The 57,671-nt window shown below is 32.8% G+C and carries 55 protein-coding genes (1 of these 55 running past the window's edge); 26 read left to right on the forward strand and 29 right to left on the reverse strand.

The window, feature by feature from the left end; genetic code table 11:
- Together ACTG3Y_RS05825 and ACTG3Y_RS05830 are read right to left on the reverse strand one after the other, a co-directional pair.
- The coding region (locus ACTG3Y_RS05825; RefSeq protein ID WP_439151983.1) for a nucleoside-triphosphatase at positions 1 to 320 on the reverse strand (320 nt) is incomplete at its 3' end.
- Positions 317 to 1,312, reverse strand: coding sequence for a hypothetical protein (locus ACTG3Y_RS05830; protein WP_439151984.1), 996 nt, complete (start codon positions 1,310 to 1,312; stop codon positions 317 to 319). The genes ACTG3Y_RS05825 and ACTG3Y_RS05830, both read right to left, overlap by 4 nt.
- 145 nt (positions 1,313 to 1,457) lie before the next feature.
- Here ACTG3Y_RS05830 and ACTG3Y_RS05835 point away from each other — a divergent pair, with 145 nt between their 5' ends.
- On the forward strand, positions 1,458 to 2,147 hold the full coding sequence (locus tag ACTG3Y_RS05835; RefSeq protein ID WP_439151985.1) for a hypothetical protein: 690 nt from the start codon (positions 1,458 to 1,460) through the stop codon (positions 2,145 to 2,147).
- A gap of 18 nt (positions 2,148 to 2,165) precedes the next feature.
- On the opposite strand, the gene ACTG3Y_RS05840 is transcribed toward ACTG3Y_RS05835, so the two are convergent.
- From ACTG3Y_RS05840 to rsfS, 6 genes are all read right to left on the reverse strand, one after another.
- Complete coding sequence (locus ACTG3Y_RS05840; protein ID WP_439151986.1) at positions 2,166 to 2,432, reverse strand: acyl-CoA-binding protein; 267 nt, start codon at positions 2,430 to 2,432, stop codon at positions 2,166 to 2,168.
- The gene (locus ACTG3Y_RS05845) at positions 2,429 to 3,082 is read right to left on the reverse strand and encodes a phosphatidylserine decarboxylase family protein (protein WP_439151987.1); all 654 of its coding nucleotides are present in this window, start codon (positions 3,080 to 3,082) and stop codon (positions 2,429 to 2,431) included. Before ACTG3Y_RS05845 ends, ACTG3Y_RS05840 begins: the two co-directional genes overlap by 4 nt.
- Positions 3,072 to 3,893, reverse strand: coding sequence for a phosphatidate cytidylyltransferase (locus ACTG3Y_RS05850; RefSeq protein ID WP_439151988.1), 822 nt, complete (start codon positions 3,891 to 3,893; stop codon positions 3,072 to 3,074). Before ACTG3Y_RS05850 ends, ACTG3Y_RS05845 begins: the two co-directional genes overlap by 11 nt.
- Positions 3,893 to 4,501, reverse strand: a complete 609-nt coding sequence (locus ACTG3Y_RS05855) for an LUD domain-containing protein (protein WP_439151989.1) — start codon at positions 4,499 to 4,501, stop codon at positions 3,893 to 3,895. The genes ACTG3Y_RS05850 and ACTG3Y_RS05855 overlap by 1 nt, the downstream gene beginning before the upstream one ends.
- 103 nt (positions 4,502 to 4,604) lie before the next feature.
- Positions 4,605 to 6,548 carry an ATP-dependent zinc metalloprotease FtsH gene (gene ftsH, locus ACTG3Y_RS05860; RefSeq protein ID WP_439151990.1) on the reverse strand — a complete coding sequence of 648 codons (1,944 nt, stop codon included), beginning with the start codon at positions 6,546 to 6,548 and terminating at the stop codon, positions 4,605 to 4,607.
- An 18-nt stretch (positions 6,549 to 6,566) separates the two neighbouring features.
- Positions 6,567 to 6,938: a ribosome silencing factor gene (gene rsfS / locus ACTG3Y_RS05865; protein WP_439151991.1), complete on the reverse strand. Its 372-nt coding sequence runs from the start codon at positions 6,936 to 6,938 to the stop codon at positions 6,567 to 6,569.
- Positions 6,939 to 7,030: 92 nt separating this feature from the next.
- On the opposite strand from rsfS, the gene ACTG3Y_RS05870 reads away from it, so the two are divergent.
- Positions 7,031 to 7,762, forward strand: coding sequence for a biotin--[acetyl-CoA-carboxylase] ligase (locus ACTG3Y_RS05870; RefSeq protein WP_439151992.1), 732 nt, complete (start codon positions 7,031 to 7,033; stop codon positions 7,760 to 7,762).
- On the opposite strand, the gene ACTG3Y_RS05875 is transcribed toward ACTG3Y_RS05870, so the two are convergent.
- Positions 7,759 to 8,154 carry an SRPBCC family protein gene (locus tag ACTG3Y_RS05875; RefSeq protein ID WP_439151993.1) on the reverse strand — a complete coding sequence of 132 codons (396 nt, stop codon included), beginning with the start codon at positions 8,152 to 8,154 and terminating at the stop codon, positions 7,759 to 7,761. The two genes, ACTG3Y_RS05870 and ACTG3Y_RS05875, sit on opposite strands and share 4 nt — an antisense overlap.
- A gap of 25 nt (positions 8,155 to 8,179) precedes the next feature.
- Positions 8,180 to 8,824 (reverse strand): orotate phosphoribosyltransferase, encoded by a 645-nt coding sequence (gene pyrE / locus ACTG3Y_RS05880; protein ID WP_439151994.1) that lies wholly within the window; start codon positions 8,822 to 8,824, stop codon positions 8,180 to 8,182.
- A gap of 118 nt (positions 8,825 to 8,942) precedes the next feature.
- On the opposite strand from pyrE, the gene ACTG3Y_RS05885 reads away from it, so the two are divergent.
- From ACTG3Y_RS05885 to ACTG3Y_RS05900, 4 genes are all read left to right on the forward strand, one after another.
- Positions 8,943 to 9,524: an NUDIX hydrolase gene (locus ACTG3Y_RS05885; RefSeq protein WP_439151995.1), complete on the forward strand. Its 582-nt coding sequence runs from the start codon at positions 8,943 to 8,945 to the stop codon at positions 9,522 to 9,524.
- A gap of 188 nt (positions 9,525 to 9,712) precedes the next feature.
- A complete protein-coding gene (locus ACTG3Y_RS05890; protein ID WP_439151996.1) occupies positions 9,713 to 9,895 on the forward strand; it encodes a hypothetical protein in 183 nt (60 codons plus the stop codon).
- Positions 9,896 to 9,990: 95 nt separating this feature from the next.
- The gene (locus tag ACTG3Y_RS05895) at positions 9,991 to 10,620 is read left to right on the forward strand and encodes a hypothetical protein (RefSeq protein WP_439151997.1); all 630 of its coding nucleotides are present in this window, start codon (positions 9,991 to 9,993) and stop codon (positions 10,618 to 10,620) included.
- Between the two features lie 234 nt (positions 10,621 to 10,854).
- The gene (locus tag ACTG3Y_RS05900) at positions 10,855 to 11,580 is read left to right on the forward strand and encodes a T9SS type A sorting domain-containing protein (protein WP_439151998.1); all 726 of its coding nucleotides are present in this window, start codon (positions 10,855 to 10,857) and stop codon (positions 11,578 to 11,580) included.
- Positions 11,581 to 11,635: 55 nt separating this feature from the next.
- Here the strand turns inward: ACTG3Y_RS05900 and ACTG3Y_RS05905 are convergent, their stop codons facing one another.
- The gene (locus ACTG3Y_RS05905; RefSeq protein ID WP_439151999.1) at positions 11,636 to 13,384 is read right to left on the reverse strand and encodes a M14 family metallopeptidase; all 1,749 of its coding nucleotides are present in this window, start codon (positions 13,382 to 13,384) and stop codon (positions 11,636 to 11,638) included.
- A gap of 111 nt (positions 13,385 to 13,495) precedes the next feature.
- Between ACTG3Y_RS05905 and ctlX the strand changes: the two genes are divergently transcribed.
- A complete protein-coding gene (ctlX, locus tag ACTG3Y_RS05910) occupies positions 13,496 to 14,428 on the forward strand; it encodes a citrulline utilization hydrolase CtlX (RefSeq protein WP_439152000.1) in 933 nt (310 codons plus the stop codon).
- Positions 14,429 to 14,636: 208 nt separating this feature from the next.
- Here the strand turns inward: ctlX and ACTG3Y_RS05915 are convergent, their stop codons facing one another.
- Positions 14,637 to 16,697, reverse strand: coding sequence for a tetratricopeptide repeat-containing sensor histidine kinase (locus ACTG3Y_RS05915; RefSeq protein WP_439152001.1), 2,061 nt, complete (start codon positions 16,695 to 16,697; stop codon positions 14,637 to 14,639).
- A gap of 547 nt (positions 16,698 to 17,244) precedes the next feature.
- Between ACTG3Y_RS05915 and argS the strand changes: the two genes are divergently transcribed.
- Positions 17,245 to 19,017 carry an arginine--tRNA ligase gene (gene argS / locus ACTG3Y_RS05920; RefSeq protein ID WP_439152002.1) on the forward strand — a complete coding sequence of 591 codons (1,773 nt, stop codon included), beginning with the start codon at positions 17,245 to 17,247 and terminating at the stop codon, positions 19,015 to 19,017.
- Between the two features lie 101 nt (positions 19,018 to 19,118).
- Here the strand turns inward: argS and ACTG3Y_RS05925 are convergent, their stop codons facing one another.
- Positions 19,119 to 19,397 carry a hypothetical protein gene (locus ACTG3Y_RS05925; protein ID WP_439152003.1) on the reverse strand — a complete coding sequence of 93 codons (279 nt, stop codon included), beginning with the start codon at positions 19,395 to 19,397 and terminating at the stop codon, positions 19,119 to 19,121.
- Here ACTG3Y_RS05925 and ACTG3Y_RS05930 point away from each other — a divergent pair.
- On the forward strand, positions 19,306 to 20,439 hold the full coding sequence (locus tag ACTG3Y_RS05930; RefSeq protein WP_439152037.1) for a carboxypeptidase-like regulatory domain-containing protein: 1,134 nt from the start codon (positions 19,306 to 19,308) through the stop codon (positions 20,437 to 20,439). The two genes, ACTG3Y_RS05925 and ACTG3Y_RS05930, sit on opposite strands and share 92 nt — an antisense overlap.
- A gap of 110 nt (positions 20,440 to 20,549) precedes the next feature.
- Here ACTG3Y_RS05930 and ACTG3Y_RS05935 read toward each other — a convergent pair whose 3' ends face one another.
- The 3 genes from ACTG3Y_RS05935 to ACTG3Y_RS05945 are packed head-to-tail and all read right to left on the reverse strand — an operon-like array spanning position 20,550 to position 24,318.
- Positions 20,550 to 22,853: a TonB-dependent receptor domain-containing protein gene (locus tag ACTG3Y_RS05935; protein WP_439152004.1), complete on the reverse strand. Its 2,304-nt coding sequence runs from the start codon at positions 22,851 to 22,853 to the stop codon at positions 20,550 to 20,552.
- Positions 22,846 to 23,742: a FecR family protein gene (locus ACTG3Y_RS05940; RefSeq protein ID WP_439152005.1), complete on the reverse strand. Its 897-nt coding sequence runs from the start codon at positions 23,740 to 23,742 to the stop codon at positions 22,846 to 22,848. Before ACTG3Y_RS05940 ends, ACTG3Y_RS05935 begins: the two co-directional genes overlap by 8 nt.
- A 60-nt stretch (positions 23,743 to 23,802) precedes the next feature.
- Positions 23,803 to 24,318, reverse strand: coding sequence for an RNA polymerase sigma factor (locus ACTG3Y_RS05945; RefSeq protein WP_439152006.1), 516 nt, complete (start codon positions 24,316 to 24,318; stop codon positions 23,803 to 23,805).
- Positions 24,319 to 24,421: 103 nt separating this feature from the next.
- Between ACTG3Y_RS05945 and ACTG3Y_RS05950 the strand changes: the two genes are divergently transcribed.
- From ACTG3Y_RS05950 to ACTG3Y_RS05965, 4 genes are all read left to right on the forward strand, one after another.
- Positions 24,422 to 26,698, forward strand: a complete 2,277-nt coding sequence (locus ACTG3Y_RS05950) for a hypothetical protein (protein ID WP_439152007.1) — start codon at positions 24,422 to 24,424, stop codon at positions 26,696 to 26,698.
- Positions 26,699 to 26,884: 186 nt separating this feature from the next.
- Positions 26,885 to 28,216 (forward strand): signal recognition particle protein, encoded by a 1,332-nt coding sequence (ffh, locus tag ACTG3Y_RS05955; protein ID WP_439152008.1) that lies wholly within the window; start codon positions 26,885 to 26,887, stop codon positions 28,214 to 28,216.
- Between the two features lie 37 nt (positions 28,217 to 28,253).
- Positions 28,254 to 29,135: a bifunctional 5,10-methylenetetrahydrofolate dehydrogenase/5,10-methenyltetrahydrofolate cyclohydrolase gene (locus tag ACTG3Y_RS05960; protein ID WP_439152009.1), complete on the forward strand. Its 882-nt coding sequence runs from the start codon at positions 28,254 to 28,256 to the stop codon at positions 29,133 to 29,135.
- A gap of 17 nt (positions 29,136 to 29,152) precedes the next feature.
- Positions 29,153 to 29,878, forward strand: a complete 726-nt coding sequence (locus ACTG3Y_RS05965) for a YwaF family protein (protein WP_439152010.1) — start codon at positions 29,153 to 29,155, stop codon at positions 29,876 to 29,878.
- Here the strand turns inward: ACTG3Y_RS05965 and ACTG3Y_RS05970 are convergent.
- The 7 genes from ACTG3Y_RS05970 to ACTG3Y_RS06000 are packed head-to-tail and all read right to left on the reverse strand — an operon-like array spanning position 29,860 to position 35,169.
- Complete coding sequence (locus tag ACTG3Y_RS05970; RefSeq protein ID WP_439152011.1) at positions 29,860 to 30,282, reverse strand: VOC family protein; 423 nt, start codon at positions 30,280 to 30,282, stop codon at positions 29,860 to 29,862. The genes ACTG3Y_RS05965 and ACTG3Y_RS05970 overlap by 19 nt on opposite strands.
- A 3-nt stretch (positions 30,283 to 30,285) precedes the next feature.
- Positions 30,286 to 31,053, reverse strand: coding sequence for a 23S rRNA pseudouridine(2604) synthase RluF (rluF, locus tag ACTG3Y_RS05975; protein WP_439152012.1), 768 nt, complete (start codon positions 31,051 to 31,053; stop codon positions 30,286 to 30,288).
- Between the two features lie 36 nt (positions 31,054 to 31,089).
- Positions 31,090 to 31,815: an acetolactate decarboxylase gene (locus tag ACTG3Y_RS05980; RefSeq protein ID WP_439152013.1), complete on the reverse strand. Its 726-nt coding sequence runs from the start codon at positions 31,813 to 31,815 to the stop codon at positions 31,090 to 31,092.
- Positions 31,816 to 31,823: 8 nt separating this feature from the next.
- Positions 31,824 to 32,651: an alpha/beta fold hydrolase gene (locus tag ACTG3Y_RS05985; RefSeq protein ID WP_439152014.1), complete on the reverse strand. Its 828-nt coding sequence runs from the start codon at positions 32,649 to 32,651 to the stop codon at positions 31,824 to 31,826.
- A gap of 1 nt (position 32,652) precedes the next feature.
- A complete protein-coding gene (locus ACTG3Y_RS05990) occupies positions 32,653 to 33,027 on the reverse strand; it encodes a cupin domain-containing protein (protein ID WP_439152015.1) in 375 nt (124 codons plus the stop codon).
- Between the two features lie 25 nt (positions 33,028 to 33,052).
- Positions 33,053 to 33,610, reverse strand: coding sequence for a hypothetical protein (locus tag ACTG3Y_RS05995; RefSeq protein ID WP_439152016.1), 558 nt, complete (start codon positions 33,608 to 33,610; stop codon positions 33,053 to 33,055).
- A 20-nt stretch (positions 33,611 to 33,630) separates the two neighbouring features.
- Positions 33,631 to 35,169: a helicase HerA-like domain-containing protein gene (locus ACTG3Y_RS06000; RefSeq protein WP_439152017.1), complete on the reverse strand. Its 1,539-nt coding sequence runs from the start codon at positions 35,167 to 35,169 to the stop codon at positions 33,631 to 33,633.
- 58 nt (positions 35,170 to 35,227) lie between these two features.
- Between ACTG3Y_RS06000 and ACTG3Y_RS06005 the strand changes: the two genes are divergently transcribed.
- Positions 35,228 to 35,674, forward strand: a complete 447-nt coding sequence (locus tag ACTG3Y_RS06005) for a Rid family detoxifying hydrolase (protein WP_439152018.1) — start codon at positions 35,228 to 35,230, stop codon at positions 35,672 to 35,674.
- 37 nt (positions 35,675 to 35,711) lie between these two features.
- The gene (locus tag ACTG3Y_RS06010; RefSeq protein ID WP_439152019.1) at positions 35,712 to 36,344 is read left to right on the forward strand and encodes a 7-carboxy-7-deazaguanine synthase QueE; all 633 of its coding nucleotides are present in this window, start codon (positions 35,712 to 35,714) and stop codon (positions 36,342 to 36,344) included.
- A 51-nt stretch (positions 36,345 to 36,395) separates the two neighbouring features.
- Here ACTG3Y_RS06010 and ACTG3Y_RS06015 read toward each other — a convergent pair whose 3' ends face one another.
- Positions 36,396 to 36,935, reverse strand: coding sequence for a DUF2911 domain-containing protein (locus ACTG3Y_RS06015; RefSeq protein WP_439152020.1), 540 nt, complete (start codon positions 36,933 to 36,935; stop codon positions 36,396 to 36,398).
- A gap of 238 nt (positions 36,936 to 37,173) precedes the next feature.
- Between ACTG3Y_RS06015 and asnB the strand changes: the two genes are divergently transcribed.
- From asnB to secDF, 9 genes are all read left to right on the forward strand, one after another.
- Complete coding sequence (gene asnB / locus ACTG3Y_RS06020; RefSeq protein WP_439152021.1) at positions 37,174 to 38,835, forward strand: asparagine synthase B; 1,662 nt, start codon at positions 37,174 to 37,176, stop codon at positions 38,833 to 38,835.
- 225 nt (positions 38,836 to 39,060) lie between these two features.
- A complete protein-coding gene (locus tag ACTG3Y_RS06025; RefSeq protein ID WP_439152022.1) occupies positions 39,061 to 39,846 on the forward strand; it encodes a DUF6090 family protein in 786 nt (261 codons plus the stop codon).
- A gap of 37 nt (positions 39,847 to 39,883) precedes the next feature.
- Positions 39,884 to 40,366 (forward strand): DUF6090 family protein, encoded by a 483-nt coding sequence (locus tag ACTG3Y_RS06030; RefSeq protein ID WP_439152023.1) that lies wholly within the window; start codon positions 39,884 to 39,886, stop codon positions 40,364 to 40,366.
- Positions 40,367 to 40,576: 210 nt separating this feature from the next.
- Positions 40,577 to 40,936 carry a DUF6090 family protein gene (locus ACTG3Y_RS06035; protein ID WP_439152024.1) on the forward strand — a complete coding sequence of 120 codons (360 nt, stop codon included), beginning with the start codon at positions 40,577 to 40,579 and terminating at the stop codon, positions 40,934 to 40,936.
- Positions 40,937 to 41,693: 757 nt separating this feature from the next.
- Entirely contained in the window at positions 41,694 to 43,643 is a 1,950-nt protein-coding gene (gene gyrB / locus ACTG3Y_RS06040) for a DNA topoisomerase (ATP-hydrolyzing) subunit B (RefSeq protein ID WP_439152025.1), read from the forward strand.
- 156 nt (positions 43,644 to 43,799) lie between these two features.
- Positions 43,800 to 44,816, forward strand: coding sequence for a DUF6588 family protein (locus ACTG3Y_RS06045; protein ID WP_439152026.1), 1,017 nt, complete (start codon positions 43,800 to 43,802; stop codon positions 44,814 to 44,816).
- Between the two features lie 128 nt (positions 44,817 to 44,944).
- Positions 44,945 to 45,871 carry a malate dehydrogenase gene (gene mdh, locus ACTG3Y_RS06050; protein ID WP_439152027.1) on the forward strand — a complete coding sequence of 309 codons (927 nt, stop codon included), beginning with the start codon at positions 44,945 to 44,947 and terminating at the stop codon, positions 45,869 to 45,871.
- Between the two features lie 73 nt (positions 45,872 to 45,944).
- On the forward strand, positions 45,945 to 46,556 hold the full coding sequence (locus tag ACTG3Y_RS06055) for a hypothetical protein (protein ID WP_439152028.1): 612 nt from the start codon (positions 45,945 to 45,947) through the stop codon (positions 46,554 to 46,556).
- A gap of 157 nt (positions 46,557 to 46,713) precedes the next feature.
- Positions 46,714 to 49,755 carry a protein translocase subunit SecDF gene (gene secDF / locus ACTG3Y_RS06060; protein ID WP_439152029.1) on the forward strand — a complete coding sequence of 1,014 codons (3,042 nt, stop codon included), beginning with the start codon at positions 46,714 to 46,716 and terminating at the stop codon, positions 49,753 to 49,755.
- A gap of 480 nt (positions 49,756 to 50,235) precedes the next feature.
- Here secDF and ACTG3Y_RS06065 read toward each other — a convergent pair whose 3' ends face one another.
- The 5 genes from ACTG3Y_RS06065 to folE all read right to left on the reverse strand — a co-directional run bounded on the left by ACTG3Y_RS06065 (position 50,236) and on the right by folE (position 54,078).
- A complete protein-coding gene (locus ACTG3Y_RS06065) occupies positions 50,236 to 50,607 on the reverse strand; it encodes a DUF192 domain-containing protein (protein ID WP_439152030.1) in 372 nt (123 codons plus the stop codon).
- 128 nt (positions 50,608 to 50,735) lie between these two features.
- Positions 50,736 to 51,560, reverse strand: coding sequence for a prolipoprotein diacylglyceryl transferase (lgt, locus tag ACTG3Y_RS06070; RefSeq protein ID WP_439152031.1), 825 nt, complete (start codon positions 51,558 to 51,560; stop codon positions 50,736 to 50,738).
- Positions 51,561 to 51,625: 65 nt separating this feature from the next.
- Positions 51,626 to 51,859, reverse strand: coding sequence for a membrane protein insertion efficiency factor YidD (gene yidD / locus ACTG3Y_RS06075; RefSeq protein ID WP_439152032.1), 234 nt, complete (start codon positions 51,857 to 51,859; stop codon positions 51,626 to 51,628).
- A 2-nt stretch (positions 51,860 to 51,861) separates the two neighbouring features.
- The gene (cysS, locus tag ACTG3Y_RS06080; protein ID WP_439152033.1) at positions 51,862 to 53,343 is read right to left on the reverse strand and encodes a cysteine--tRNA ligase; all 1,482 of its coding nucleotides are present in this window, start codon (positions 53,341 to 53,343) and stop codon (positions 51,862 to 51,864) included.
- A 57-nt stretch (positions 53,344 to 53,400) separates the two neighbouring features.
- A complete protein-coding gene (gene folE / locus ACTG3Y_RS06085; protein ID WP_439152034.1) occupies positions 53,401 to 54,078 on the reverse strand; it encodes a GTP cyclohydrolase I FolE in 678 nt (225 codons plus the stop codon).
- 189 nt (positions 54,079 to 54,267) lie between these two features.
- On the opposite strand from folE, the gene ACTG3Y_RS06090 reads away from it, so the two are divergent.
- Both ACTG3Y_RS06090 and ACTG3Y_RS06095 read left to right on the forward strand, forming a co-directional pair.
- On the forward strand, positions 54,268 to 54,732 hold the full coding sequence (locus tag ACTG3Y_RS06090) for a hypothetical protein (RefSeq protein WP_439152035.1): 465 nt from the start codon (positions 54,268 to 54,270) through the stop codon (positions 54,730 to 54,732).
- Between the two features lie 22 nt (positions 54,733 to 54,754).
- The coding region annotated (locus ACTG3Y_RS06095) for a PKD domain-containing protein (protein ID WP_439152036.1) crosses the window boundary (this coding region is incomplete at its 3' end): on the forward strand, positions 54,755 to 57,671 show 2,917 of its 4,099 nt. The annotated region continues 1,182 nt past the right edge of the window.

The following is a 57,671-nucleotide window of genomic DNA, read 5'->3' on the forward strand; positions in this document are numbered from 1 at the left end:
TTAGAGATTAACTCTAGTTTTCCCAATTCATCAATAATTATATAGCCGTTCTTTTCTTCATATGCTGCATTTGTAATAATCGTATTTGCAATTTCAAAAGCAGATTTCAAAAAATGATATCGCCCTACTGCGATAGTTTGCATGTCCATAGATTTGGCTTGTAAAGGAGTTATTTTTTTTGTCTTTACATTTAGCATGTAGCGATGTCCTTTATCGTTTCTAGGTGTTAAAACACCATACACATCTTTTCTACCTTTAGTCCAATTGAATAGAGTAGTGCTTTTTCCTGTTTCGATATTATCAGAGAATATGTAAATCATCCTTTTGAGGGATTGAAGTGAACACTAAAAACTATGCTTTTTGCTAAAAAATGTTGCATTCGATTCAGTCCCTTGTAGGAGCTACTGTCTTGCCAGGCATAATACACTATTGATCTAAGATGTGGTAATAATAATAATGTCTGTTGTAGATCTGATTGATATTCTGACTGACGTCTAGATAAGATTTTGTTTAATCCTTTTACTAGTAATGGACCAAGTACCAAATACCATAAACCAATAATAAGAATGCTCCTTGAGACTAGGTATAAACCTGTTTCCCAGCCATCATATTCCTTCTTAAAATAAAGTAGGGGTAGTAAAATCATTACTAGTGTGATACTCCAAAACAGAAGTTGCTTTGATTTAATTATTGATCTATTTTTTTTATTTGCTACGTCTCCAGGTGTTATGGTCATTGGATTAAGTTTTGGTACTTCCACTAATTGTATAAGGTGAATAATCTTTAAAATTAAAATACCAACTAGAAGCCCTGAAATTGTATAAAAACTAATATAGATTACAAGTAAGTTTGTTGTGGATAAATTTATGCTAATGAAACTTAATTTATTGTTTATCCATTCTGAATAGACATCAACAGCTTTCCAAAGAGATTGACCATATATTATGGTAAGAGTAAATAGTTTTTGGAGGGCTGATTCTAAAAAGGTTAACATTCCAAGTAATATTACAGTAAACGGATTTACTTTAAATAAACTATATAAGCCAATTCCCAAGAATGCTTGAAAAGAAACGGCCAAATATGCCGTAATAGGAGAATGAGGACTTACGCTTAGCTTTACTAATAATACGATGCTTAAAGCCTTTATTAACGACGTACGAATATCTTTAGCATAGAAGGCAATTAAACTAATCAATAATATAGAAACACCTCCTACTATTATTCCTGTAAATGGAGAGCTGAAAGCATGCATAAAACCACCTAAACCGCATTCATTGAGTGCCCATAGAGCTGTTAATCGTTCAATGATCAACCTATGATTTTGATTCATTTTTTTTGAATACAAAAAGTTAAACAATCTGTTAAGTTAAGCATTTACAAGAAATACTAAGTGTAACAAAAGTTACAAAGAATCGATAACAACGATATTACATTGTACTATTCGTAAAAAATTTAATATGGACAGTATTCAAAAAAACTATGAAACAAAGTTCACTGGTTGGGCTTTTATTTTGTCAGCGGCATTATTGTGGTTTGGCTGGGCTTTATCTCCGCATCATATAGGAGAATATATTGTAGCGGCAGATTTTGAGGCTATTAGTGAAAATGTGTGGACATGGATTTGGATGTACCGTATTCATATTTTTGGTTGGGTAACAATGGGAATATCTTTATTTGCATTGGTTTCTGTGACAGCTAGAAAACCTTATAGAGTACTTATTTTACCAGGTGCTGGTATGGTGATTATTGGCACATTTACATTGGCTATTGCAAACGCATATTTCTACAATTTTGGTGCTTGGGGAGTAGGTGAAACTGTTGGTAAAACCACTGCCGAAATAGAAATATTTATGCATGATATTTTATTTACGAATCAGTATGTGACCTGTTTCATAAGGTTTGGTCGAATCTTTTCTGGTGTTGGATTAGTGTTATTAGGATATGCTTTTATAAAGTGGAAGATCGTTAGCAAATGGTTAGGTTGGTTCACTGCTCTTTTAGGTCTCGCCGCAATGGGAGTTATTTTAGCTATTCCAGATAATTTCGAAATCTATAAACCACTCTTTCATATTAAGGTGTTGTGGTTATTAGCTATGGGAATTGTACTTTTAAAAAACGGTGTCAATTTACCAAAATTTGATAAATAAGATATTCGCTCATGGAAATTATTCTCTATATAAGAAATAATTATTCACTAAGTTGATATATTCTTGTTTAGCTTCATCCTCACTTATATTCTGAACTTGAAAAAGCGCATTAGTCTTAAAAGCATTGATTATTGGTTTACGACTACTTGGTCTTCCATAATCGTTGGTAGCTTTTTTGTAATAGGCGTATAGCCTTAATAAAAAATCAGCAGGGAAAGGTTCCTTGTGATCGTTTACACGCTCTACAGCTGCTTCAAATTCTATATTTAATTCTTCAGATGTCATTTCATTTCGGCAATGATGCTTTCACCACCACGAACTTTTTGATTGAGTTCTACTTTAATTTCAGCATCTAAAGGTAAAAATAAATCTACTCGCGAGCCAAATTTTATAAAACCAGAGTCCATGCCCTGGACAGCAGTAGTACTCACTTTGGCATAATTTACAATACGTTTGGCAAGTGCGCCTGCAATCTGTCTATATAGTACTTTACCAAAACCATTATTTTCTACAACTACTGTAGTCCGCTCATTTTCTTCACTCGCTTTAGGGTGCCATGCTACTAAATATTTGCCTGGATGGTATTTGCTGTACGTAATATTCCCACTTATAGGAAATCGAGTAACATGCACATTTATTGGTGACATAAATACCGAAACCTGAATACGTTTATCCTTAAAAACTTCTTTTTCAAAAACTTCTTCAATCACCACAACTTTACCATCTACTGGTGACAAAGCTTGTTTTTCATTCTGGTGTGTAAAGCGTTTTGGATTTCTAAAAAATTGGAGAATTAAAATAAAGAAAATTAATATTACAATCATCAATCCTTTACGCAACCATTCATTAAATATAAATTCATCTATGAGAAAAAATGATCCGACAACGATTACCAGCGTAAAAAAAATGATTTTATGACCTTCTTTATGAAACATAGTTTATAATTCTTAAAAACAAATAAATAAATGGTGATGCAAAGATAAGACTATCTAATCTATCTAACAGCCCACCATGTCCTGGCATTATAACTCCACTATCTTTAACACCAGCTTGTCGTTTAAATTTAGACTCTATTAAATCTCCTAAGGTTCCTAATACACTAACAATAATCGCTAAAATAAGCCAACTTGTAAAACCGAATGTTTCTGTGTACTTAGCAATAAAATAACTAGATACACAAGCAAAAAATAATCCACCTAAAAATCCTTCGACAGTTTTCTTTGGGGAAATACTGGGGAATAACTTCTGCTTTCCAAAGTTTTTACCTACTAAATAAGCAGCACTATCATTAATCCAAACTAAAATAAAACCGCCAAGTAGCAATAATGGAGTAAAGTTGTTTTTGTAGTTGGCAATTAATAACATGAATATAAATCCACTCGTTAAGTAAAACGTCGTGATTATATAACTTTTAGATTGAAAAAGAGGAAATCTTTTTTCGGTAAATAGATCCTTTATTAAAATTAAATTCACAAAAATTGTGACCACTAATAGTATTTGAATAGCCTCGTCACTGCCATTAAGCTTATCTCGAAGAAGGCAGATATACCAAAATCCAAAGTATAGAATGAAGAATATAATATACTGAATGAGGGATTTTAGTTTTATGAGTTTACTCAATTCTACCAGACTTAAGAGTCCAAATATGGCAAGTAATATTACTGAGCCTTCTTGCACATACAGAGAACCTATGAGTAATAGAACATAAATAGCACCAGAAATGGCTCTTATGAATAACTCTTTCATTACAAATCTTCTAGTAGTAGTAAATATAAGTTTTTAGCACTACTTCCATAAGTTAGAAAGTCTTTGTCGTCAGCAGTTTTAAAATGCTTAATCGTAGTAATGTTAGTAGGTATTGTTGTTTTGCTCTTTTCTTTTATACCTTTTAGACCTTCTCCTATGTTTTCTACAAATTGACTTGTGGTTGCGTAGATAATAAAATTATCAGGTAGTTCTATTAATTTTTTTTCAGCTATTTGATTTGATGATATTAATAATGAACCATCATCTGAGATTAAATATTCACAAGTAGATAAAAAGTAAGAGCTTTCAGATATTTTTTTGGTACTATTAAGCTCAAAATCTTTGAATAAATCAATTAAGCGATCATCAATAATGAAGACCTTATCGTTATGCCACTTGTTTTCATTTAATATAGAATTAAAACTATCTTTAACTTCTTCCATATTTTCACAGTAAAGAAATTTACCACCATTGGCCTTGAAATTTATCGTAAATCTTTCATCTGCAGGCAACTTGACTTCTGGCATATATTTGCCACGCTCTTGATTTGGTATGTTTTCTTCGGTTTGATCAGATTTTTTACCGAAGAATTTACGAAATAAGCTCATCCAATAGTTGCTATTAATCCTAATGTTTGTGTCTGTTGTAAATATAAAAAAACTTAAATTAACATATGGTCAATTTAAGTTTTTTATATAATTCTATGAGTGGTTATTCTTCTTCCTCAGTGGTAATTTGATCTTTCTCAAATGCGCGCTTTCCGAATATTTTTTCTAGATTGTCTTTAAAGATAACTTCTTTTTCTAATAAAACTTCTGCTAGTTCTGTGAGTTTATCTTTATTCTCTTCTAAAAGCTTTATTGCTCTGGCATATTGTTCTTCAATAATATTTGAGATCTCTTTATCAATAAGTTCTGCAGTTTGTTCACTGTAAGGCTTTGTGAAACCATATTCAGATTGCCCAGAAGAATCATAATACGTAAGATTTCCAACTTTATCGCTAAGTCCATAAATAGTTACCATAGCCTTAGCTTGTTTGGTCACCTTTTCAAGATCACTAAGTGCTCCTGTTGATATTTTATCAAAAATCACTTTTTCGGCAGCTCTACCTCCTAAGGCAGCACACATTTCATCTAACATTTGTTCTGGACGGACAATAAGTCGTTCTTCTGGCAAGTACCAAGCAGCACCTAAAGAACGACCTCTAGGGACTATTGTTACTTTTACTAATGGTGCAGCGTGTTCCAACATCCAACTAATCGTTGCATGACCAGCTTCATGAAATGCTACAGCTCTTTTCTCTTCTGGAGTAATAATTTTGTTTTTCTTTTCTAAACCACCAATGATTCTATCAACTGCGTCTAAAAAGTCTTGTTTGTTTACAGCTTTTTTACCTTTTCTTGCGGCAATTAAAGCGGCTTCGTTACAAACGTTTGCAATATCAGCACCAGAAAAACCAGGTGTCTGTTTAGCTAAGAAATCTACATCTAAGGTTTCTTCTTTTTTAAGAGGTCTTAGATGAACTTCAAAAATTTCTTTTCGTTCCCTAACGTCAGGAAGATCTACATATATCTGTCTGTCAAATCTGCCTGCACGCATCAATGCTTTATCTAAAACATCGGCTCTGTTAGTCGCAGCTAATACAATTACATTGGTGTTAGTTCCAAAACCATCCATTTCGGTTAGTAATTGATTTAGCGTGTTTTCTCGCTCATCATTCGATCCTGAGAAATTATTTTTTCCTCTAGCTCTACCAATAGCATCAATTTCATCAATAAAAATTATTGACGGTGACTTCTCTTTTGCCTGTTTAAATAAATCTCTAACACGAGATGCACCTACACCAACAAACATTTCAACAAAATCTGATCCAGATAATGAAAAGAAAGGGACTTTGGCTTCACCAGCTACCGCTTTTGCTAATAATGTTTTACCTGTACCTGGAGGTCCTACAAGTAAAGCACCTTTAGGAATTTTACCTCCTAAAGCGGTATATTTTTCTGGGTACTTTAAAAAATCTACAATTTCCTGTACTTCTTCTTTTGCACCTTCAAGACCTGCTACATCTTTAAAAGATGTTTTAGTATCGCTTTTTTCGTCAAACAATTTGGCTTTGGATTTTCCTATATTGAAAATCTGTCCACCAGCACCGCCACCACCACCAGATGACATACGTCTCATTATAAATATCCAGACGCCTATTATTAAAACAAAAGGTAGTAAAGTTAGTAGAAAATCTCCCCAAACATTTTGTTCAGTATCATACTTTACTTCTGTGTTTAAATTGTTTTCTTCTTTTATCTGTCTTATATCTTTTTCAAAATTTTGAAGATCACCAAATTCAAATTTATAATTAGGCACAGCAGATACGGTTGGTAATATGGTTTGAGGTTTCGTGTTTTTGTGAACCTCTTGTTGCTGAGCCTCTTTTGTTAAATAAACTCTAGCCTCTCTTTTATTAACAATTACAACTTTTTCTACGTCTCCTTTACTCAAATAATCTAAAAATTGAGATGGTGTAGTTTGAGTGCCTGTTGATCCACCGAATCCTCCTGAAAATAATTGGATTGATAAAAATACAGCAATGATAACTCCGTATATCCAATACGGATTCATTTTCGGTTTTTTATTTAAATTTTTATTGTCTTTTGCCATTAGTAGCCTTTCTCTTTTTTAATAACTTGTTTCTATTTGCGTGGTTTTAGCGTCTCCCCAAAGACTTTCAATATCATAGTACTCTCTGATATGTTTTTGAAACACATGTACTACCACGTTAACATAATCCATTAATACCCATTCGGCATTCTCTGTACCTTCAATATGCCAAGGTTTATCTTTTGTGGTTTTACTAACTTGTTTCTGAATGGAATTGACGATTGCATTTACTTGTGTATTAGAAGTACCTTCACAAATAATAAAATAATCGCAAACCGTATTTTCTATTTCCCTTAAGTCTAATATTGTAATTTCTTTTCCTTTAACCTCTTCAATACCTCCTATTATTATCGTAATAAGTTGGTCTGCACTCGTATTTTCTTTCGTCATTAAATTGAATTAATTTTATGCAAAGTTATTATTTTTTTAGTTCTTGTAGGCTGTAATAGTCATAAGAAAACTATAAAATAAAACTGTTTTTAATGTTTATAATCAAACTTGATGCCATTGACTCCACCAATTCCTACCTTAAGGCGATGACATCTGCTGGCTTCCCTAAAGATTTTACCGTGGTTGTAACAGAATTACAGACGCAAGGAAGAGGGCAAATGGGTACAGTTTGGAAAGCCGATTATGGTAAAAACCTTACAGCTAGTGTCTTTAAGAAAGTATCTTTTTTAAAAACCGAAGAACAGTTTTATATTAGTATGGTTGTCTCCTTAGCCATTTATGATGCATTAAAAGCACTTAGAATTCCACAATTAAGCATTAAATGGCCTAACGACATTTTGTCAGCAAATAAGAAGTTATGCGGAATTTTGATTGAAAATGTCATAAAGAATAATCAGCTTCAAGGTACAGTTATTGGATTTGGACTAAATATAAATCAGAAAAATTTTGAAAGTTTACCTTCAGCATCATCTATGAAAAACCTTACTGGTATTACTTATGCCAAAGATGAGGTGTTGACGAAAATTCTAAATAATTTTCAATCCTATTTTAAATTGTTGGAGGACAAAGACTTTGATAACATAAAATCTCAATATGAAAATTTTCTGTTTAGAAAGGATAAGCCATCGACATTTCAAATACCCTCAAACAATATATTTTCGGGTATTATAAATGGAATTTCAGAACAAGGACAATTAAGAGTCTGGACTGAAGATGATATCATTAGAACCTTTGAGTTTAAAGAAGTGACTTTATTGTATTAAATAGCCGTTGTCATATTAGTAGCTAATGTTTCAATAAACTTACTAATAGGTCCTTTTATCATCATCGCCATCATAGCATTAAACTCACCTTCAAACGTTAGTTGAACATCGCTTTTGTCTTCTTGAGCCCTCGTAATATCTGCTGTTAACGAAAAGTCTAATTTACCACCTGCAGCTCCCAAAACAATCTTATTAAACGGAATTTCTTCTTTCTTTTTAAGAATTATTTCTGGCATACCTTTAAGAGCGAATAAAAATTTGTCATGTTCCAAGACTTCAAATTTGCTTATATTTTCAGGCATTAAGCTTTCAAAATTTTTTATATCAGATAAAAAATTAAATGTGTCTTCTGGAGATTTATTTATAGTTACTTTAGGTGATTCTAAATTCATAATTAAAATTTATGGTATATGGATATCAAATTGTGTTCCAATTGCTTGGATCTGCATTCCAATTTGCTAAAATATCTTGTTGCTTTGCTGTGATATAATTAGTGTCTAAGGCTTGTTCTAACAAATTTTCGTAATTACTTAGCGTATTCAATTCTACATGTGCAGTTTTAAAGTTCTCCTTAGCAACCTCAAAACCATATGAGAATATTGCTACCATGCCTTTTACGTTAACTTCAGCTTTATTCAAAGCGTTGACAGCATTAAGACTACTTTTTCCAGTACTTATTAAATCTTCTACTACTACAACAGTTTGCCCTTTTTCAACGTATCCTTCAATCTGATTCTGGCGTCCATGTTTTTTAGCTTCAGGTCTTACATAGATAAAGGGTAGATTTAAATATTCTGCGACTAAGGCACCAATTCCGATGGCACCTGTTGCAACTCCTGCAATAACATCTGGTTTACCATATTTGTCTTCAATATGCTTTGCCATGGTTTCCCTAATATAATTTCTGATTAAAGGATAAGACAAAACGATTCTATTATCGCAATAAATTGGTGATTTCCATCCAGAAGCCCATGTAAAAGGCTCATTTGGTTGAAGTTTTATGGCATTTATTTGCAATAAAACTTCGGCAGTTTTTTTCGCGGTCTCTTTATTAAAAATCATATTGCAAAATTAATCATTTTTGTAGGCTTAATTATTTTAAAACAAAATAAATTTTAGATAAAAAGAATTCTAATAAAAAATAATACTTTTACATAGTAAGATAGAAAACAGCATATCCATGTACACTATTTATGTTGGCAATAAACCCATAATATTAACAACGGAAATTGAAAAAGAGACTAATTTTAAAACGTTTCTTTTGAAATCTGCAAATATTGGTAAAGTTATCAAGCTACTTAATACGACAGGTCTTGAGGGAGTTCATTTAGTGCATAGTAATAAGGATAAATTGTTAAAACTATTTCTTAAACTATTGCCCAATGTCGTTGCTGGTGGTGGAAAAACCTATAATTCTAATAACGAAATACTATTTATTTATAGAAATAATAAATGGGATTTGCCTAAAGGTAAAAGAGAGCGTAAAGAAACTATTGAAGAATCTGCAATTAGAGAGGTAGAAGAAGAGACAGGTGTCAAAGGCTTATCAATAACCAAAGCATTACAAACAACGTATCATATCTTCAAAAGAAACGGTAAGCACAAAATTAAAGTGACTTATTGGTTTGAAATGAAAACTGATTTTAACGGGGAACTGCAGCCTGAACAAAGTGAAGGTATAACAAAAGTTCAGTGGTTAGATGACGCAGCTTCTAAGAAGGCACTTGAAAATAGCTACGCTAATATAAAACTACTCGTCTAAGTTTTTAGGTGTTAAAGCTATCTGCTTATCATCATAGGTGTTAAAATAATTCTAATTTTTAACTAGTAGAAACTTTTAAAATTGATTTTTGTTTAATTCATAACGAATAAGCATTAAACAAAAAAGCAATGAAAAACAAGTTATTTTTCCGGACCCCAAATCTGAAAATCAACCTACTTGTTGTATTAATGAGTGTTTTTACATTAGGATTTTCTCAAACAGATTCTCGATTTTGTGGTGATATCGAGAATTTTGAATTTTCTAATGAACATGAAAGCATGGTGATAGAGGATAATGGTATTTACGCTTTAAATGATTTACCAGATAACTTTTACATTAATGCAAATGTTCAAGGGTATTCTCAAAGGTAAAATACAATGTTAGAAATCTTGAAACAAATCAAGCTTATCAAATTATTGAAAATTTTGTACCCTACACATTTCCTGCTGGTAACGCAGCGTGGAATTTGGGTGCAGGAAAATACAGTATAACAGCGAGATTGTATCGAAGAAATCTGGCTCGAGGGAATATTTGTGATAAAACTTCTATTACCATCACTATTACAGATCAGCTATCATGCACAGCAGATGCAGGTACATTAACAGCAACAGCAACATCAGTATGCTCAACAGGCGAAGTAATGATTTCAGCCCATGCCAATGGAGATGCAGTAGTTCCAGCTGATTATTCGGTATTATATGTGTTAATACAAGGTGAAGGCTTAGTGATTGAGCAAGTCAATACAGAAGCGCCAGAGTTCACCGTAGTTGGAGGAGGAGATTATACGATTCATACGTTAGTATATCCAAACGGCTTAGATTTAAGTATTGTAGAGTTAGGAGTAACGACAGGTTTTGATGTCAATGGTTTACTGATCCAAGGTGGAGGTGAGTTATGTGCGTCATTAGATGTAGCAGGAGCACCAGTACATATTACAAATCCAGATGCAGGTACATTGACAGCAACGGAAAGCAATGTGACGTTATCAGGAGGATCGGCAATGATCTCAGCCACACCAAATGGAGATGCTAATCAGCCAGAAGGCTATAGTACCTTATTTGTATTAACAGAAGGAGAAAACTTAGTAATCCGCTAGGTAGGAGGTACACCAGAATTTACAGTAGGCACAGCAGGTAACTACACGATACATACGTTAGTACTGCCAACAGGAACAGACTTAAGTGTCGTTTTACCAGGAGTAACAACGGGCTTTGATGTTAATAGTTTATTAGTACAAGGTGGTGGAAGCTTATGCGCATCATTAGATGTAGCAAGAGCACCAGTACATGTAGAAGAGGGAGTTGAAGAATGTACGGCTCATGTAGGTACAATGTATTCATATCAGCCAATACAGTGTTTAGAAGGAGGACATGCAACAGTTACGGCATCGCAAGATGAACCAGCGATAATTCCTAATGGTTATGAGCAATTATTTGTTTTAACCAATGCCTATAATCTGACCATATTACAAGTTTCTGCTACACCAGAATTTAATGTTGATCACGTAGGGTTCTTTAGAATACATAGTCTAGTATATGATCCGTCAATATTAGATTTAAGTATTGTACAGTTAGGTGTTACAATGGCATTTGATGTACTACCATTACTACAACAAGGTGGTGGAAATATATGTGCCTCATTAGATGTTCATGGTGCAGTAAATTTAGTACTACCACAATTTATTTGTAGTTTCTTTGGAAATAACTGGTATATCAGAGGAGAAAATCCTGATGTAAATAATGTGAACAACTGGGTAAATCAAAATAATGATTATGAAAGTTTTGAAAAGACTATGTTAGATGAAGCTACTGAAACTTCAGTATATCCAAATCCGGTAAAAAATGAATTATATGTAAAAACAGTATTATTAGAGAATGAAACTTTAAATTATTCTATCATTGATATTCAAGGTAGAAGACTAGAAAGTGGAGTAATTACAAAGATATCTGGTGATTCACATCTACTAGATATGAGTAAACTAAGTAATGGGACCTATATTGTTCAACTAAGCTCAGAATTTAGAAACTTCACCACTAAAGTTCAAGTACTGCAATAACTTAAGTACAAAAACTGAAGCTTCAAAGCCACCGTGAAAATGGTGGCTTTTTAGTTTATTTTAGCCTGTAAATAGGATATTGTAAATGTGCTTCTTCGTAGTTTTTACTGTTTTTATGCAACCAATCTAACTGAGCATACCAATTATTTGCAAAGTCTTCATCGTAGCTAATTTTTATATTGTATTCTATTTGAAGTTTTGGTTTTTGCCTTAAAAGTAGTTGCGCTTTATCCTCCCAAACATAAGGCGAAAATCCTTCTTTTTGTTGTAAAATTGTATCGAAAAAGTTCCAGTTGAAAAAAGAATCTGGTGCACTAGGTTCTAAGGTTTCTAATAAATAACGGATGGCTTTTTGATCTGTAGTTACTAAGTAATCACCTGACCGAAATTTTAGGTTTTCTTCAGTACTCTTAACTTTGGTGTTATAGTGCACATAATGACCTTCGTAAGCATTTTGTCTGGTCTGATAATCCTCAATTTTATAAGATTCTACCTTAAATACTGTGTCTTTTGTAATCTGTTTTAATTCAACATTATTTAATTTTAGCAAGTTCAAAACATTATGCCAACCTTGGGGAATAATATAGGCTTTTGGGATAAAAACTTCTGCTGTTGGTTTAAAATAGTTTTGATACATCACATCTTTTGTAAAAGGTTTCGAACTATCATATTTTAAACGTTTTGCACCTGTTAATTCACTAGGAATCATTTCACCTTCATAACCTTTGAATTGTAGTACTGTTGATTTTGTAGTATCTATTGTCCAAGATAGTGGATAAGATTTTCCGGCACTCCATATTTTAGCTTGTGATGTTTTAAGTTCGGCAATTTTATCACCTTGCTCTTCGGTTATTTCAAGCATACTTTTCATTAATTCGTAAGTACCTTCTACACGTTGTTTATAAGGTTTAAGCATGTGAGTTTCTACCATCATACCGATGGTGCTAAATAGTGTGGTATAGCCAGTTGAGTAACGAGGATAATCCATAAATTGAGAAAAACCACTATCTGGTGTTCTGTTAAATACATTTACATATGGAGTAATATCCCATGACTTTTTTTCGAGTTTTTCCTCAAGATTAGGCATAACTTCCTCATGAATGAAACTTCCCAATAGACCACCCATTTTATTATGCTGTGTAAATAAGTGGGTTAAAGTATACTGATAATCTGCACCATTACTTACATGATTATCTATGAAGATATCTGGTTGTACCAAATGAAATATTTGTGCAAATGATCTTGCGTTTTTTGTATCTGACTTTATAAAATCCCTATTTAAGTCATAATTCCTGGCATTCCCTCTAAAACCATATTCTTTTGGACCATTTTGATTGGTTCGTGTACCAGAATTTCTATTTAGACTTCCACCAATATTATAAATAGGTATTGTAACTAAAACGGTATTTTTTGGTGCTTCAATTTTACCTTCAACGATATCTCTATAGAGCATCATCGTAGCATCTATACCATCAGATTCACCTGGATGAATACCATTATTTATAAATAAAATTCTATTGTCTTTTCTAATGGTCTCGAAATCATCAGCTGAACTTTTCATATTTAATGTTACTATATGTAATGGTTTACCTGAATCGGTTTCACCGATTGCCTGGATTGTAATTTCATTATAACTATTTGCTAATTCTGTGTAGTATTGTATCGTTTCAAAATAAGTCGCGGTTTCCAGCCCTTCACTTTTTTCAAAAACAGTGGCAAAGTCAAAATTAGTGTTTACACCATTGGATTTTTTTTCATCCGAACAGGAATAGATGAATAAAAATAATAAGAGAAATTTTTTCATGCGTATATTTTTTTAAAGTCAAACATACAGATTTTAACTCACAAATTCTTGCGCTAAGCTATTTTTGAAAATGAAAAAAGACTAATTTTGCGTATGCTCAAAAATTATAATATGCAACAAACAACAGATACAATTTTAATGATTCGTCCAGTAAATTTTAGAATGAACGAACAAACTGCTGTAAACAATTATTTTCAAGAAGATTTAGCTCTAAGAAATACTGAAATTAATGCAAAAGCTCAACAAGAGTTTGATGTCTTTGTTGAAAAGTTAAGAGCGGTTGGCATCAATGTTATTGTTGAGAGTGATGATGAATTTATGGATACGCCGGATTCAATTTTTCCAAATAACTGGGTAAGTTTTCATAGTAATGGAGATATTGCTAAGTATCCTATGTTCGCCGAAAACCGGAGACGCGAACGTAGAGATGAAGTTTTTATAAGACTTGAAAATGAAGGTTTTAAAATTGAAAATATAGTTGATTATACTTCTGCAGAGCACGAAGGAGTCTTTTTAGAAGGCACAGGAAGCATAATAATGGATAGGGTAAATAGAAAGGCGTATTGTGCACTTTCACCTAGAGCAGATGAAGATCTCTTTATTGAGTTTTGTGAAGATTTTGAATATACACCAGTCATTTTCACCGCTAATCAAACTGTTAATGGGGAACGATTGCCGATATATCATACGAATGTTATGATGTGTTTAGCTAAAGACTTTTCTGTAATTTGTTTAGATACTATAGATGATAAGAAAGAACGAAAAAATGTAGTAAAACATTTAAAACAAGATGGAAAGGAGATTATTTCTATCACAGAAGTTCAAATGCATCAATTTGCAGGAAATATGCTGCAACTAAAAGGCGCAAATAATCAACTTTACTTGGTAATGAGCGAAGCAGCACACAAAAGCTTAACAAAAGATCAAATTAATAGAATTGAAAAGCATTGTCCGATACTTTCAAGTTGTTTAGAAATCGTAGAAACCTGCGGTGGTGGTAGTGCCAGATGTATGATGGCTGAAGTGTTTTTGCCTAAGGCCTAATAGCTTGTGAAAGCTATATTTACTTTTAAAAAAATAAGAATTTCCTTGTGACGGAATTTGGGAACTAAAAGATTTTTACATTATTGAAAATAATTCTTTCAGTTCTGTATCTACTGCAGACTGTATTGCTTTTGTTTATCCGTAATTAAAACCAGAATTAATTGTTTCATTTAGCAATAATTCGGAAATTGAATATAGATAAAGTTGATTATGATTGTGGAGCAATTTTAGGAAGTTCAATAAAGAATTTACTTCCAACACCTTGGGTGCTTTCTACCCAAATTCTACCATTATTAAGTTCAACTAAATCTTTAGCTATAGTCAAACCAAGACCAGTTCCTTTTTCATTTTTAGTACCAACGGTAGTAAAGTTTTTATTAGCCTTAAAGAGTTTATCGAGGTTGTCTCTAGATATACCTACGCCAGTATCTTCTACACATATTAATGCTTTACCATTTAAATCTTGATTGCTTATTGTTATAACATCACCTGTTCTACTAAATTTTACGGCGTTAGTAATTAGGTTTTGAATTACAATTTCAATCATACTACGATCTGCATAAATAAAGTCGCGTTGTGACTCATCGATAAGAACTATATTCTTGTCTTCAACCTTTTGCTCTACGAGTGCAATTTTAGACTGAAAAACATCCTGAATATTAAACATTTTAGGTTTAGGTTCTAAATTTTGCATTTGCGATTTAGACCAGTTTAATAAATTGAATAAAAGTGAAGATGCATTATTGGCATTTTCACTTAGCTCTGGTATTAGTTCGTAAAATTCGTCTTTTGAAATACTGTCTTCTTTAAGAAGATCTAGGAACGCTTTTATTGAAGAAATTGAATCTTTTAAATCGTGCGAGACTATTGAAAACAATTTATCTTTAACCTGATTTACTTCTTCAAGATGATGTGTTTGTTCAAGTATCGCTTCATTTCGGACTTGTTCCTGATTCAATTTTTCTCTTTGTTCAGCAATGGTATTTTTTAACTTTGTAATTCTAATTAAGGTAAAGATTAAAAAAGTTAATAATAATGCTAAAGCTGCTGTGGTACCATATAAAGCATATGGCTTATTGAGCCATTTTTTTAGGACTCCTGATAAACTGTTATCTTCTGTTTCCTTGATTTTAGGAATAATAGGATCATTAATTTTATTAAAATCAATAGGATCTACATCGGTAGGATAAACAGGTTCATCTACTTGAGCTAATTCTTGTTTTAAATCATAATATTTATTTTGCCAGAAGAATGCATTTTTAAAGTTATCTCTTATAGAATCTAAAGCTATATGTAATTTATAGTTTTCTAATAATTCAGTTTTATTATCAGTTTTTTGAGCAATTGAATGCGCTTCATTTAACTGTAATTCAGCCAGCTTTAAATTGTATTTTTGAAGGTTTAGATTACCAATTGCATTTAATGCCCTTAAAAGACCTTCGTCATTACCTTCTTTTCTATTGTATTTTAGACCTTCAACTAAATATTCTGCGGCCTTTTCATATTCTTTAAATCTTAGGTATTCCGTTCCTAACTTTGGAAGAATTTCACCTCTTAGATCTATATCATTTTTCGGATTTAAAAGACCAAGTACTTTTTCATAATAATCAATAGCCCTTCTATGCTCTTTTCTTATGGAGTAAAGCTCGGCAATATTTTTTGTGGAAGCGATGATGCCTTTTCTGTCATTTATCTTCTTTCTAACTTCTAGAGCTTTAAAGTTAAAGTCTATTGCCTTGTCTACCTGATTAGTTTTAAAATAGGCTTCTGCCAGGTTGTTATAAGCTGCACTGAGTTCTTCTTTAAGATCTTGTTTTTCAAATATATCTATGGCAGATAACGAATTTTGAAGACCTACTTTATAATTACCGCGTTTAATTTCTAAAAGCCCAATACTATTACTCACTTTGGCAACACCAAGTATGTCACTTAATCTTAAATAAAATTTTCTGGATTTAGTATAGTGATCTATGGCATTAAAATAGTCGTTACGTTTAGCGAAGATTAAAGCTCTAAAATAAGCACTCTGGGCAAGTCCCTTTGTGTAATTTAAATTTTCAGCAAGCTTAGATGTTTGATTTATATATAACAGTGCTTTTTTGTAGTCCTCAACTTTATACAATTCGTCTATAAGCATTAGCGAGAGGTCCACCTTTGTGGAGTCCTGCTGTTGGTATGCTAACTGTACCGTTAGATCGTCTATCTTTTCGTTTTGCGAATAGATACACAACGATACAAGCAAAGCAGCTAATGTTATAAACTGTTTCATTTGTTTGCAGCGTTAATACGAATTGCGATGCATGGGTGCGTATAACTTTTACAGAGGGATGACAAAAGTAAGCGAACACTTAACAGTAACAACTGGATTAATGTTTGATAATTAAGCCTCATTAACGTTTGGGACATTGATTAATAGCCTTTCAAAAATGACATAATGTGCTTAAATACACTAATTATTAGGTTTTAATGCCGATAAATTAGATGAAGTGACAGATATGAAAAAATACAAAATTGATAGTTCCGATTAACGGCATAAATCATAGAAAAACTACCTATTCATCGATGAAATGCACATTTAATAAAAGTGTCTTAAAATCAACTAGTTAGTGTTAAATAGGTGTGGAGCTGGAAGTATTTTTAGATCAAAATCAGATTTAAAATTAGGCCTTTTTAATTATGCTTAATATAATTTAAGTTCTAAAGTAGAGTTTGCTTAAATGGTATTTAAAGTTTCTAAAATAAGGAGTAGCTAAATGCATTAAATTAATAAAACTGCTATCTTTGCTGCCGTTTATAAATGCTAACAACAAAAGCAGATGAAGCTTCAAGATACATTAGACTTACACATAAAATCAGCTGTAAAAGCCTTATTTAAGTCAGAGCTGGAAACTGTAGAATTTCAAGCTACTCGAAAAGAGTTTGCAGGTGATATAACTGTGGTTGTATTCCCTATGTTAAGAGTTATAAAGGGAAATCCTTTGGTAATAGGTGAACAGATTGGTCAGTATTTAAAAGACAATGTAGATTTAGTAAAAGGCTTCAATATCGTTAAAGGATTTTTAAACATAGAGATTGATGATTCTTATTACGTCAATTTTTTTAAGCATATAAAAGACTATGAAACATATGGCTTTTCTGACTTAATGGATGATAAAGCTGTAATGGTAGAATACTCTTCGCCAAATACAAATAAACCATTACACCTAGGACACGTAAGAAATGTATTGTTAGGCTACAGTGTTGCAGAGATTTTAAAGGCTTCTGGTAAAAAGGTGTACAAAACACAGATTATAAACGATAGAGGAATTCATATTTGTAAGAGTATGCTAGCTTGGCAACGATACGGCAATGAAGAAACACCTATTTCTACAGGTCTAAAAGGCGATAAATTAGTGGGAAATTACTACGTGAAATTTGACAAAGCTTATAAAGAAGAGATTTCGGATTTAATAGCTCAAGGCAAAACTGAAGAAGAAGCAAAAAAGACAGCGCCTATTTTGTTAGAAGCCCAAGACATGCTTAGAAAATGGGAAGCTGGTGATGCTGATGTTGTTGCGCTATGGAAAAAAATGAACGGTTGGGTATATGAAGGCTTTGAACAGACTTACAAAGCAATTGGTGTTGATTTTGATAAATACTACTATGAAAGTCAGACCTATTTATTAGGTAAGGAATTTATCGTTGAAGGCTTAAAAACTGATGTTTTTTATAGAAAAGAAGATGGATCAGTTTGGTGCGATTTAACGGATGACGGATTAGACGAAAAAATTGTTCTTAGAAGTGATGGTACTGCTGTTTATATGACACAAGATATTGGTACGGCTATTCAACGAATAAAAGATTATCCAGATGTTGGTGGTATGGTATACACCGTTGGAAACGAACAAGATTATCATTTTAAGGTTTTATTTTTAATTCTTAAAAAACTTGGTTTTGATTGGGCTAAAAACTTATATCATTTAAGTTATGGTATGGTAGACTTACCTAGTGGTAAAATGAAAAGTAGAGAAGGAACCGTTGTAGATGCGGATGATTTAATACAGGAAATGGCTAGAACGGCTGAGGAAATTTCAAAAGAATTAGGGAAACTAGATGAGTACTCAGAAGCTGAAAAGAAAGCCCTGTACAAGACCATAGGTTTAGGTGCATTAAAGTATTACATCTTAAAAGTTGATCCTAAAAAACGCATATTATTCGACCCTAAAGAATCTATAGATTTTCAAGGTAATACAGGGCCATTTATACAATATACCTATGCAAGAATTCAATCTATATTGAGAAAAGCTGAAGGAACTGATGCAGAGATATCAAATATTATACTTCATGAAAAAGAAAAACAACTTCTAAAACAACTCGAAGTATTTCCGGATGTCATCCAAAACGCTGCAGAACAGCACAGTCCTGCATTAATTGCAAACTACATTTATGATTTGGCTAAAGATTTTAATTCATTCTACCAAAATGTATCAATTCTTGGAGCAGATAAATATGAGGATAAATATTTTAGAGTAGCATTGTCTAAAACAGTAGGTCAGACTATTAGGAATGGGTTTGAAATTTTAGGAATTGATGTGCCTGAGCGCATGTAATAGAGCAAACAGTACTTCTCTTTCAAGGTTCTATTTTAACGTTATTTTAGTTGAGAAAATACCTGTTAATGCGTATCTTTACTACTAGTGGTTTTACGTATTCACATTATTAAATAACTAAAAATGATGACACGTGTTGTATTAAAATCGGGTTTCGGTGCATTTTCACTTTTATTTGCACTGTTTTTTTTAGTGTCTGTAATAGGATAAAGTGATTTTACTGAGTATAGAGGTAAAGTAGTAGATGGTCGCTCTAACAAATCTTTAGAAGCCGTTAGTTTAAATATTATCGAAACCAACATCAATACTATTACTAATTCAGAAGGCGGATTTATTCTTAAGGTTCCAAATAAATATTTAGATTCTAAAGTTATTTTCACCCTTTTAGGCTATAACACTAGGGTCATACCGTTGTCTGAATTGACTAAGGAAAATAATAAGATTAAATTATATGAAGCGGTTACTGAACTTTCTGAAGTAAGTATTACGACGTACAAGAATGCCGAAAGTTTGGTTAGAAAGGTCTTTGAAGATAAGTATAGGAATTTACAAGATGAGTCTGTTTACATGACGGCATTTTATAGAGAGACCATTAAAAGAAGTAATAGAAACGTTTCATTAACTGAGGCTGTTGTTAATATATTAAAACAACCACATACGTCTTCTCAGCGTGATGCTATAAAATTAGGTAAAGTGAGAAAAAGTAGGGATTATAAACGTTTAGATACGGTTTCTGTGAAATTACAAGGTGGTCCTTTTTCAACCATATATCTAGATTTAATGAAGTATCCTGAGTATATTTTTACGGATGAATCTATAGGTAGCTATGATTTTTCTTTTGGTGATGCTTCAACAATAAATAATAGAAACGTTTATGTTGTTAATTTTAGGTCTAAGAATAGTGGACTTAATTATAATTATACCGGTAAGTTATACATTGATGTGCAATCCTTAGCATTAGTTAGTGCTCAATATGCTTTAGATGTAAGTAATAAGAGTAAAACAAAGAATTTGCTGGTTAGAAAAAAACCAAGAGATATAATTGTATATCCATTAGAAGCAAATTACCGTGTAGATTATAAGGCTAGAGGCGGAAAGTGGTATTATAGTTATTCTAATCTTAGTTTAAAATTTAAAGTCAATAAAAAACGTCAGATTTTTAATAAGGTATATACATTAGCTAGTGAAATGGCTATTACAGATTGGGAGATAAATATCAAAGACAAAAAAATTAAAAACAAAGATAGATTAAGACCAAGTGTTATTATTACAGACGCTATTTCTGGTTTTTCAGACCCAGATTTTTGGGGAGAGTATAATTTAATAGAACCTGATAAATCTATTGAAAGCGCAATTGAAAAAATAAGGAATAGTATAAGAAAAGAAAAGGAAAAACAGAAAGGTAAAAACGGAACCTCATAAACTAAATATTCTGTATGTCATTTAAGATTTTGAAACCCACCTTTGAAGTTCTAGTTCTATCTTTATTGATTTAGGCACTTTTCTAATTATAAGAACTTAATCAAGCCGACTTAAAAATTCAATCTAAAACTAAAGTTTGGTGTAAATCGTAATGATCTGTTGTCTATTTGAATAATATTATCATCTGCATCGAAAGTATAATAACGGTTTATAGTATTATTTTGATTAAATACATTCCATAAAGAAGCTCCCACTTGCGCCTTAATTCCTCTAGACAAAATAAAATCATAAATTGCTGAAATGTCTGTTCTAAAGTAATCGTTGAGTCGAGAACTATTTGGAGAGTTATAATCAATTACGGCATTATCAGAGTTCTGATTTGTTAGAGGTTTTGTATAAGGTCTTCCTGAATGCCAATTAAAACCTAAAGCAACTTTTAAGCTTTTTATATTATACGTAATTGAGGCATTAGCGACGTGCCTTAAATCTAATGTATTTGCGAAGGCTTTTCCAGAATTTAATTCTTCAAATTGGTAATCGTTTGTGCTATACGTATAACTTAACCACGTGCTAAAATCTTGAAACTTTTTATTGACTAAAAAATCAATGCCTTTAACCGTATAAGCGCCTATATCATTGACAAACTGAAATTGATTTTGAAACCCTTGACTACTTGCGGTTATATTATCTATATTCTTATAATAACCTTCTATGGAAACTAAAAGTTGATTCTTATTATAGCTCAGTCCTAAAGATGCTTGTTGACTTCTAATTAATGGTACATCTGAAGTGTTAGCTAATTGCCAACGCCTTTTTTCAATTCCAAAAAAGTCTTGTTGTAAGTCAATAATTTGAGTAATCGATTGACTCTTTAATTCACTTAAGATTTCTAATCGTATTGCGTCAGATATTTTTTGATTAAATGAAAATCTTGGTTCTATACGTAGTTCTTTCAGCTTTTCAAAATAACTTATTCGTGCGCCTAATCTTAAAAACGTATTCCTAGAGTTTGAATAATATTCAGTTTCACCAAAAATGGCGTGTGTTCTAATAATTTCTTTGATCAGACTAGTAAAGTTGGGATTGGTAACATCTTCAAAATTCGTAACTCCGACTTCGTTAAACTGGTAACCACTATTAAATTTGGTATTACTATTTATGGTCTTATTTAAGTCTAATCGTATCCCATAATCTTCAACTTTATTCTCTTGTGTTAAAAACTGGGCGTTAGTGATATCCTTATTTTCAGCATCGAGATTATAATTAGAATAATAAGCTTGTATAGACGATTGGAAATCATTTGACCAAATCTTAGAATACGTTAAACTCGCTCCATAACTAACCTGATTAATTGTGCTCTGGCTTTCTTGAAAATCGTTTTGTGAATTTGTGAAAATTTGATCGTAATCTAGCTTGTTATAAATATTTAGAAGGTTAACTCGTAGGTTAGATGAGTCATCGATATCATATAAAAACTTAGCATTAAAATCATAGAATATAAAACTTTCATCTAAGGATAATAATGTATTTATGTCGTTTTCAGAATTGAGTTCAGAATCTGTAAATATGCGATCAAAATAAGAATCGTAAGTCGTAGAAACAATAAGATCTGTATAAGAACGCCTTGCCGACAACTGCAATTCTTTATTTTCAGATAACGAAATTTTAGCAAATCCATCGACACTCAACAGATTACCTCCTATTCCTGCTTTTGTAGTATTGTTAATATAATCTGAATTATTGATTGCTAATATACTCGATACTCCGTCACCAAATTTAGAGCTTGTACCATTTTTAGAAATATCTATATTTTGTGTTAGGTATGGATTAAATGCGGAGATTAATCCAAAAAAATGACCTGTTTGATACATGCGTATACCTTCGTAAAGCACAAGATTCTGATCGTTAGTTCCGCCTCTAATGTTTAAATTAGAAATACGTTCATCTACACTGATTATACCTGGTAAATTCTGAACAATTTGTAATACATCTGGTTCTATTAAACCAGGAAGAATATTAAACTGATTCGTTTTGACATTTACCTTACCATTAATGGTTTTTGAGATACCTTTTGTAAGGAAATTGGTGACAATAACTTCTTCTAATTCTTGTACACTTTTTAATGGGTTTACTGATATTGCAATGAATCTATCGCTCAGTATTTTAAATTTTAAGTCAGTTATTGTATTAAGTAAATCAATTGCCTGATTAAGTGTTAAATCTGATTTGAGAGGTATTATCTCAATATCTTCAATGGTTTTAGGTTCAAATGAAAACTTAACATTATACCTGTTTTCTAACTGAGTAAGAATAACAGCTAGAGACTGTTGTTCCTCTTGATTTTGACTATAAACAAGGTTGAAAGAGCAAACTAATATGATATAAAAAACTATTCGCTGTAATAGTTTATTCACGCTTTAGAATTATGGTTTTATCTAACTTACTATAGGTTAAATTTAATGGTATTGTAACAGATTGTAACGCTAAATCTATATTATTATGAATAAAACTTCCGGTAAAAAGGCGCGATGTATCAATTTGGTCTGTGTTAATTTTAACATCATACTGATTCTGTAGCTCAGAAATCACATATTTTAAAGGTGTAACTTTAAAATAACTTTCACCTTTAAGCCACCATGGTTGTGTAGTATCTTCTTTTTCATTAGCAATATATTTCCCATCAATAACTTTAAAATTGTTTCCTGACTTTAGTTGTTGTGTTTTATCCTTGTAACTAACAGCTACCAGACCTTCATAACAAGTAACTTCAAAATAATTTTTACGTTGCTTCACATTAAAATGGGTTCCTAAAACACTAACTATTCCATCCTCTGTAATGACATCAAATTTTTTGCCTTTAGCTACTTTAAAAAAAGCTTCTCCATCTAATTTAACTTGTCTGCTTTCGTTCCAGCTTTTTTCATTAAAGACCAGACTGGAATTAGAATTTAATTCTACAACAGATTCATCAGGCAATTCAATTGTAGTCTGCTGAGCAATCTGAGTATTAAAATTAGTGTCTAACGTTGTAGAATAATAATAAACACTAAATCCTAAAGCTAATATAGCGGCTATTTTAAGCAATGGTCTAAGCCATTGTTTTTTAGTTTTAGGACTAGAGTTTAACTTTGAACTTAAATTATTGTAAGCGGTAATAGCATCAAAATGAGGTGCCTTAAAACCTTTTAAGGCATTATTCATTTTAATGAGTTCATTATAATCATCTAAGTTCTCAAAAGCATTTTGTTCTTCAGAATTTAGATTATTATCTAACCATTTTTTTATTAAATCTTCTCTATTCATAATTCCTATTCAAGTATATAACAGCTATTATTGAAAATTCCCTACCTACTAACATAAAAATTATAATTCATCGATATCCTGTCTTAATTTTCTCAATGCACCATATATGCGTTTTTCTACGGCTTTTGTAGATATGTTCAGTAGTTCTGCAATTTCTTTAAAGCGTTTGCCTTCAACTCTATTTAATAAAAATGCGACACGTTGTGCTTCCGTTAAATTAGAAATGGCTTTCTGTAATTTTATATGATATTCTTTTTCCTGCAACACAAATTCCGGTGATTCATTAGTTGCGGTTTTTTTTGGAATGGCTTTATATTTTAAAACTACTTTTTGATGAGCAACAGCGTTTAACATTAAATTATTAGCGGTAGTGAAGAGAAAACTCTTTGCTTTATCTGTTGAAACCTTAGCACAGTTCTGCCATAATTTTATAAAAGCTTCTTGTACTTTATCTTCAGGGTTAAGATGTCCGCCAAATTTATAGTACAAAAAATCATGAAGATTCTTAGAATGCTTTTTGTAGAAGCGCTCAAATAAATGATTGTCACAAATATTATCTTGTAAAGGTTTACTCATAATTTTAATGTGGTCACAAATTATAAATAAATTTTTTAAAGTTTTTGGTAGGAGAATTTAAGATGTAATTGTTATATAATTAAACAGACAAAAAACCGACATCATGACTGGTAAATTTAAACATATATTTTTTCTATTCCTTTTTGCCCTATTTAGTTTAACGGCTTGCCAGGATGAAACTATTGAAGTCGATAATACAGATAATCAGGAAACTTTAGAACCGTCTTCTACACTTGCGGATTTAATGAGTAGAGCTACAGCCAATTTTGGTGCGGCAGATAATATTTTGGATGAATCAAGTTGTTTTTCTGTAGAGCTGCCTGTTACTATTGTTGTTAGTGATATTATTATTGTAATTGAAACCCAAGCCGATTTAGAACAACTAGAAGATATTTTTGAAGAGCTAGAAGGTGATGAAGACTTTTTAGATTTCGTTTTTCCAATAACAATTATTTTTAGCGATTATACAGAGGTTGTTATAGAAAATGAAGAGCAACTAGAAGATTTTATTGAACAATGTGAGGATGATGATGACGAAGTGATAGAGTGTGTAGATTTTGCATACCCTATTTCTTTTTCAGTATTTAATAACGAGTTTGATTTTATTGATACTGTTGTAATTGAAAGTGATCAAGAATTATATGTGTTCTTAGATGAATTAGAAGACGATGATAATGCATTAATAGTTAGCTTAAACTATCCTGTTACTTTAGAGTATGCTAACGGTGAAACAGTTGAAGTTAATTCTAACCAAGAATTAGCAGAAGCTATAGAGGCAGCTCAAGATGACTGTGATGATGACGATGATGATGGAAATGACTGTTCTGAAGACGGAATTGCAGAACTGTTAACAGACTGTCCTTGGGATATAGAAGACGAATTTAATGACTTCGTAGATTATGAGATTGAATTTAATGAGAATGGTTCTTTATCTATCACTGAAGGTGATGCTGTTATAGAAGGCTTCTGGAATCTTTCAGTGAGTGATCAAGGAATTATCTTAAATCTTTTCGATTTAACAGCACTACAAGACGACTTAGGTGGAGAATGGCTAATTATAGAATGTGGTGATGACGAATTAGTCATAGAGAGAGATGATTTTACAATTGAGTTAGAACAAGATTGCGAAGACGATTTAGATTGTACAGCACCAGAAATAAATGCTAATCTTTTAGAGTGCGCATGGTTGTTAGAGACAGATTTATCAGACTCAGTAATTCCTACATTCGTCTATTTCTCTCAAAATGGACAAGTTTTAGTGGCTAACCAAGACAATACAGAAACTGTCATTGGTACTTACGATGTAACGATTATTAGCTCAGAACTGTATATTGAATTCTCGTTAGAAGATAGCTTAGAAGTCTTAAATGGATTGTGGGAGATTGTAGAATGTGACGATGACAATATTTACTTAATCAATGATGACAGTTACTTAGAATTAAATCAGGATTGTGTTTTTAATGAAGTATTTGAGTGCTTCGGCGATTACGAATTGATAGAATGTGCAAACGACGCTGGTGAAGCTGAATTTAATTTAAGTGCAGATACCATTGGTCTTACAGATTGTCAATATGAGTATTATCCGTCATTTCATACAAGTGAAGTAGATGCGCAAAATGCTTTAGGTGCCATCTCAAACACGGAATCATATCTGTCAGTTTCAGGAGAAGTATATCTTAGAATAGAAACGGCCAATGGCAATTTTGAAATATTTACAATCTATCTAAATACAGAAGATTGTTCCCAAGATTTAGGATGTCTCGAAACAATAGATATTGTTTTGTGTGATGAAAACAATGATGGATTTGAAATTTTTAATCTATATGAAGGACTAAATGAAATAGAAGAATGCGAAATTAATGATCCAATAGCGGTTAATTATTATTTAACGCTTACAGATGCAGAAAGTAGTACTAATCCATTAGTGGAAGTAACATCTTATACCAATTTAACTAATCCTCAAACAATTTATGTGAGAATAGAACTAATTTCTAACCCAAATATTTTCGAAATTTTAGAAATGGGACTCTTCCTAGAAGATTGCAATACATCTGGTTGTACAGAGCAAGATGTTGATGCTTACTTGGCAGAATGCACTTGGATACCAGTAAGCTATAATGGAGATGATAACCTCATTAACTGGATATTAGAGTTTGAAGTAAATAGCCAGGTGGTAGTTATGTCTAATGGTGAAACAACACTAACGGCAACTTACAGTACATCACAATCAGATGATGGAGTTGTTATAGAATTTGCTAATGTTGCTGGTCCAGACATCCAAGCCATTTCTGGTAGTTGGTTGGTAGTAGAATGCGAAAACAATCGATTAGAATTACATAAAGAAAACAACACATTAGTCTTAGAACAAAACTGCGATTGATAGCCGAACCGCTTACACAAGTTAGTATTTTTTAGTAAGTTTAAGTTGATGAAAGGAGTTACTCTTTAAGAGTAGCTCTTTTCTTTTGTGATGTATTCAATTTTATAGCTTTATAATTATAGCATTCCCATTCGAAAATCGCTGGTAAATTATTAAATTTGCAACTTGTAAATAAGTATAAAGCATATGTTTAATAATTTAAGTGATAAGTTAGATAAAGCGTTACATGTATTAAAAGGACATGGAAGTATAACTGAGGTTAATGTTGCAGAGACATTAAAAGAGGTGAGACGCGCGCTTTTAGATGCCGATGTTAACTTTAAAATTGCTAAAGAGTTTACTAATAGAGTTAAAGAAAAAGCACTTGGTCAGAATGTATTAACAACATTGCAGCCAGGGCAATTGATGGTTAAAATCGTAAAAGACGAATTAACCGAGCTCATGGGTGGAGATGCAGAAGGTATAAACCTATCTGCAACACCAAGCATAATTTTAATGTCAGGTTTACAAGGTTCTGGTAAGACTACATTTTCTGGTAAACTTGCGAATTATCTAAAAAATAAAAAAACAAAAAAGCCATTATTAGTAGCTTGTGATGTTTACCGTCCTGCAGCAATCGATCAGCTACATGTTGTAGGTGACCAAATCAACGTAGAGGTATATAGTGATAAAGGCAATAATGATCCTGTAGCAATAGCTCAAGCCGGTATTGCACATGCAAAGGCCAACGGTTATAACGTAGTTATCATTGATACTGCTGGTCGTTTAGCTGTAGATGAAGCTATGATGACCGAAATCTCTAATATCCATAAAGCTATTCAGCCACAAGAAACACTTTTTGTTGTTGATTCAATGACAGGTCAGGATGCTGTGAATACAGCAAAAGCTTTTAATGATATCTTGAATTTTGATGGTGTAATCCTTACTAAATTAGATGGTGATACCAGAGGTGGTGCGGCTATTTCAATTAAATCTGTTGTAAATAAACCGATCAAGTTTATTGGTACGGGTGAAAAGATGGAAGCAATTGATGTTTTCTATCCATCGCGTATGGCAGATCGTATTCTTGGAATGGGTGACGTGGTTTCACTTGTTGAGCGTGCACAAGAACAATTTGATGAAGAGGAAGCTAGAAAACTTCAAAAGAAAATTGCCAAAAATCAATTTGGATTCGATGATTTCTTAAAGCAGATTCAGCAGATTAAGAAGATGGGTAACATGAAGGATTTAATCGGAATGATTCCTGGTGCTGGAAAAATGATGAAAGATATAGATATTGACGATGATGCCTTTAAAGGAATTGAAGCTATCATTCACTCTATGACTCCAGAAGAACGTGCGAATCCATCAGTAATAAACTCTAGTCGTAAAAAGCGTATTGGTAAGGGTTCTGGTACATCAGTACAAGAAGTTAATCAGTTGCTGAAACAATTTACACAAATGAGTAAAATGATGAAGATGATGCAAGGTGGAGGTGGAAAACGTATGATGCAGGCCATGAAGAATATGCCTCGATAGTTCTTTAACTTTAGATAATATAAATACAACCAACAATATGACAATTTTAGACGGTAGAAAGACAAGTAGAGATATTAAAGATGAGATAAAAGCCGAAGTTGATAAAATGAAGGCTAACGGAGAAAAGGTTCCACATCTAGCCGCTGTTATTGTTGGTAATGACGGAGCAAGTTTAACTTATGTAGGTAGCAAGGTGAGAGCATGCGAGCGTGTTGGTTTTGAATCTACCATGGTAAGATTGTCTAATACAACGAGCGAGATAGAATTACTAGATACTATTCAAGATTTAAATAATAATGATGATATTGATGGTTTTATAATTCAGTTACCTCTACCGCGTCAAATTAATACACAAAAAGTATTAATGGCTGTAGATCCTAATAAAGATGTTGATGGTTTTCATCCTGCCAATTTTGGTAAAATGGCACTAGATATGTCAACCTTTATTCCAGCTACTCCATTTGGCATATTAGAACTAATTGACCGTTATGGAGTAGAAACGGATGGCAAACACACGGTGATTATAGGCCGCTCTCATATTGTTGGTAGACCAATGAGTATTCTAATGGGGCGTAAAGGTTTTCCAGGAAATTCAACAGTAACATTAACCCATAGTCACACTAAAAATATTACTCAAATTACATCTCAGGCTGATATTATTATTTCAGCATTAGGGATACCAAACTTTCTAAAGGCAGAAATGATAAAAGACGACGCCGTAATTATTGATGTAGGAATTACGCGTGTGCCAGATGATTCTGAAAAAGGATATCACATTACAGGAGATGTCGATTTTGAAAACGTAAGTAAAAAAGCAAGCTTCATAACACCAGTACCAGGTGGAGTAGGACCCATGACTATTGCTATGCTCTTAAAGAATACATTACTAGCCAGAGAGCAGCATAGAAACAAAAATTAATAGTATATAATATGTTGATGTTATTGCTCACTATCGTTATTGATTCAGTTTCGATAGGAAGTTTACAACATCTTATACCAATCGTAATTGCAATAGTATTTAGTGTTGTAAGTATTAGTTTTTCAAATCAGTTTTTATCTAATGCTCAGAAAGAAAAAGTAATACATGTTTTTGCCTGTTTAATATCGGTAACTATAATTTGCTTTCATGTTTACAGAATAATTTTTGAATCCTATAATTTTAAAACAGACCTACCTCTTTATTTATGCAGCTTAATGGCTGTAATTATTCCAATATTTACGCATTATCGCAAATACTGGATGTTTGAGATTCTATTGTTTTGGATTATTGGAGGAACACTACAAGGCGTCATTACACCAGATATTCCAATGGGTTTTCCAAGCTTTGATTACTTTAGATATTGGACAGTTCATCTTGGATTGCTAATGGTAATATTCTATTTTATTTTTGTGTTTAGATTAAAACCAAAATTAAAAAGCGTCTGGAAATCCTTTTTTGCGCTTCAAGTTTATGTCTTATTAATGGTAATTCTTAACTATTTGCTAGATGCAAATTATTTTTATCTTAATGAAAAGCCCAAATCCGCCTCGTTACTCGATTATTTTGGTGAATGGCCTACTTATATCCTTGTAGGGCAACTCATTATAATTCCTCTATTTCTAATAATTTATTTACCCTTTTTTATTTGTAAGCGAAGAAAGAACTACTTAGCAAATAGTTGAGACATATCTTTAAATGCTTTAAACTCTAAAGCATTGCCAGCAGGATCTTTAAAGAACATAGTGGCTTGTTCGCCTATTTGACCTTCAAAACGTAAATAAGGTTCTATAATAAATGTTATACCTTTTGATTTTAGTAGATCAGCAAATTGATGAAATATTTCCCAATCTAATATAACTCCAAAATGTGGAACAGGTACATTCTTTCCATCTACAGCATTGGTGTGTAATTCTTCTTCAGATTTTGGTTTAAAGTGTATAACCAATTGATGTCCAAAAAAATTGTAATCAACCCAATGATCACTACTACGCCCTTCTTCAAAATGTAAGACATTAGTGTAAAAGTTTCGACACTCTGCCAAATTATGAACGGGAATTGCAAGGTGAAAAGGTGAAAGTTTTGACATAGTTTATCTCTTTTTTTTGCGATGATGCTGATGTTTTGGATCATAAGTCTTCTTAGAATCACTAATCAGATTCGTTAAGGTTTTAAATTCTTCTTTAGTGAGCTCACGATACTGTCCTAAAGGAGTATCGAGTTCAATATTCATTATGCGAACACGCTTTAATGTTTTAACGTCATAATTGAGATAGTCGCACATGCGTCTAATTTGACGATTTAAACCTTGAGTTAGAATAATACTAAATGTAAATCTATCTATCTTTTTAACTTTACATTTTTTGGTGCGTTTACCCAATTCTTCAATATAAATACCACCTGCCATACGCTCAACAAAGGTTTGAGAAATAGGCCTATCTACAGTAACGACATATTCTTTTTCGTGGTTATTGCTAGCTCTTAAAATTTTATTGACGATATCTCCATCATCAGTTAAAAGAATTAAACCTTCACTAGGTTTGTCTAATCTGCCGATTGGAAAAATACGTTTAGGGTAATTAATATAGTCAATAATATTATCCTTTTCAACACGTGTATCTGTGGTACAAACAATACCAACAGGTTTGTTGAAAGCTAAATACACAAAATCTTGTTTGCGTTCACCAATAACTTCACCATCAACTTTTACCACATCTTCAGATGCCACTTTAGTACCCATTTCTGGTATCACATCATTTATAGTGACACGACCAGCATCTATCAATCGATCGGCTTCACGACGGGAACAGTAACCAGCTTCGCTGAGATATTTATTAAGACGTGTTAAGTTTTCTGACATACTGTAAAAGTACAATAAAGTTAGTAAGTACTCTTGTTAAGATTTTGGCAAAAACAATGTGATCTTTCCGAAAGATACGTCATCTAAATGTCCCATTGTACCTAAATCTTTTGTAATGAGATGCATGTGTAAATATGAATCGTGATGTGTAAAAATACCTTGATGCTCAGTAGAAAAGAAACCAATAATCTCAACCTCTTCATATCCTAAGTTATAATCGACTTGCCCTTGATGTGCCTCTTTTGGTGATGAAACTTTTACCCCTTTAGGTAAATTCTGTACGTGTATAATTCCATTTTCTATTGATCCAATTAATTTAAAAGCAAATGGTCGTTTTTTGTCTTTAGTTTTAGAATCTATAAATAGCTCTAAGTCTTTTATAGTTTTAATCGCGTCTGGCAATGCTATTTGCTCCCATTCATTGACATTGGCATAAACAAAAAATGGTGCTTCAACGGTATTATTTTTTTCAACAACCATAGTGGAATCAGATGTTACTTGAGATACATAGGTGACTCCATCATTAATAAGGATTTCACCATCTAAAAAAGCATTAGGGCCAAGACCATAAAGACCTTTTTTTTTCTTAATTGTATCAAGATTAATTTTTCCATGAAGTTGACCCTTCCACATCACATCTTTCATCGCTGCAACACTAATGACGTCAGTATATGTTTTCTTTATAGAAGAATCTTTGACAACAAAGTCGCAGCTAAGACATACTAGTAAACTTAGTAGCAGTAATGTTTTATTGCAAGTCATGATAAGATTTATTGATTAATAAAATTAATTATTTGTAGAGTTAAAGAAGCATCTTTTAAACTATGACCAAACCCCTCTGTTATTATCAATTCAGAATTTTTATAACGATTTGCAAACAATAAAGCGTCCTCAATAGGAATAATTTTATCCTTCTTGTCGTGTATAATTAGTCCTTTGGCTTTAAAAGATTTGGTAAAGTTTGCTGCAGAAAAATAGTCAACTGGTTGTCCAAATCGTTCAAAAACGATCTTATCCAATCCGTTTGATATTCTATTATTATAACCCATCATACTTTTATATCTTGAAAAAACACCAGTGAAATGGGCAGGAGCACCTAATAAAACCATTTTATTAACTGATGATAAATCGTGATTATACATACAAAATACGCTTGCCATACCGCCAACAGAATGTCCAATGAGAACATCTGGTTGAAACTTTTGTACCACAGTATTTATAAATTTAGAGTAAAGTATGGCATTAAACTGTTTTCCGTCAGACCTACCATGAGCTGGTGCGTCTAAAGCTATGATATTATAGTCTTGTGATTTTAAATCATTTAATAAATACTCCCAACGAGATGCATTACTTTCCCAACCATGTGCTAATAAAACTGTTTTTCCTTTTCCAACCCAGCGGTAAGTAGCAATTTCTAAGTTTTCATATTTAAGAGTTTCGAAATAAGCAGAATTTATTAGTTTTCGCTGAAGCTCTGTATAGCGTCCTTTTCTTGGTGAGGCAAATAAACTTAAGGCTTTTTTAGAAGCATAATTAGCGGATAGTAAACTGGTTGCATTCAACACATTACCTATGGATTTTATAACAAAACTACTCATATTAGATATCTTCTCTGTTTACAGAATCTATAGAAAATGCAGGTGTGCAAATAGCTAAATATTCACAAGGTTCTGTAAAAGGATTAGAATATTGCAACCTAGTATTCTTTTCAATTTTTATAGATTGTCCTGGCTCTAAAACAATAGTTTCATCATCTATGATAAATTGCTTTTTCCCTTTAATGATAAAGGTAAACTCATCAAATTCTGGTGTTTGAAATGGTTCACTCCAACCAGGCGGTGCTATCATATGAGCAATACTAATTTTAGAATTGCCATCACTTGCTAGTCCAAAATGTTCTTTAATGATTTTGCCGTCATCAGTGGGAACGATGAATGGAGATGATTGTATGGTATGGTTCTTTTTCTCTTTCATAATTACAAATTCAATAATAGGTCTTTTACCAATGAATCATAAAATACTTAATCTTAGCTTTTTCTGGAATTTGTAATGGATCAATGGTCATGTCCATCTTAAAGCGCATACTTGCTGGTAATTCCTTTTTGTCTATCGTAAAAGAGGCATTAATTTCATTCACTGAAACTACGATAGCATTAATAAGGTTGTCAATTTTAGAAATTTTATACGCTTCATTAATGTCTTTGAATGTGCTCAAAGTAGAAATGTTTTTTTCGGTTTTATAACGCTGATCCATAATTCTAACTGATGAAATTACGGAAGTTGAATCTAGTGCTTCTTTAGGTGAAAGATTCAGTAGCTTTTTTCCTGTTTTTTCATAAACTTCAATCGTATTTATAGATCCAGTAAATTCATCACCCGCGATATATCTCACTACAGAATCATTTGTAAATATGGCATCTAGTTCTTTAACCGTGGTCGAATCCGTAAGCAATCCAATATTGTTTTTCTGAATCAAAAATGGGTCTGGCACACTATTTTTTGCACAACCGGTAATTAGTATTGCACATATAAGTACAACATATAACGTATTTTTCATTGTTAAGATTTAGGTTAAAACTATTTAAGCATTTTGGTTAATATTCCTAAAACACTCCGTATTACTGTTGGACTCGACAATACCTTTACGATAGGATTTTGTCTGGTTCTACGTCTTCTCGTAGTTGAGGTTCTTCTTTTAGTTTCGGCTTTTTTTAGAGCTTCTTTTTCTTCTTTAGCTTTACGTTTTGCTTCCTCTGCTTCAGCCTGCTTAATTTTTTTGTTTAGCATTTCGTAAGCACTATCTCTATCAATTTCTTTGTTATATTTTCTGGCTAATTTAGATTCAGCTAATAAGCTGCCAAGTTCAGATTCTGTTAAAATATCCATGCGACTCATTGGTGCGCGCATCATAGTTGCAGCCAATGGTGTTGGTTTACCTTTTTCGTCTAATGCCGAAACTAATGCTTCACCAATCCCCAGAGACGTCAGGGTTTCTGCCGTATCATAATATTCTGTATCTGGATAATTCTGTGCAGTCAGTTTTATGGCTTTTCTGTCTTTAGCAGTAAATGCTCTTAACGCGTGTTGTACTTTTAATCCTAATTGTCCTAAGACTGCTTCAGGAACATCAGTCGGATTTTGAGTTACAAAATATAGTCCAACTCCTTTACTACGAATTAATTTAACGATACTTTCTATCTGATCTAAAAGTGCATCCGAAGCTTCATTAAAAATTAAATGAGCTTCATCTATAAACATAATTAGTTCTGGTCTACCACTGTCTCCTTGTTCAGGAAAAGTTGAATAAATTTCAGCCAATAAACTCAACATAAATGTTGAAAATAACTTTGGCTTATCTTGGATGTCCGTTAATCTTATGATATTAATGTAGCCTCTTCCATTTTCATCTACTCGAAGTAAGTCTTGAGTATCAAAGGATGTTTCACCAAAGAACAAATCTCCGCCTTGTTGTTCTATTTCTATTAATTTTCTTAAAATAGCACCTGTAGAGGCTTTAGAAATTCTACCATAAGATTCTTCAAATTCTTTTTTACCATCACCAGTTGCATACTGAAGAATTTTCTTAAAATCTTTTAAGTCTAACAATGGCAACTTATTATCATCACAATATTTAAATATCACTGAGATAATACCAGCTTGTGTTTCTGTAACATCAAGAATTCTTGAGATTAAAACAGGACCAAACTCACTAATTGTGGCACGTAATCTAACACCATCTTGTTCTGAAAGTGTTAATATTTCTACTGGAAAAGGTTTTGGTTCAAATGGTAAACCTATTTTCTCGTGGCGCTCATCAATTTTTGGGTGACCAGGACTAGGTTTTGCCAAACCACTTAAATCACCTTTAATATCCATTAACAATACAGGTATGCCTTTTTCGGAAAGATTCTCCGCTAAGACTTGTAAAGTCTTTGTTTTTCCGGTTCCGGTTGCACCAGCAATTAGTCCGTGACGGTTCATGGTTTTTAGCGGTACGTTAACATATGCATTGGTTATTGTTTCACCATCAAGCATACCAGCACCTAAAGTTATATAGTCACCTTTAAAAGTGTTGCCTTCAGTGATTTCTTTAAAGAAAGTATCTCTATTCTTCATCAGTCAGAAAATTTGTATAAAAATAATGTAATTTTAGTCAAGTTTAAAACCTATTAAGATGAAGTCTATATTTTCAATTTTTTGCATTTTACTTTTAATTAGTTTTCAGTCTTGTGATAATGAAAATTCGGAAATCATCTTTCACAAATCCCATGAACTAAGTAGAGCTAATGTGCCATTTAGTGATGCCGTAGAAACCGAAGGTTTGTTATTTCTAACTGGGCAAATTGGCAAAGACCATAAAAATGGCAAATTAGTTAATGGTGGTATAAAAGAAGAAACAAAACAAGTGATTGAGAATATAAAAGACGTTTTAGCTTATCATGATCTATCATTAGATCATGTTGTAAAATGTACCGTGATTTTAAAGGGTATTAATGATTTTAAAAGTTTTAATGAAGTGTATACGACTTATTTTACAAGGAAACCTGCGCGCACTACATTTGCAGCAGCAGGGCTGGCAGGCGGAGCAAGTATAGAGATTGATGTGATTGCTGTGAAATAAATTTCAACTTCCAACTAATGCATTATCTTTGCCGACTATGACAAGAAGAGAACGACAAGAATTGATTGACAAAGGTCTTTTATTGCCTTTAATGGAAGAATTCTACACTATTCAAGGTGAAGGGTATCATAAAGGTACAGCAGCATATTTTGTTAGAATTGGCGGTTGTGATGTAGGATGTCATTGGTGCGATGTTAAGGAAAGCTGGTTGGCAGAATTACATCCGCCAGCGGAAACAGATAAAATTGTTGAGAATGCCATTAAGTATAGTGATACTATTGTTGTAACCGGTGGTGAACCTTTAATGTGGGATATGGAACCTTTGACAACACTGCTCAAGGAAAAAGGTGTACAAACACATATTGAAACTTCAGGTGCTTATAAATTAACTGGACAATGGGATTGGATTTGTTTATCTCCTAAAAAAATGAAACTACCTACTGAAGAGGTTTACACAAAAGCGCACGAACTGAAGTGTATTGTTTATAATAAAAGCGATTTTAAATTTGCGGAAGAGCAAGCTGCGAAAGTCAATAAAGATTGCATATTATATTTGCAACCAGAGTGGAGCAAGCGTGATAAAATGATGCCACAGATTGTAGATTACGTAATGGCAAACCCTAAGTGGAAAGTGTCATTACAAACACATAAGTATTTAAATATACCCTAATAATAAACGCCTTGAGTAAACAAGGCGTTTTTAGTTATATCTGGTTTCGTTTTATTTTGTAAACGGCACCGCGACACGCACTTTATCCCAACCCATGTGTAGGTGTGCGCCATCATCCATAGCTTCAAAAGCCATTGAAAACGCTTCTAAAGATTCCTTTCCTTCTGTTGCAGGTACAGTAATACTTGCTACCACATTATCGTCACTATAACCAGATGCTCCCCAATTATTAGTATCAGAGCTGATCATTATTTTCCATTCTTTTTCACCTGGAATTGTAAATATAGAATACGTACCAGCTTTTATTGTTGTTCCGTTTAACTTCATGTCTACATTAAGAACCAATTGTGTCGCTTCGTTAGCTCCAGTTCTCCAAACTTTACCATAAGGTGCAATTTCTTTACCTACGGTTCTTCCATTAAGTTGAGGTCTGCTATAGTATACTATGGCTAGTTGTTTTTCACCTCTTCCTAATGAAGTGGCATCCATAGGGCTTTTGTCTAAACCTCTAAAATTTTGTGCTTCTACGTTAAATGATACAAGCATCATAAATGCAAATGCAATAGTTGTAAATAGTCGTGTTGTTTTCATAATATGTTTTGTGTTTTATGTACTCAAAATTAGAGTTAAATCAGGGCATTATATCGTAAGGAAATATTAAAATTTACAATTTGATAGTTTTTAGTGTGTTTTCGTTTATAAATTATTACAATTATGCCTTAATATGTTATATATTGTTTTAAATAAAAACCAATAAATCATTATATGTTTAATATATGAAAGTTTAAACTCATATTTGTTTTATAATTAATAATAAAAGAAGAAAGTTATGTGCGGTATTGTATGTGCGTTTGATATAAAACAGGAAAGTGAAACTTTAAGACCACAGGTCCTTGAAATGGCTAAAACCATTCGTCATCGAGGACCAGATTGGAGTGGTATTTATAGTGATAATAAAGTGATAATGGCGCATGAGCGTCTGGCCATTGTAGATCCGGCTTCTGGTAAACAACCCTTATTTAGTGAAGATAAAAAATTGATATTAGCGGCAAATGGAGAAATCTATAACCATAAAGCTTTAAGAGCTGAATTTCCAGACTATAAGTTTAAGACAGAAAGTGATTGTGAAGTCATTTTAGCTTTATACAAGGAAAAAGGAGCTGACTTTGTAGATGATATGAACGGTGTTTTTGGCTTTGCTATTTATGATGTGGACAAAGACGAGTATTTTATTGCAAGAGATCATATGGGAATTATTCCTTTATATATGGGATGGGACAAACACGGTACCTTCTATGTTGCTTCAGAATTAAAAGCTTTAGAAGGTGTTTGTACAAAAATTGAGTTGTTTCCACCAGGTCATTACATGAGTAGTAAAGACGGCAAACTCGTACAATGGTATAAGCGCGAATGGGAAGAATACAACACAGTAAAAGATAATCAAACGAGTATTGCCGAAGTGAGAGAAGCGTTGGAAGATGCTGTGTACAGACAATTAATGAGTGATGTACCATATGGTGTATTATTGTCAGGCGGATTAGATTCTTCGGTGACTTCAGCTATTGCGAAAAAATATTCTCAACGTCGTATTGAAGCTGATGATAAAGAACAAGCATGGTGGCCACAGTTACACTCATTCTCGGTTGGTTTAGATGGTTCTCCAGATCTAGCAGCTGCTCAAAAGGTTGCGGATCACATAGGGACTGTTCATCACGAAATAAAATTTACAATCCAAGAAGGTTTAGATGCCATAAAAGATGTTATCTATCAGTTAGAAACTTATGATATTACAACCATTAGAGCTAGTACACCAATGTATTTAATGGCGCGCGTTATAAAATCTATGGGAATAAAAATGGTGCTTTCTGGTGAAGGAGCTGATGAGTTATTTGGTGGTTACTTATACTTTCATAAAGCACCAAGTGCGCAAGAATTCCACGAAGAAACGGTAAGAAAGTTAAGTAAGTTGCATATGTACGATTGCCTGCGCGCCAACAAAAGTTTAGCTGCTTGGGGAATAGAAGGTCGTGTACCATTTTTAGATAAAGAATTTATGGATGTAGCCATGCGTATTAACCCACAAGATAAAATGATAAATGGAGAACGCATGGAAAAATGGGTGATACGTAAAGCATTTGAAGATATGTTACCAGAAAGTGTAGCATGGAGACAAAAAGAACAATTTAGTGATGGAGTTGGTTACAGTTGGATAGATACATTAAAAGAGGTTGTAGAAGCCGAAGTGAGCGATGAACAATTAGCTAGTGCACATTTCCGTTACCCAATACAAACACCTCAAAACAAAGAAGAGTACTATTATAGAACTATTTTCGAAGGCCATTTTCCAAGTGATGCGGCGGCCTTAAGTGTACCACAAGAGCCAAGTGTGGCGTGTAGCACTAAGATAGCTTTGGAATGGGATGAAGCATTTAAAAACATGAACGACCCTTCTGGTAGAGCCGTAGCGAAAATACATGAAGATGCTTATTAATGGAATGGGCATACGTTTTTAAGATGTATACATAAAAATATAACAACCTAACTAAAGTAATATACACTTTAATTGAAAGACGAATTTTGTGGTTCGTCTTTTTTAATATACTATGTAAAGTGTTTTACTTGTAACATTTTATTACATTTTATTACATTTATAAACATATAACTATAACCAACCAATTCTACATAGCCGATTTCCTGCTTACAGCGATCTGTAAGTATGATTAAATTCTTTAGAAAAATTAGACAAAATTTACTTTCCGAAGGTAAAACCGGCAAGTATTTTAAATATGCTATTAGCGAAATTATACTCGTTGTTATTGGTATTCTTATTGCATTACAAATCAACAATGCAAATGAAGACAGAAAAGCACGTCAGCAAGAAATAAAATATCTTAAAAATCTACAAGTAGATATACAGTCAGAGCTCAAAAACAATGATACCATTATTGCTTTTAGAGCAAATAAAGCAAAAGCAGGTGCAGAGATGCTTACTTTTAAAAAGCTGGAATCCGTAAACGATATTTTTGAGTTAGAAGGCACCATACAAACTGTCTTTTGGTGGACCACATTTATACCAACAAATAATATGTACAGAGAGTTAATTAGCTCAGGGAATCTAAATTTTATAAAAAACGATTCCATTAAAGATTACTTATTAGAACTCGATAAAAAGTATGTTAGTATTGAAAATGCCGAAGAACACATGCGAAGCGAATATGACAAGTATTTATATGATGCTTCTATCATTAATGGCGATATGTTAAATGTAATGGATTTTCAGTCCACGGCAGAAATAGGAACGATAATACTTAAGGAGCCTTCTCAAATCCAAATTGAAAACTTAATACCACAATACCATAGATTATTAAATAACAAAACATTTAATAATGGTATAAAACTCTCAATAATGAATAATACGTTCATTAAGCAGATGCATGAGGAATTGATAGCTCATCTTGAGAAATTGAATGAATTGATACAAGAGGATTTAAATAGAGGTTAAAACAATGATTAAATTTTTACGTAAAATACGCCAAAATATGATTCAAAAAAATCGAATAAGTAAATACATACTATATGCTATTGGTGAAATTATTCTCGTAGTCATCGGTGTTTTGATTGCACTACAGATTAACAATTGGAATGAGAATAGAAAACAAAGTATAGCAGAAAATGAATTTTACAAGGGTGTTAAAGATGACCTTTTACAAGACTTAGAATTTCTAAACTACGTTCAAAAGTATACAAAACCAAAAATTGACGCTTACCATCTTTTAAACAGCAAGTATTCAAAAGATTATGTGAACAATAAAGTAGAAATAGATTCTTTAATGTCTATTTATCTTTTTTCTGGACAACGCACATTCTACCCAGTCTCAGGGTCGTTTAAATCCGCAATAGCAGGTAATGAAATTAATACCTACAGTCAAAAACCCCTGATTCAAAGCATTATAAAACTATATAGCTCTAATTATGATAGGTTAATAGACAATGGAAAAATTGTAGATGACAGATGGGGGTAGTTTGAGTGAAAAATATATTCATAATAGAAGAACTGGTGCTTTTAACACAGTGAATAATGATTCATATACTATAATGCTTGATGATTTTCATTTTCATTATATACAACTAAACTGGTACAATAAAATTTTAAGTGAGACTGAAATAGAAGTTAATGAATTATTGAAAAAGCTAAAATGATTAAATTCTTCAGACATTTACAATACAAGCTTATGAGTGAAAATAAAACAGGTAAATACTTTAAATATGCCATTGGCGAAATTGTACTTGTTGTTATTGGTATTCTAATCGCGCTACAGATTAATAATTGGAATAATAATAGAAATGATCGCTTAAAAGAAAAACAATTACTTATTAATTTAAGACAAGAATTTAAAACCAACCTCGACGAACTGAAATTTGATCAACAAATTAATACAAATTGCCTTAACACTTTATATAATTTTTTACAGTCCGATAAAACCTTATTAACACCAAATGAGATCGATAGTATGAACGGTGTTTTTACCACATTTGCAAGCTTCGATGCGAGAGTAGGTATAATAACGAAACCATTTCTTCTGGTAAATTAGACCTTATTAAAAATGATTCTCTTAAAAACAAACTCAGTCAATGGACTGGAGAGCTTAATGATTTAGCAGAAGATATTGTGATTAGAAGGGAGCATTGGCTAAAATAGCTATTGCCTATTATTAGAAAACATATCCCAACTAGAAATCCTATAGATCGGATTATAGTAGAGATAGTATTATTAAACCAATTACCATTCCAAGAGAAAACTATACAAAATTCGTAACCTCTTTAGAAGTTGATGGTGCCATTATGGATCATTATTTAAATCAAAGTTATGTGCACATAAATGAAAAGCAGATTCAATCTTACATAAATGACATTATTGCTATGATTGATGAGGGGCTAAATGAAAACCATAACTAAACTCCACCATCATATCCATAAAAACTTATTTTATGGTAAAAGGCATCTAGCAAAAATAATTGTTTAATTCATAAGATAATGTCTTTAAATAAGTGTTTATATTGTATATATTATCTTTTTTTTATTCTTCAATTAACTCATTAAAAGCCCTGTAATGATTTTAATAATTTTCTTAATTCATTTCGTATATTTTTCGCAATAAAATCCAATTTAAGCCTATTTTTAGACGTTTTAAGCCACTTTTAGGTTTTTAACAATTGTTGATAATTATCCCTTTGCGGCCTTAAATTGCTTTTATAAAGCACCATTATTTCGTATATTTGTTAGTGTTCAAAAATGATACACTCGTGTCATTTTTTTATGCCATAAATCGAACTAAATTTATTCAAACTAATGAGCGAAAAGAAAGAAGAATTTAACAAGCACAATTACTCGGCTGATAGTATTCAGGCATTAGAGGGAATGGAGCATGTACGTATGCGACCATCGATGTATATTGGTGACGTGGGTACAAGAGGTTTACACCATTTAGTGTATGAGGTTGTAGATAACTCTATTGATGAGGCTTTAGCAGGTCATTGCGATAATATTACCGTAACCATAAACGAAGATAACTCCATTACAACAGAAGATGATGGTCGTGGTATTCCTGTAGATTTACACAAAAAAGAAGGAGTATCTGCATTAGAGGTTGTAATGACTAAGATTGGTGCTGGTGGTAAATTTGATAAAGATTCTTATAAAGTATCTGGTGGATTACATGGTGTTGGTGTAAGTTGTGTTAACGCTTTGTCAGAACATTTAAAGGCTACTGTTTACAGAGATGGTAAAATCTACGAACAAGAATATGAGCGTGGTAAAACCATGTATCCTGTAAAAGTAGTTGGTGATACGGAAAAAAGAGGAACTACGGTAACCTTTAGACCAGACTCTACAATATTTACACAAACTTTAGAATATAATTACGATACGCTTGCAAGTCGTATGCGCGAATTATCATTTCTTAATAAAGGCATTACTATACATTTAGTAGATCGTCGTCATAAAAAGGAAGATGGTGAATTTGAAGGGGAAACCTTTCATTCAGAAAATGGATTACCAGAATTTGTAAAATTCTTAGATGGTAATCGTGAGCCATTAATGAAAGATGTGATTGCTTTTGAAGGCGAAAAGAACGGTGTGCCAGTTGAGGTAGCTATGGTGTACAATACATCGTATGCAGAAAACTTACATTCGTATGTAAACAATATTAATACACACGAAGGTGGTACGCATTTAACAGGTTTTCGTCGAGGATTAACACATACCTTGAAAAAGTATGCTGATGAGTCTGGTATGTTAGATAAATTAAAGTTTGATATTGCTGGTGACGATTTCCGTGAAGGTTTAACAGCAATAGTTTCTGTAAAAGTACAAGAACCTCAGTTTGAAGGTCAGACCAAAACCAAACTAGGTAATAGAGAAGTGTCTTCAGCGGTAAGTCAATCCGTTTCAGAAATGCTTACCAATTACTTAGAAGAACACCCAGATGATGCTAAAATCATTGTACAAAAAGTAATATTGGCCGCTCAAGCACGTCACGCAGCACAAAAAGCACGTGAAATGGTGCAACGTAAAACGGTAATGAGCATAGGAGGATTGCCTGGTAAGTTATCTGACTGCTCAGAGCAAGATCCTGAAAAATGTGAATTATATCTTGTTGAGGGTGATTCTGCAGGTGGTACTGCAAAAGCTGGGCGCGACAGAAACTTTCAAGCTATATTGCCATTAAGAGGTAAAATTCTTAATGTCGAAAAAGCTATGCAGCATAAGGTTTTTGAAAATGAAGAGATCAAAAATATCTTTACTGCTTTAGGAGTTACTATTGGTACAGAAGAAGACCCAAGAGCTTTAAACCTGTCAAAGTTACGCTATCACAAAATTGTAATTATGTGTGATGCTGATATTGATGGTAGTCATATTGCAACCTTAATCTTAACGTTCTTCTTTAGATATATGCGAGAGCTAGTGGAAGGCGGTCATGTTTATATCGCAACACCACCATTGTATTTGGTGAAAAAAGGAGCAAAAAAGCAGTATGCTTGGAGTGATAAAGAGCGTGATGAAATTATGGAGAATTTTGGTGAAAACGCTAAAATTCAGCGTTACAAAGGTCTTGGTGAAATGAATGCTGAACAACTTTGGGACACTACAATGGATCCAGAATTTAGAACCATGCGACAAGTGCAAATAGATAACGGTACTGAAGCTGATCGTGTTTTTTCAATGTTAATGGGAGACGAAGTACCTCCGCGTAGAGAGTTCATCGAAAAGAATGCTATTTATGCCAATATTGATGCATAAGTAGAACAAATTAAACCATTTTAAAAGCAATTATATTAATAATGTAATTGCTTTTTTTGTTACTCACAACTACGATTAAAAGCAATAAATAACGATGAAATACGTTTTTTTTAATTAGTTTTATTATATTTAACAAGCACTATTGAAATTTATCCAATGAAAAATATAGGCCTATTTTTACTTTTATTTTTATCTTCTTTAATATCTGAAGCACAGAACGATATTGATGTTTTATTAACTGCTGGTGTGGAAGATGCTGAACGCTTTGCAAATGATTTTTTAGCACCAGGAACTAACGGATTAATGCATAGCATGAATGCTAACTGGTTTAATTCTGCAAAAGTGAAACCTTTAGGAGGATTTGAAATTTCAATAATTGCAAATGCCGCATTGGTTAAGGATGAGGATAAAAACTTTATATTGAATACGTCCGAGTATAATAATGTACGATTTGTTCAAAGTTCGAGTTCTCAATCGGTTGCTTCAGTATTAGGAGAGAATAATCCATCGATTTTTGTTGAGGTAGAATATGATGATCCTATTTTTGGATCTCAAACTGTAGAATTAGAATTACCTCAGGGAATAGGAGACGCAAGTTCTAATTTATTACCTACAGCAACTTTACAAGGTGCAGTTGGTTTGGGTAGTGGATTAGAGATAAAGGCAAGATATATTCCTGAAATCGAAACTGATAACGTTAGTTTAAGTATGTATGGAGCTGGGCTGCAATTAGAGTTTACTAAATGGCTTCCAGCTGATAAAATCTGGCCAGTTGCCTTATCAGGTTTAGTAGCTTATAATCATGTGAACGGCTCTTACGATATCACAGAATCTTCTGAAATAGAGGGAGAAAATCAAAAATTAAAAAATGATACCAATACCTGGTTGTTTCAATTAATAGCTTCAACTAAAATGCCAGTTATTAATTTTTATGGTGGTATCGGCTACATAAGTGGAACATCAGAATCTGATTTAATAGGTAGTTATAGGGTTACCGATGGACTACTAACCTCAGAAACCATTGAGGATCCGTTTTCAGTATCATCCGAAATTACAGCTTTAAGAGGGACTATAGGAACAAAATTAAAATTAGGGTTTTTTAGACTGAACGCTGAGTATAATATATCAGAATTTGATACATTTTCAGTGGGTATAAATTTTGGATTTAGATAAAACGAAAGTTTCGTCATCGATAATATTAAAGCACTAGATTTACTCTGGTGCTTTCTTTATTAAAAGCGATTTTATTCGTAATTTTGCAATCGTTTAAAACGAGTTGTTTCAAATTAAAAATATAAAACATGAAAGTAACAGTAGTAGGTGCAGGTGCCGTAGGAGCAAGTTGTGCAGAATATATTGCAATTAAAAATTTTGCTTCAGAAGTTGTCATCTTAGACATTAAAGAGGGCTATGCCGAAGGTAAAGCTATGGATTTAATGCAGTGTGCCTCATTAAACGGATTCGACACTAAAATTACAGGAAGCACTAGTGATTATTCTAAAACTGCAAATAGTGATATCTGTGTTATTACCTCAGGTATTCCGCGTAAACCTGGAATGACTAGAGAAGAATTAATTGGTATCAATGCAGGGATTGTGAAATCTGTTTCTGCAAGTTTAGTTGAGCACTCTCCAAATACTATTTTAATTGTGGTTAGTAACCCAATGGATACTATGACGTATTTAGTGCACCAAACAACAAACTTACCAAAGCACAGAATTATTGGTATGGGTGGAGCTTTAGATTCTGCTCGCTTTAAATACAGATTGGCTGAGGCATTAGATGCTCCGATTAGTGATATTGATGGCATGGTAATCGGTGGTCATAGCGATAAAGGTATGGTACCATTAACATCTCATGCCACTAGAAACAGTATTAATGTCTCCGAGTTCATAACAGAAGAGAGACTTAATCAGGTAAAAGAAGACACTAAGGTTGGTGGAGCGACATTAACTAAATTATTAGGAACTTCAGCTTGGTACGCTCCTGGTGCTGCTGTAAGCGGATTGGTTCAAGCTATCGCTTGTGACCAGAAAAAAATGTTCCCATGTTCTACTTTATTAGATGGTGAATATGGATTAAGTGATCTTTGTATTGGTGTGCCAGTAATATTAGGTAGAAATGGTATAGAAAAAATAGTTGATGTGCCATTAAGTGATGCCGAAAAGGCACATATGAAAGAAAGTGCCGAAGGTGTTAAGAAAACAAATGGATTATTAGAATTATAGTCTAAAGGACATTTAAAATATATGAAATAAAGACTGTAGAAATGCAGTCTTTATTTTTTCCTATATTTGGCGCATGAAAACCAAACTTCAAATTGGTATTTTAATTATGCTCTTTGCGTTTCTTGGAACGTATGTAGAGCATACTTCAGTTCCTAATCAGCAAATAGTAATTCAGTTTGAAGATGGTTCTATTTCTGCTAGTGATGCAGAATCTGCTATAAATAACATTAGAGAGAAATTGCATAATATTGGTGCGGAAGCTATTCTTATAGGTGATAATGAAGATGGGCGATTAAAAATCACATACTATAGTGATGCAGCTATAGATATAGTTCAAAATGTTTTATCACAAGAAACAGATTATAGCTTATATCCAGATTCAAATAACGAAAACCCATTCAAAACTCCTATAAGTTCAGATGAACATAGTTATCAACTTAATATTTCTGAAATTCAGAATAGTGGTAGTAATAGTTGGGACTTTGAAGGTACTCAGGTAGTAGAATTAAACCATAAAAGTGATAGATTTAATCATTTAAAAGTTAATTCATCAGCGAAGCACAATAGCAGTAATGCACATAATGTTTTATGTTCAAATGAATTAATAAAAGCAGAAATAATAGCTTTTTACATTGATTCGTTGTCTTATAAAATCCCTGAAGTACGTGCAGGGCCTTTAGTATAAGGAATTAAATAATCTACAATAATTCCAATTGTTTAGAGAAAAATTTTCTCATTCAATCAAAAAGCTAAACACATTAATATTTAAAAACAATTGTCTGATAAGACCGTAAACTTTATATTTGCGCGTTTCAAAAATTAGACATTAAACAACTATAAAAATGCAAAACAAAGGAATAATAAAGCTATTTGCTATTTTGTTTGGTTTGGTAAGTATTTACCAATTATCATTTACTTTTAAAGGTAACCAATTAGAAGACGCTGCCAGAGAAGCTGCAGTTGCAAAATATGCTGAAACAGAAGAGGATTTCCAAACAAAAAGAAATCAGGCAGAAATAAGCTATTTAGATTCTTTAAAGACCACAAAAAATAAGGTTGGTGATAACTTTGAACCTATTGAAGTTTATGATCTTGGAATAGCACAATATACCTACACAGATGTAGAAAAAAATGCCATGAATTTAGGATTAGACCTTAAAGGTGGTATTAATGTTATACTTCAGATTTCAGTTAGAGATATTTTAAAGGGATTAGCTAACAATAGTAAAGATCCTGTTTTTAATAAAGCATTAGATGATGCTGAAGAATTACAGAAGGATGCACAAGAATCTTATTTAGAGTCGTTTTTTAGAGCATTTGATGAGATTAAAGGTGATACCAAATTAGCATCACCAGATATCTTTGCTAATCGTACTTTAAGTGATGAGATTAAGTTTGATATGTCTGATGACGAAGTAAAAAGCATCATAGAAACAAAAATAGACGAATCAATTGTTTCTGCTTTTGAAGTACTTCGTAAGCGTATTGATAAGTTTGGTGTAACATCACCAAATATCCAAAGGTTAGGAAATTCTGGTCGGATCCTATTAGAATTGCCTGGTGCTAAAGACATAGAGCGTGTAAAGGATTTAGTTACAAAAACAGCACAATTACAATTTTGGCCAACTTATAAAACACAAGAGGTTTTACCTTATTTATTACAGGTAAATCAAGCTTTAGTTGAAGCAAATAAAGATGCAGAACCTGAAGCTGAGGTTGCCGAATCAGAAGAAGTACAGGATACAACGTCTAGTGCTATAGATGATTTAACCGGACAGATTGAGAGTGACTCAACAAACGTTGCAGATGTAAACCCTTTAGGTATTCAGAGCTATGGAAACGGTGGACCAGTTGTAGGCGTATTCTTAGCTAAGGATAGAGAAAAGGTAATGTCTGAATTAAATGATTCTAAAAACAGATCATTATTATCTGCAGAAATGCGTAATGTAAGATTTGTATGGGGAAAGCAGCAAGAAGATTCTGAGTATTCAGAGTTATATGCTATTAAAAGTAATAGAGAAGGAGTACCGCAATTAAGTGGTGCAGTAATTACGGATGCAAATCAAGATTATGACCAAATAAGCAGACCTGCAGTAAGCATGCAAATGAATGCTAAAGGAGCTAAGGTTTGGGAAGAAATGACAAAGAAGGCTTATGAAACCCAAGGTTTTATTGCTATAGTATTAGACAATACTGTATATTCTGCACCAAGTGTTACTACTGGACCAATAGCTGGTGGTAGGTCGCAAATATCAGGAGCGTTCTCATTAACAGAAGCAGTAGATTTAGCTAACGTATTAAGAGCAGGTAAATTACCAGCTTCTGCTGAAATAGTGCAAGCAGATGAGGTGGGTCCTTCCTTAGGACAAGAAGCTATCGATAGTGGTATGAAGTCTTTTGGTATTGCATTAATCTTCGTTTTGCTATGGATGATTTTCTATTATGGTAAAGCAGGTGGTTTTGCAGATATCGCTTTATTATTCAATATCTTATTAATATTTGGTGTATTAGCGAGTTTAGGTGCGGTATTAACTTTACCTGGTATTGCCGGTATAGTATTAACTATAGGTATTTCGGTAGATGCTAACGTACTTATCTTTGAGCGAATACGAGAAGAAATTGAGAAAGGAAAATCTCAGAAAGAATCTATTAAAGATGGTTTTGCTAATGCATTATCTTCAATCTTAGATGCTAATATCACAACAGGATTAACAGCTTTAATCTTATTTGTATTTGGTACAGGTCCTATTAAAGGTTTTGCCACGACGTTAATCATTGGTATTTTAACATCTCTATTTACTGCAATATTCATTACAAGACTATTAATAGACTGGTACACAAATAGAGGAGGAAAATTAGACTTCTCAACAGCGATGACTAAAGGTCTTTTTAAGAATGTTAATATTAGCTTTCTGAAAAAACGTAAAATAGCTTATGTAATTTCTGGTATTTTCATTATTGCAAGTTTAGGATCTTTATTTACAACAGGATTAGACCAAGGTATTGATTTTGTAGGTGGTAGAACATACCAAGTACGTTTTGATCAAGAGGTGAGTGTAGAAGAAGTAAAAGGTGATCTAAATGCGGTATTTAATAGTGCAGAAGTTAAAACTATTGGTGGTGCTAATCAATTAAAGATATCTACTAAATACAAAGTTGAAGATAATTCTACAGAGGCAGATGAAGAAGTACAATCTAAATTATTTGAAGCTTTACAGAAGTACCTTCCTGCTGGAATGACATATCAGGAATTCTTAGATGGTTCTGGTAATGCTAAAATAGGTAAGATGCTTTCTAGTAAGGTGAGTCCAACAATTGCAGATGATATAAAGAAATCTTCTGTTTGGGCTGTCTTAGGATCTTTGGTGGTTGTATTCTTATATATCTTATTAAGATTTAAGAAATGGCAATTTTCACTTGGTGCTGTTGCAGCAGTTTTCCATGATGTATTAATTGTATTAGGTATCTTCTCAATAACTTGGAAATTCATGCCTTTTAGTATGGAAATTGACCAAGCGTTTATTGCGGCTATCTTAACCGTAATTGGTTATTCATTAAATGATACCGTGGTTGTGTTTGATAGAATTAGAGAATTCTTAAATGAGCATACATCTTGGGAATTTGGTAAAACAATTAATACGTCGTTAAATAGTACATTAAGTAGAACATTAAATACCTCTGTAACAACATTGGTGGTATTATTAGCAATGTTCATCTTTGGTGCAGATTCATTAAGAGGATTACTATTTGCCTTAATTGTTGGTGTAGTTGTGGGTACGTACTCATCTATGTTTATCGCAACACCATTAATGTACGATACAGCGAAGAAAGGTGATGCTGCTGAGTCATTAAAGGATAAAGTAAAAGAAGAGGGAGAAGAGTAATCGACTCCTTTACTTAATAATTATAATGCCCTTCTGAAAAGAGGGGCATTTTTGTTGAAATGATATTATTTTTGTTCGAATAAAAAATTAATAAGCCAAATTAGAATAGGACTTAAAGTGATTAAAATTGAAATCATTACACCGTAAATGAACGACTTTTTTGTTATGGTATTAAGTAGCTTGTAATTTGATTTATTGGTCATAAGTTGAAAAATCCAGCCTGATGTATAGCATAAATTAGCAATAAAAAATAAAGGAATAAAACTAAATAAATGCTAATGGTTAAAACGGGTCCATTATGTAATATAATAAACCCTTTATAAGGTAATAAACTTAACACTTCTAATGTAACTATGAGAAAGGTAATTAAAATTAGGTTATATGGGATTCGTCTTAATTCCCACCAAAGAATGATATTGTACCATTTATTCTCTGATACATTAACGTAAAAAAGTTTTTAAGTAACACTTAATTAATATTCTAATCTAAAATTTCAAATTCAATACTATCTCCGATCTCAAGTAACCACTCATCAGAGAGGCCTGCATTTATCTCGAGAACATATTTAGCAGGAGCGTCAGAAGGCATGCTAGTTTCATCGAATGGTTGAGCGTTTTTTTGAAAACTCACAATAGTCTTATTTTTAGATATATATATAATATCTAAAGGAATTTTTGTGTTTTTCATATAAAAACTTCTAAAGTCTTCATTAGGAAAAATAAACAACATCGCACGGTTGGTCTCTAATTTCGTACGATACATTAAACCAGTTTGAGTTTCATACTCATTATCTGCAATCTCAATATCTAAAGTCCTTATAATAGAATCAGTCTCAGCTTTTTTAATTGTCAATTCACCTTCCTTTTTAAAACTGATAACGACTTTGTCGTTGCTTTTTTTCGGCTTTTCTTCTTTGCAGTTAAAAGCAAATAACAGGGTTAAAACGAATAAAGAATATTTAAATAGATGTTTCAAAAGTGTTAACTCAATTTAGTTTTTGGTTTGTATAAAAACATAAAATATAAACCAATTAAAACAAACGGAATACTTAAAAGTTGACCTGTATTTAATACCCAATCAGCACGTTCGTCTACTTGTGCTTCTTTTACAAATTCCACAAAGAACCTAACGGTCCAAAGTAAAACTAAAAACAGACCGAATAAAAACCCTTGTTGTTCTGATTTTTTTGTTTTCCAGTAAAAAAAGAAAAGGATTAAAAACACAAAAATATAAAAGAAAGCTTCATACAATTGCGCAGGATGTCTGGCCTCAGTTTCACCAAGCTGTTTAAAGATAACACCAAAGGCAGAATCTGTTTTCATACCTATTATTTCAGAATTAATAAAGTTCCCTATTCTAACGAATACAGCACCTAAGGCCACTGGTATAACCACACGATCTAAGATCCAAAGTACTGTTTTTTTGAGTACTTTTTTATTGTAGAGATACATGGAAATTATCATGGCAATTGCTGCACCATGACTAGCAAGACCTTGAAAGCCGGTAAATCTTATACCATCTTTAAAGCTAAATGGTAAAAAGATACTAAAGAAGTCTTCCGTAATTAATTCTGGTTGGTAGAATATTACATGACCTAACCGTGCTCCTAACATAATTCCTAAAACAGAATAAATAAATAATGAATCAAGTGACTCTTCAGACTGTCCGTCGTTTTTATAAATACGTTTCGTAATATAAAAGCCTAAAATAAAGGCAACTATCCACATTACACTGTAAAAATGAAGTTCAAAAAAACCTAGATCCAGAGATTTTATAGGATCCCATTCAATTTGTAACAAATACATAAAAATTCTGTTTATGCAGTAAATATAATATTTTGAAAGCGATTGAAAATGAGATTAACGTAATATTAGTCTTCTTTTGGAGGTACAGGATCAAAACCTTGTCCTCCCCACGGATGACAACTAAAAATTCGTTTTAGCGCTAACTTACCACCTTTAAAAAATCCATGAACTTCTAAGGCTTCCTTTGCATAATGTGAGCAAGTCGGCTGATATCTGCAAGTTGCTGGAAAAAGAGGCGACAGAAGCGTTTGATAAACTTTTATTAGAAACAAAAATGGATATGTAAGAATCTTTTTCACATTTAGTTAGTCGTAAACGTGGTACCTTCTCTACTATCATTTAACTGAATACCAACTTCTGCTAATTCATCTCTAATTTTATCAGATAAAGCAAAATCTTTGTTGATTCTGGCTTCTTTTCTAAGGTTTATTAATATTTCAACAGCACCAGAGAGTTTATCTGTCCCAGTATTGTCTTGAGATACATTAATTAATCCCAAAATATCAAAGGTGAAAGCTTCAATAGTACGTTTTAGTAATTCTAAATCATCTTTTGAAATACTCGCACTTCCGTCATTAATTTGATTGATAAATTTTACAGCATCAAACAAGGTAGCAATTAAAATAGGTGTATTAAAATCGTCATTCATAGCACCGTAACACTTTTGTTTCCATGCTGAAACGTCAAATGAAGAATCATTACTAACTTTTAGACCGTCTAGTAAGTTAATGGCATCCATTAATCGATGAAATCCTTTCTCACTTGCTAGTAAGCCATTATTTGTAAAGTCTAATATACTTCTGTAATGTGCCTGCAACATAAAGAATCTCGCTACAATTGGTGAATAGGCTTTCGTGATATGTGGATTATTACCAGAGAAAATCTCATTAGGCAAAATAAAATTACCTGTAGATTTTGCCATTTTTTTGCCATTCATTATTAACATATTGGCATGCATCCAATAGTTTACCGGACTTTCGTTATTTGTGGCTTCTGCTTGAGCAATTTCACACTCGTGATGCGGAAACTTTAAATCCATTCCGCCACCATGGATATCAAACTTTTCACCCAGATATTTAGTACTCATTGCTGTACATTCTAAATGCCATCCTGGAAATCCGTCACTCCAAGGTGATGGCCAGCGCATAATGTGTTGTGGTTCAGCCTTTTTCCAGAGTGCGAAATCCTGTGGATTCTTTTTGTCAGATTGACCATCTAACTGCCTGGTATTGTGTATAAGATCTTCAAGTTTGCGCTTACTTAAAATACCATAGGTTTTACTCTCATTATATTTATGTACATCAAAATATACCGATCCATTGACTTCGTAAGCAAAACCATTGTCAATAATGCTCTTAATAATTTCAATCTGTTCAATAATATGGCCAGTAGCAGTTGGCTCAATACTAGGTGGTAAAAAATTAAATTTGTTTAAGGTATTATGAAAATCAACGGTATAGCGTTGAACAACTTCCATTGGCTCTATAGCTTCTAGTCTTGCTTTTTTAGCAATTCTATCTTCACCTTCATCTGCGTCATTTTCCAAATGGCCTGCATCGGTAATATTTCTAACAAACCTAACTTTGTAATCCAGATGTTTTAAATATCTGTAGATAACATCAAAAGACATAAAAGTTCTAACATTTCCCAAGTGTACATTACTGTATACTGTTGGTCCACAAACATACATACCAACATAACCTTCTGTTATAGGTATAAACTCTTCTTTTTCACCCGAAAGTGAATTGTATATTTTAATGGTTTGGTTTTGGTATAAAGCCATGATGTAAGATTGAGTAATTTACTAACAAAACTAAATAACTAGCTCTGACAAAGCAAACTAAAATTGAGTATCTAAGTTTATGTAATCTAAAAACTCTCGTCGTGTTTCTTTTTCTTTGAATTTACCTCCAAATTCTGAAGTAACAGTGCTACTTTCTGTATCTCTAATTCCTCGAGAGTTAACACATAAATGTTTAGCGTCTACGACACAGGCTACGTCTTCAGTGTTTAATACTTTTTGAAGCTCTTTAACTATTTGTATAGTCAATCTTTCTTGTACTTGAGGACGTTTAGCAAAGTAGTCGACAATTCTATTCATTTTAGATAATCCTACAACTATACCATTAGAAATGTAGGCGACATGGGCTTTACCAACAATTGGTAATAGATGGTGCTCGCAAGTAGAGTAAACGGTTATGTTTTTTTCTACTAACATTTCTCCATACTTATACTTATTATCAAAGGTAGAAGCACTAGGTTTTTTATCTGGATCTAAGCCGCTGAAAATTTCGTTAACAAACATTTTTGCAACTCTATTTGGAGTACCTTTTAAACTATCGTCACCGAGATCCAAGCCCAAAGTCTCCATAATGTGTCTAACATCGTCTTTAATAATTTCGATTTTCTCATTATTAGACAATTTAAAAGCATCGTCTCTTAAAGGAGTTTCGCTCGATGAACCAACGTGGTCATCACCTAAAGCATCAATATCGTTAAAATCGCTATCGATTTTCATTGTAACTGTTCTTTACTGTTATAAATAAGATTGCAAAGATACGCAATAAAAATAGTATGAGTAGGGTAGGAGTTTTTTTATCCTGGCTGTTATATAAGTAAAACCGTTAAAATGCCAATATCATTGACGAATTAACCTTCGTTATCCTAAAATTTTCTTAATTTTCGAGATTAAACAAAATCATAAAAAATGAAAACCAAATTATTAATCTTGCTACCTGTATTATTTATAAGTTTTTCTGTATTCAGCCAAGATTCTAAAAATGTTCCAATAAGTTTTCCAGATAATGTTGATGCACCTTTATCAAAAAAGGAAAAAGCAATGATTGATGAGGTATATCAATCTAACGCTAATGAATTGGTTTATCAAAATGCAAATTTCTTAAAAGATATTAAACACTTACTTAGAAATAGAATTACCATTTATAAAGACACCAATCCAAAAACACAGAAACATAGTAAATTGCTTTCTGAAGTTCCATTGTTTAATGAGTACAATAGTGATTTACAAAGAGACTCAACATTTGATTTTAACAGTTTTAATCCATTAAAATATAAATTAGACTTTTTCACAAAAGGAACTTACGTCTATCGAATTGATAACACCGATTATTTTATTCAAATTACTTCTCAATATAGAAGAACAAAAAGCTAACACTAACTGACAACTCAGTATAATGAAAAAAATATTACTCTTACTAACGCTTTTCACTGCAGGCTTAGGATTCTCTCAAGATATTATCATGTCCAATGGCACATTCAACCAATGTTCTGATGTGTTTTATGATTCTGGAGGTGAATTCGGACCTTATAGTCTTGATGAAAATTTAGTAACTACAATTTGTCCTGATGTGGCCGGAGATTTTATTCAGTTAGATTTTACTGAATTTTTCACACAACAAGGTCTTAATGTTGATACCATGAATATATATGATGGTGATGACGTTACAGCCACATTATTAGGGTCTTACTTTGGACCTGTCGGTGCGTTCTCTGTGAATGCATCAGACACAAATACTTCAGGATGTTTAACAATTGAATTTATTTCTGGTGGATCTGGTATTGCAGATGGATGGGCAGCAGATATTGTTTGTTTTACGCCTTGTCAAACTATAACACCGTCTATAGATAATACTACTCCAGCTGCAGTAGCAGGAACCATAGAGGTGGATCCAGGTGAAATAATAAATTTTGAAGGAAGTTCAACTTTTTCTGTAGACGGAACAGGAGCTACATATACATGGGATTTTGGTAATGGTGATACTTTAAATGGTCAAAACGTTAATTATGCTTATCCAAATCCTGGTACATATACTGTAACATTAATTGTTACTGATACTAATCCATTGGGATGTACAGAAACAGATAATTCTATACAGGTAGATGTGTTAGATAACGATACTTGCGCCGGTGCATTACCAATTTGTTCTGATATCAGTAATGTACCATCACCAGTAGGTATAGGTGATGCAGAAGGTGGAATAGATTATGATTGCTTAGGTTCCCAACCTAATCCAAGATGGTATTTTTTACAAACAGGAGATACTCCTGGTGATTTGTTTTTTACTTTAACACAATCTAGTACTCCGAATGGACCTGCGGATAATGATGTTGATTTTATAATCTGGGGCCCATTTTCACAGCCAGAATGTGGTGCAGATGATTTGAATGCAACAACTCAAGAGGATTGTAGTTATTCAGCCTCTGCGACAGAGGATATTACTATACTCGGAGCTCCTGCAAACTCTTTCTATGTTTTGTTAATTACTAATTTTAGTGGTGATGCAGGATTTATTAATCTAGAATTAGATACAGTAAATTCTACCGCTACTACAAACTGTGATATTATTTGTCAGGTAAATTTGGGTGCTGATCAAGATTTATGTGATGGTGATAGTTATTTAATAGATCCAACATTTAACGGTGCTTTCAATACGTTCGAATGGCAATTAGATGGTGTAACGATACCAGGTGAGACAGGTCCAACTTTAAATGCAACACAGTCTGGTACCTATACGCTTTTGGCAGATGGTTTTGATGCTGTTTTTGGTGATCCTTGTAGCACACAAGATGAAATTGTTATAGGAATTGCAGATCCATTTGTACTTAATAACATTTCATTGACTGAGTGCAGTGCTGCAGTTACAGCTGAGTTTGATTTAGATGCAGAAATTGCAAATATTTTAAATCCATTAGATGTAATGGATTATACAGTAACATTTCACCCTACATTAAATGATGCTGAAAATGGTACGGCTGCTTTAACAGGAACTAATGCCTATAACGGCACAAATGGAGAGATTGTTTATGTAAGAACAGAAGCTAATGGTACGAGTTGTTTTGCAACAAGTACTATAACATTGAATTTTTCGGCTCAACCAATAATTAATCCAGTTGCTAATATAGAAATATGTGATGATGATTCTAATGATGGATTTGAAGAATTTGATTTAAGTGCTCAAACAGCGGGTATTTTAGGTGCACAACCTGCAACCGATTATGAAGTGACGTATCATTTAAGTTTTGCTGATGCAGATGGAGATACTGGTGCTTTATCTTTAAACTATGTGAATACTGTTGCCGATTCTCAACCAATATTTGTTCGTATTGAAAGTGTAACCGATGCAGCTTGTTATAATGCTTCAGCTGTAGAAGAATTTAGACTAATTGTTAACGATAGAGCAATTGCTAATCAACCAATGGATATGGTTGTTTGTGATGATTCAAGTAATGATGGTTTTGAAACTTTTGATTTAGGTTCTCAAATTCCAGATATTCTTGGTGGACAAGATCCAGCAACATTTAATGTGTCATTTCATAGTACTCAGGCTGATGCAGATAATAATTCAATGCCTCTGGCGACGAATTATACTAATACCATTCCAAATCTTGAACCAGTATTTGTAAGAGTAGAAGACCCAGCAAATCCTGACTGTTTTGGGACAATAACTTTTGATTTAATTGTTAATCCAGTGCCAGATATAGTGCCAGTATCACCTTTACAAGTATGTGATGATGATACAGATGGGTTTATGATGTTTAATTTAACGACAAAAATTGCTGAAATTCTAAATGGACAAACAGGAGTTACGGTTACTTTCCATGAGACTCTGGCTGATGCTACAGCTGGTACGCCAGAAATTACAGATGGTTATATTAATACAACAGCTAATAATCAAACAATATTTATTCGTTTAGAAAATTCAACAACAACTTGCTTTAATTTAAATGTATTAAACTTAGAAGTAATCGCCAACCCAACAGCCAACGCGACAACTCCCTTAGAGGTTTGCGACGATGATAATGATGGTTTTGCTGAATTCGATTTAAGCACGAAGGATGCGGAGGTAATAGGTGCACAGGCTGGAGTGATAGTAAGTTATTACGACACACCGGCCGAGGCGGACGCAGGCACTAATTCTTTACCCATAAATTACACGAATATTGTAGCGGGATCACAACAGATTTTTGTACGCATAGAAGATGGCACAACGGGCTGCTACGATATCACGACCTTGCAGTTAATTGTCAATCCACGACCAACCGTAGTGGCGGTCACACCTTATGAGTTATGCGATGCTAACAATCCAGGAG

Source organism: Winogradskyella sp., from assembly GCF_965656915.1.
Classification (GTDB): Bacteria; Bacteroidota; Bacteroidia; order Flavobacteriales; family Flavobacteriaceae; genus Winogradskyella.

Excerpts from the sequence above, each read along its gene's own strand:
- ACTG3Y_RS06000 (WP_439152017.1), bottom strand. The coding sequence starts at position 35,169 with ATGAAGAATAGAGATACTTTCTTTAAAGAAATCACTGAAGGCAACACT.
- ACTG3Y_RS05905 (WP_439151999.1), bottom strand. The coding sequence starts at position 13,384 with ATGAAAAAATTTCTCTTATTATTTTTATTCATCTATTCCTGTTCGGAT.
- ACTG3Y_RS06010 (WP_439152019.1), top strand. The coding sequence starts at position 35,712 with ATGACAAGAAGAGAACGACAAGAATTGATTGACAAAGGTCTTTTATTG.
- ACTG3Y_RS05960 (WP_439152009.1), top strand. The coding sequence starts at position 28,254 with ATGACAATTTTAGACGGTAGAAAGACAAGTAGAGATATTAAAGATGAG.
- ACTG3Y_RS05850 (WP_439151988.1), bottom strand. The coding sequence starts at position 3,893 with ATGAAAGAGTTATTCATAAGAGCCATTTCTGGTGCTATTTATGTTCTA.
- ACTG3Y_RS05900 (WP_439151998.1), top strand. The coding sequence starts at position 10,855 with ATGTATTCATATCAGCCAATACAGTGTTTAGAAGGAGGACATGCAACA.
- lgt (WP_439152031.1), bottom strand. The coding sequence starts at position 51,560 with ATGTATTTGTTACAAATTGAATGGGATCCTATAAAATCTCTGGATCTA.
- pyrE (WP_439151994.1), bottom strand. The coding sequence starts at position 8,824 with ATGATTTTTAATAAAGAGACCGCGAAAAAAACTGCCGAAGTTTTATTG.
- ACTG3Y_RS05845 (WP_439151987.1), bottom strand. The coding sequence starts at position 3,082 with ATGTTTCATAAAGAAGGTCATAAAATCATTTTTTTTACGCTGGTAATC.
- rluF (WP_439152012.1), bottom strand. The coding sequence starts at position 31,053 with ATGTCAGAAAACTTAACACGTCTTAATAAATATCTCAGCGAAGCTGGT.
- ACTG3Y_RS05940 (WP_439152005.1), bottom strand. The coding sequence starts at position 23,742 with ATGAATAGAGAAGATTTAATAAAAAAATGGTTAGATAATAATCTAAAT.
- ACTG3Y_RS05990 (WP_439152015.1), bottom strand. The coding sequence starts at position 33,027 with ATGAAAGAGAAAAAGAACCATACCATACAATCATCTCCATTCATCGTT.
- ACTG3Y_RS05885 (WP_439151995.1), top strand. The coding sequence starts at position 8,943 with ATGTACACTATTTATGTTGGCAATAAACCCATAATATTAACAACGGAA.
- ACTG3Y_RS05875 (WP_439151993.1), bottom strand. The coding sequence starts at position 8,154 with ATGAATTTAGAATCACCTAAAGTAACTATAAATAAATCTCCAGAAGAC.
- ACTG3Y_RS05855 (WP_439151989.1), bottom strand. The coding sequence starts at position 4,501 with ATGAGCTTATTTCGTAAATTCTTCGGTAAAAAATCTGATCAAACCGAA.
- rsfS (WP_439151991.1), bottom strand. The coding sequence starts at position 6,938 with ATGACGAAAGAAAATACGAGTGCAGACCAACTTATTACGATAATAATA.
- ftsH (WP_439151990.1), bottom strand. The coding sequence starts at position 6,548 with ATGGCAAAAGACAATAAAAATTTAAATAAAAAACCGAAAATGAATCCG.
- cysS (WP_439152033.1), bottom strand. The coding sequence starts at position 53,343 with ATGGCTTTATACCAAAACCAAACCATTAAAATATACAATTCACTTTCG.
- ACTG3Y_RS06025 (WP_439152022.1), top strand. The coding sequence starts at position 39,061 with ATGATTAAATTCTTTAGAAAAATTAGACAAAATTTACTTTCCGAAGGT.
- ctlX (WP_439152000.1), top strand. The coding sequence starts at position 13,496 with ATGCAACAAACAACAGATACAATTTTAATGATTCGTCCAGTAAATTTT.
- ACTG3Y_RS06090 (WP_439152035.1), top strand. The coding sequence starts at position 54,268 with ATGAAAACCAAATTATTAATCTTGCTACCTGTATTATTTATAAGTTTT.
- ACTG3Y_RS05835 (WP_439151985.1), top strand. The coding sequence starts at position 1,458 with ATGGACAGTATTCAAAAAAACTATGAAACAAAGTTCACTGGTTGGGCT.
- ffh (WP_439152008.1), top strand. The coding sequence starts at position 26,885 with ATGTTTAATAATTTAAGTGATAAGTTAGATAAAGCGTTACATGTATTA.
- ACTG3Y_RS05980 (WP_439152013.1), bottom strand. The coding sequence starts at position 31,815 with ATGACTTGCAATAAAACATTACTGCTACTAAGTTTACTAGTATGTCTT.
- ACTG3Y_RS06030 (WP_439152023.1), top strand. The coding sequence starts at position 39,884 with ATGATTCAAAAAAATCGAATAAGTAAATACATACTATATGCTATTGGT.
- ACTG3Y_RS05950 (WP_439152007.1), top strand. The coding sequence starts at position 24,422 with ATGACTGGTAAATTTAAACATATATTTTTTCTATTCCTTTTTGCCCTA.
- ACTG3Y_RS05915 (WP_439152001.1), bottom strand. The coding sequence starts at position 16,697 with ATGAAACAGTTTATAACATTAGCTGCTTTGCTTGTATCGTTGTGTATC.
- secDF (WP_439152029.1), top strand. The coding sequence starts at position 46,714 with ATGCAAAACAAAGGAATAATAAAGCTATTTGCTATTTTGTTTGGTTTG.
- ACTG3Y_RS06005 (WP_439152018.1), top strand. The coding sequence starts at position 35,228 with ATGAAGTCTATATTTTCAATTTTTTGCATTTTACTTTTAATTAGTTTT.
- ACTG3Y_RS05945 (WP_439152006.1), bottom strand. The coding sequence starts at position 24,318 with ATGAGTAAACCTTTACAAGATAATATTTGTGACAATCATTTATTTGAG.
- ACTG3Y_RS05970 (WP_439152011.1), bottom strand. The coding sequence starts at position 30,282 with ATGTCAAAACTTTCACCTTTTCACCTTGCAATTCCCGTTCATAATTTG.
- ACTG3Y_RS05985 (WP_439152014.1), bottom strand. The coding sequence starts at position 32,651 with ATGAGTAGTTTTGTTATAAAATCCATAGGTAATGTGTTGAATGCAACC.
- gyrB (WP_439152025.1), top strand. The coding sequence starts at position 41,694 with ATGAGCGAAAAGAAAGAAGAATTTAACAAGCACAATTACTCGGCTGAT.
- ACTG3Y_RS06035 (WP_439152024.1), top strand. The coding sequence starts at position 40,577 with ATGAGTGAAAATAAAACAGGTAAATACTTTAAATATGCCATTGGCGAA.
- ACTG3Y_RS05965 (WP_439152010.1), top strand. The coding sequence starts at position 29,153 with ATGTTATTGCTCACTATCGTTATTGATTCAGTTTCGATAGGAAGTTTA.
- asnB (WP_439152021.1), top strand. The coding sequence starts at position 37,174 with ATGTGCGGTATTGTATGTGCGTTTGATATAAAACAGGAAAGTGAAACT.
- ACTG3Y_RS05995 (WP_439152016.1), bottom strand. The coding sequence starts at position 33,610 with ATGAAAAATACGTTATATGTTGTACTTATATGTGCAATACTAATTACC.
- ACTG3Y_RS05870 (WP_439151992.1), top strand. The coding sequence starts at position 7,031 with ATGTTTATAATCAAACTTGATGCCATTGACTCCACCAATTCCTACCTT.
- ACTG3Y_RS06015 (WP_439152020.1), bottom strand. The coding sequence starts at position 36,935 with ATGAAAACAACACGACTATTTACAACTATTGCATTTGCATTTATGATG.
- ACTG3Y_RS05890 (WP_439151996.1), top strand. The coding sequence starts at position 9,713 with ATGAGTGTTTTTACATTAGGATTTTCTCAAACAGATTCTCGATTTTGT.
- ACTG3Y_RS06055 (WP_439152028.1), top strand. The coding sequence starts at position 45,945 with ATGAAAACCAAACTTCAAATTGGTATTTTAATTATGCTCTTTGCGTTT.
- argS (WP_439152002.1), top strand. The coding sequence starts at position 17,245 with ATGAAGCTTCAAGATACATTAGACTTACACATAAAATCAGCTGTAAAA.
- ACTG3Y_RS05840 (WP_439151986.1), bottom strand. The coding sequence starts at position 2,432 with ATGACATCTGAAGAATTAAATATAGAATTTGAAGCAGCTGTAGAGCGT.
- ACTG3Y_RS06045 (WP_439152026.1), top strand. The coding sequence starts at position 43,800 with ATGAAAAATATAGGCCTATTTTTACTTTTATTTTTATCTTCTTTAATA.
- folE (WP_439152034.1), bottom strand. The coding sequence starts at position 54,078 with ATGAAAATCGATAGCGATTTTAACGATATTGATGCTTTAGGTGATGAC.
- mdh (WP_439152027.1), top strand. The coding sequence starts at position 44,945 with ATGAAAGTAACAGTAGTAGGTGCAGGTGCCGTAGGAGCAAGTTGTGCA.